Source organism: Streptomyces pseudoechinosporeus, from assembly GCF_054783935.1.
This window is the reverse complement of the sequence record NZ_BAAGPS010000092.1, coordinates 1-55,695: the sequence shown is the minus strand read 5'-3', so window position 1 is coordinate 55,695 and position 55,695 is coordinate 1. Positions and strand designations below refer to the sequence as shown.

Below are 55,695 nucleotides of genomic sequence, written 5' to 3'. Positions count from 1 at the left end.
TGATGGCCACGACAGCCAGGTCCGCGGATGACGAGATGACGACCGATGACTGATACCGCTGCGGTCGAGATTCTCGCCGACGTCCACAGGGGCGTCGGCCGCATCCTTTTGAACCGGCCCAAGGCGCTCAACGCCCTGACGACAGACATGGTCGCCGCCATCGACCGCGTGCTCGCCGAGTGGGAGCGCCTACCGCTGTCCGCGGTGGTGCTCGCCAGTACCAGCACGAAGGCGTTCTGCGCCGGTGGGGACATCCGTACGATCCGCGAGCACAGCCTCGCCGGGGATGCCGAGGCCAGTGAGCGGTTCTTCGCCTCCGAATACCGGCTCAACGCCCGGATCGCCGAGTATCCCGTCCCGGTCGTGTCGCTCATCGACGGCCTGTGCATGGGCGGCGGTCTCGGTCTGTCCGTCCACGGCAGCTTCCGCGTCGTCACCGAGGGCGCGGTGCTGGCGATGCCCGAGACCGGGATCGGGTTCTTCCCGGACGTCGGGGCCAGCTACTTTCTGCCGCGGTTGCCCGGCGCGATCGGCATGTACCTGGGACTGACCGGGCACCGGCTCGACGCGGCCGACGCCCTGTACACAGGGCTGGCCACGCACTTCGTCCCCGCGGACGGGCTCGACGCGGTCGGGGACGCCCTGGCCGACAACCCCGGCGACCCGGTGGACGTGGTCCTGAACCGCCTCGCCGGCCGTTCCCCGGTGGCGCAGAGCAGGATGGCGGAGGTACGCGGGGACGTGGACTGGGCGTTCGGCGCGCCGACCCTCGGCGAGATCGAGAAACGCCTGCGCCACCTCGACACCCCGTGGGCGGCAGCCGCGCTGGTCGCCCTGGAGTCCGCCTCGCCGCAGAGCCTGGAGATCACTCACGCCCTGCTGGCCCGGGGCAGGCAGCACACGTTGCGCGAGTGCCTCGGCCACGAACTGGCCCTCACGCGCACGACCATCCGCACGCCGGACTTCCTGGAAGGCGTCCGTGCGGCCCTGGTCGACAAGGACCGCACTCCCAACTGGCAACGTGCGTCGCTCGGCGGACGGACGCTGCCGTCCTGAGCATGTCCGCCGTGGTCACGCGCTCCCGACACGCAACGGGTGCGGGGGCCTGACCACGGCTCGGGTCGGCGTAGAGCCGTGTGGCGCGCTGTGTCGCGAGCCATATGGCGTGCGGAATGGCACCGAGACGTCTGCAGCGGCGGCTCTCCGCGAACGTAGTCGCCAGTCGCCATTGGATCGCCGACGGCGTCGTCGCCCCTCCGGTGACCGTGCCGGACGGAGGGTCTGTGGCCGGCACGGTCTCAGTCGTTGTCGGGCACCATCGAGACCACGACCTTGCCGGCCTTGGTGCGGCCCTGCTCGACGTGCGCCATCGCCTCGAGCGTCTGGTCGAACGGGAAGGTGCTGTCGATGACCGGGCGGAGCTTCCCGCTGTCGTAGAGGGCGCCGAGCTTGCGCAGCTGGGAGCCGTTGGCCTGCATGAAGAAGAACTGGTAGCGCACGCCCAGTGCCTTGGCCTGCTTGCGGACCTTGCGGCTGAGCGTGTTCATGACCAGGCCCAGGAAGGAGGGGGCGCCGAGCTGCTTGGCGAAGCCGGCGTCCGGCGGGCCGACGACGCTGATGGCCAGACCGCCGGGCTTCAGCACGGTCAGCGACTTCTCGAGGTTCGCTCCGCCCAGGGCGTCCAGCACCAGGTCGTAGCCGGACAGCACCTTCGAGAAGTCTTCTTTGGTGTAGTCGACGACGACGTCGGCGCCGAGGCTCCTGACCAGCTTCTCGGTCTCGGTGTCCGTGGTCGTCGCCACTGTGGCGCCGAGGTGCTTGGCGAGCTGGATGACTGTCGAGCCGAGGCCACCGGCACCGGCGTGGATGAGCACCTTCTGCCCCGGCTTCACCTGGGCACGCTCGACAAGAATCTGCCAGGCGGCCAGGGCCACCAGCGGCACCGCGGCTGCCTCATGGAGGGTGAGCGAGGCCGGCTTGGGTGCGACATCGTCCATGTCGATCGCGATGAACTCCGCGAAGCCTCCTACCCGCAGGTCGCGCGGCCGGGCGTAGACCTCGTCGCCGACTTCGAAGCCGTGTACGGCGGAGCCGACCCGCGTCACGACGCCGGCCACGTCGTGGCCGAGCACGAACGGAAGCTTGTACTTCAGGACCTGCTTCAACTCCCCGTTGCGGACCAACTTGTCCAGCGGGTTGATACTCGCGGCGCTCACTCTGACCAGGACGTCGCGGTCTCCGACCGTGGGCTCGGGTACCTCCGCGGCGCGCACGCCGTCCTTGCCGTACTTCTCGACGACGAATGCCTTCATGTCGGCCGCCTTTCTGTGTGGGTGTTCCGGTGGTCGATGTGGTTCTTCGCGCAGGTCCCCCTGCGCGCCCGTTTCTCGCGTGCGGCCGGGTTGATGTGCTGGTCATGACGCTACTGGCTGAGTATAGAAAAGTAAACTCAGGTGAGGTTAGGATCACCCCCATGGATGCGTGGACCGAAGCTCTTCAGGGCGCCGGCATGGACCCCCGACTCGACCGGGACATGTCGAACTGCTCGATTGCCCGGACCCTTGAGGTCGTGGGGGAGAAGTGGACGGTCCTGATCCTGCGCGAGGTCTGGTACGGCTCGTCCCGGTTCGGTGACTTCGAACGTGTCCTCGGCTGTCCTCGCAACCTCCTGGCGACGCGGCTCCGGATGCTGGTGGAGGAAGGGATCCTGGCGACGGAGACGTACAAGGAGCCCGGTTCGCGGAGCCGGCCGAAGTATGTGATCACCGCTAAGGGCATGGATCTGGTGCCGGCCGTGATGGGGCTGCTGCAGTGGGGTGACCGTTACCGCGCCGACCCGGAGGGGCCGGCCGTGCTGGCACGACACCGCGAGTGCGGCGCGCACGTCGACGTCGAGATTCGCTGCGAACAAGGCCACCCGGTGCAAGCGAAGGACATCGAGAGCGTCCCCGGCCCGGCCTTTCGTATGAGGCCCGCCGGGTGAGCTGAGCGCGGTGCGCCAGGAGCTCGTGGTGGCTCAGTCTGCCGGTGGGCTCAGTTGACGGGCCCAACAACCCTTTAACTAGGTGGCGTTGGGCCCCAGCCGCATTGCCCGTGTCCAGGATTCCGGTCAAGGCCCGTCTGGTGCAGTCAGGGCTTTGTGGGTCGACTCCAGGATCTTCTCCGACAGTTCTGTGCCCGCCGTGGCCCGGGCAAGCAGGATCGCGCCGACCAGAGTGGCCACCATGGGAAGGCCGTCGTTGGCGTCGGTGGACAGCCACTCGGCGAATTCCTCGACTCCGGCTGCGTACGTTTCGCGCACCTCCCCGGCTGTGGGCTCGCGAGCCATGTCCCCCGCGAATCCCGCGGTGGGGCAACCGGTGCCGGGCTGGTCACGGTGCTCGGCCGACAGGTAGAAGTCGACGAGGGCGCCGCGCGCGGTGTCGTGATCGCCGTGGGCCGTGTCGAACGACGCCAGGAGTAGGTCAAGGTCTCCGAAAGCGGCTTGAGCCGCCTCGGCTACCAGGGCCTCCTTGGAGGGGAACTGCTTGTAGAAGCCGCCCGTCGTCAGCCCGATGGACTTCATCAGATCGGCGACGCTGATGCCGTTCACGCCGCGCTCTCGGAAGAGCTGGGAGGCCGCGGCGACCGCGCGCCTGCGGTTCTCGAGCGCTTGTGCTTGCGAAACCCGACTCATCAGTCACCTGCCCACGTTAGATAGTAAAGCGCATCTATCATATGCGAAGCGCCGGGGCGGCCGGCCGCAGCGCCCTCTTTCCGTATTCCGTACGGCTCTTTCTCGCTGTCGCAAGGCGAGGAGCTCGTGGGCCCGCATCCGAACCTGATCGGCCGCCGACCTGGATCCCGCGTGCACGTCGAGCAGTCTCCGGCCGCGGGCGGTGGCTGACGGCATCGCGGGGGACTGTTGACTGAACGGCTTTAGATACCTATCGTAATCTAAAGCGAGGCCGACGCTTTGGCCCCCACTCATCCGCCAGCCCAGAAATGAGATTCACCCCATGACCACGCAGAACAAGAGCGCCGTCGTCACCGGTGCGTCCGCCGGCCTGGGTACCGCCTACGCACAGCGGCTTGCCGACCGGGGCTACGACCTGATCCTGGTGGCCCGCAACACCGCGCGGCTGGAAACGCTGGCGTCGGACATCCGCAGCCGAACGGGCCGCGCAGTGGACGTCGTCACCGCCGACCTCACCGATGCGGCGCAGATCTCCGTGGTCGAGGAGCGACTACGGACCGACGAGAGCATCGCGGTGCTGATCAACAACGCCGGCGGGTCGCTGTTCACCCCGCTGGCAACCTCCGACGCCGCGGCCTCCGAGGCGCTGATCAACCTCAACGTGACCTCGCTGACCAGGCTGACCACCGCGGTCCTGCCGGGCCTGACGGCCCGCGGGCACGGCACCGTGGTGAACATCTCCTCTGCCCTGGCTCTCAACATCCTGCCCGTCAGCGCCGTCTACAGCGGCACCAAGAGCTACGTGCTGACGTTCACCCAGGCCCTGCAGCAGGAACTCGCCGAGAGCCCCGTCACGGTGCAGGCCGTGCTGCCGGGCGCTGTCCGCACGGAGTTCTGGGACGGCTCCGGCCTCGACCTCGCGGCGTTCCCCGACGAGTGGATCATGAGCGCGGACGACGCCGTCGACGCGGCGCTCGCCGGCCTCGACGCCGGGGAGCCCGTCACCATCCCGTCACTGCCGGAGATCAGCGACTGGGAGTCGTTCGAGAAGGCGCGTCAGACGCTCGTCCCGAACCTGTCGCAGCGGGTCCCGGCCGATCGCTACCGCGGCTGACCGCCGCTCCGACTCCGGTGCGGGAGTCCCTTTTGTAACGACGGCACGGCCGCTGCTGCACACGACCGATGCGTCCTCCGGCGTGGGGAAGACCAACGCACTCGGCCTCCTCCTTCCCTGCCTGTACGAACAGCCGAGGCCCAGCACTGCAATGGCGGCGGTCATGTACACGGCAAACCCGTCAGCACCGTCGACCGCCCTCCACGCAGCCTGCCTTCCAGTGGAAGGTCACCGGCCCATCCGGCCGGGTCACCGCCTACCCGCTACCGCGGGGCAGCCCGCCTCCCCGCAGCTCTCTCCCACCCTTTATCTGAGGAAACATCCATGTTGAACGCCCTGTGGAACCCGATCGTCGCCGGGGAGATCTCCCTGCCGCACCGACTGGCGATGGCCCCCATGACGCGGAACCGGTCCACCCCGGAAGGCACACCCACCGAGCTGAACGCCGAGTACTACGCCCAGCGCGCCTCGCACGCCCTCATCATCACCGAGGGCACCCAGCCCAACGCCGACGGCCAGGGCTACCTGCTCACCCCCGGCATCTACTCCGAGGAGCACATCGCCGGCTGGCGCAAGGTCACCGACGCCGTGCACGGCGTCGACGGACGCATCGTCATCCAGCTCATGCATGTCGGACGGATGTCCCACCCCGACAACACCCTCCACCACCGGCAGCCGGTCGCCCCCTCCCCGGTCCAGCCGGCGGGCGACATGTTCACCCCGTCCGGCCCTCAGGAGATGCCGGTACCGCGCGAGCTGTCCACAGAGGAGGTCGCCGCGACGGTCGAGGACTTCCGGCGCGCCGCCGCGGCCGCGATCGCGGCCGGCGCCGACGGCGTCGAGATCCACGGCGCCAACGGCTACCTCTTGCACCAGTTCTTCGCCACCAACACCAACCAGCGCACCGACCAGTACGGCGGCTCCGTCGACAACCGCATCCGCTTCGCGGTGGAGGTCGCCACCGCGGTGGCGGACGAGATCGGCGCCGGCCGCACCGGCTTCCGGATCTCTCCCGGCAACCCGTTCAACGACATCGCGGAGAGCGACACCCACGAGCTGTACCCGGCACTCGTGCGCGCCCTCGCCCCGCTCGACCTCGCCTACCTGCACATCGGCAACTGCGGCGACGACGAACTCCTGCACACCCTCCGCAAGCTGTGGCCGAACACCTTGATTCTCAACCGGGCCGGCGCCGACATCGCCACCCGCGCCAAGGACATCGAAGACGGCCTCGCCGACATCGTCACCGTCGGCGTGATGGCACTCGCCAACCCCGACCTGGTCGAGCGCGTACGCACCGGCGCGCCGCTGAACACCCCCGACCCCGCCACCTTCTACGGCGGCGGCGAGGCCGGCTACACCGACTACCCCGCCCACACCGCCTGACAAACCCCACCCACACCGCCTGACAATCCCCGGCGATACCGGTCCTGGCGGGCCGGTATGCCCAAATGGCCCCATGGAGGTACCACATGTCTGATCACGCTGTTGTTGAACTGAGCCCGGAAATGACCGCGTTCGCGGAATTTTTGGCCTCAGGGGCGAATCCCCCCTCCGAGGTGGATGCGGCGCGCATCCAGGCGGAGCAAGTCCATCTCGCGGCCCGGGAGCCGGAAGGCGTCACCTATCGGGAGGTGGACGCGGGTGGCGTTTTTGGAATCTGGTGCGAACCCGTCGACGCCAGCACCGACCACGTCCTCCTGCACACTCACGCCGGGGGCTCCGTTCTGGCGTCGGCGTTCGTCGACCGAAAGCTCGCAGGGCATATCGCCAAGGCCGCCGGGGCCCCCGTACTGGTCCTGGACTTCCGGCGGGCACCGGAACACAAGTACCCGGCTCAGGTGGACGACTCGGAGGCGGCCTTCAACTGGCTGCTGTCCGAAGGGTATGCACCGGGGAACATCATCACGATCGGCCACTCGATCGGCGGGTTCCTCGCCGTCGCCCTGGTGCTTCGCCTCCGCGACAAGAAGCTGCCGCTGCCCGGCGCCATCGTGTCGATTTCCCCCTGGTGCGACCTCGAAATCGCCAACGAGACCATCGCGAGCAACGCCGGGACGGACAAGATTCTCAGCAAGGAAATGCTGGAGTTCTTCCGGGAGTCCTGGATCGGCGGCACGGGCATCGAGTTCACGGACACCCGGATCAATCTGAACCGGGCGGACCTGAGCGGTCTGCCCCCGACCCTTGTCTCCTGGGGAACGTACGAGGTCCTGGAGGGCGAGGACGAGGAGTTCGCCGCCCGCGTCAAGGACGCCGGAATCGACACGACGACCGTGGTGGTCCCCGGAGGCCAACACTCGTACGTCTACAGTGCCGGCCGGGTTCCGGAGACCGACGCCGCCATCGCACAGATCGGCGCGTGGGTGCGGGAGAAGGCGAAGATCTGACCTAAGCGACCCCGGGGAAGTTCAGGCACGCCCCCACGCCGCCCGGCACGCGCCCCCACTGCCTTAAGGGCGTGGGAGGTGCCCCCACTCGCCGCACCGGCCAAAGGCCCAAGTAGCTCCTCCCCCAGTCTCAACTTCGTTCGACCGGGGGCACCCCCATCGAGGGCCTTCGTCCGGCACTCCCCCAGCCTTCGGCCGGGGGGACCCCCAGAGCACGCACCGAACGACGCGGGAACGCACCCGCACTTCCCCGGACCCGCTTAGCGGTACGGGCGCGGCAGTAGCACGATCCGCGCGCCTGCCGGATCGGGACGGTGGACGGACGCCGACATGGCCTGCGGTGGCGCGCAGGTCCGCGACGCCCGCGATCTCGTCCCGGTCCGGCAGACGACGGTCGGGACGGCCGACCACGACGGCGGCTTCAGCTACGCGCGCGCACCGCCGCGCGCGACCAGGCTCGCCGACCTTCGGGTCGCCGTCCGGGCCGAGGATCCGTCGCGTCCGGTCGACAGCGACGTAGCCGCAGCCTTACTTCAGAGGTAATGGTTTCGGCGTTCCCACGCTGGCTGGATTGGTCATCTTTCCGCGTCGGAGGACGCGGACCAGGAAGGAGAGGTCAGCCATGTCCATAGCCGCACCTACGGACACCCGCACTGTGGTTGAGGAGTTGCTGCGCAGAATTGGCGAGGGCAACCCTGAGCGCATCGCCGAGCTGTATGCCGAGCAGGGCGATTGGAAGCTCGGCTGGCCGGAGGACGAGCACGGCCGCACTGCCACGCCGTGGATCCGTCATCGGTCCACCCGGGCCGACGCGGCCGCCCACTATCGCGAGCTTGCCGAGCACCACGTGCAGGAGTTTGCGGCGACTGAGGTCGAGCGCATCCTTGTCGACGGAAGCGACGCGGTCGTGCTCGGCGAGATCCGTCAGACCGCCCGGCCCACCGGACGTGCGTACCGCGCGCGGTTCGCTCTGCATTTCACCGTCGAAGACGGCCTTGTCACCCGGCACCATCTCTACGAGGACAGCCTGGCCGTCGCCCAGGCATTCGAGGCGGAGAATCAGTGAAGGGCCACCAGGGCAATCGCGAAGATGCTGCTCACAGCCACTCGTTGATGGCCGCGATGAGGACGGCCGCCTCGTAGCGGACCGCGAGCTTGTCGTACCTCGTGGCCACGGCCCGGTGCCTTTTGAGGCGGTTGATGCCGCACTCGACCGCGTGCCGAGCCTTGTAGCCCTGAGGGTCGAACTTCGGCGGCCGGCCGCCGCGCGAGCCGCTCAGACGTGACCTGCCACGCCTTCGTCCCACCCCGAGAACCAGGAGAACGACGATGCACAGCCCGAGCCGCAACTTGTCACGCGTACTGACGGATTCCGTGTCCCGGTACCCGGAGCGCACCGCGATCGTCTTCGGTGACGACCGCATCACGTACAGAGCCCTCGACGCCGCAGCCAACCGGGTCGCGAACCTGCTTGTCTCGCGCGGCATCCAGCCGGGGGACAAGGTCGCGCTGTCCTGTCCCAACCTGCCCCACTTCACCAGCGTCTACTTCGGCATCCTCAAGGCCGGGGCGGCGGTCGTGCCGCTGAACGTGCTGTTGAAGGCTCGCGAGGTCGCCTACCACCTCACCGACTCCGACGCGAAGGCGTACTTCGCGTTTGAGGGCACGGCGGAGCTGCCGATCGGGCAGACCGCGTGGGAGGGATTCCAGGCCACCGAGGGCTGTACCGAGTTCTTCCTGATCGAGGGCGGTGGCGCGCCGTGGGCCGGGGACGGGACGCCGGAGTCGTACGCCGCGGTCGTCGCCGAGCGGCCGGTGACGTTCCAGACGGTCGAGCGCGACGAGGACGACACCGCGGTGGTCCTCTACACCTCCGGCACGACCGGCCGGCCCAAGGGCGCGGAGTTGCGTCACCGCAACGTGTACGACAACGCGCTCGCCAGCGTCGACCTGTTCGCCGCCGACTCCGAGCGCCCCGACACGTACCTGTGCGCGTTGCCGCTGTTCCATGCCTTCGGCCAGACCGTGATCCAGAACGGCGCCCTCGCCTTCGGCGGCACGATCGTGATGCAGCCGAGGTTCGAGGCGCGGGCAACCCTGCGTCTCATGCTCGACCACGATGTGACGTTCTTCGCCGGCGTCCCGACGATGTACTGGGGTCTTCTCGCCGCACTCGACGAAACGGTCGACGTCGCCCGCCTGGCCGCGAATCTTCGCGTGGCGGCGGCCGGTGGCTCAGCGTTGCCCGGCGAGATCCACAAGCAGTTCAAGGACCGCTTCGGTGTCACGATCCTTGAGGGATACGGACTGTCCGAGACCTCCCCGGTCGCCTCCTTCTCCCGGTTCGGAGAGGAGCCCCGCGTCGGGTCGATCGGCGTACCGATCCCAGGCGTGGAGATGAAGCTGATCCGCGATGACTGGTCCGAGGTCGAGGGCGGCCTCGGCGAGATCGGGGAGATCGCGATCAAGGGGCACAACGTCATGAAGGGCTACTACAAACGGCCCGAGGCGACGGCCGAGGCGATCAGGGAGGGCTGGTTCCGCTCCGGCGACCTCGCCCGCAAGGACGAGGACGGCTTCTACTACATCGTCGACCGGTCCAAGGACATGATCATCCGCGGCGGTTTCAACGTCTACCCGCGCGAGGTCGAGGAAGTGCTCATGGAGCACCCCGCCGTCTCACTGGTCGCCGTCATCGGCGTACCGCACGACTCCCACGGTCAGGAGATCAAGGCCGTCGTGGTGAAGAAGGCCGGGAGCGGCACGAGTGAGGAGGAGCTCGCCGCCTGGGCGAAGGAGCGGCTCGCCGCGTACAAATACCCGCGCGTCGTCCAGTTCGTCGACGAACTGCCCTTGACCCCCACCGGCAAGATCCTCAAACGCGAACTCGCCTGAAGCGAAACGGGGAGGTCAGGTTGGGCGGGTTTCGGCATCCCGCCTGGCGGCTGTGCTCCTGTCCTGGCGTTCCCGTGCGAAGGCCGCGCTGAGTTCACTCATCACTTCGTTCATGGTGAAGGGCTTGCCGCACCCTTCGCACACGGTGCCGCTCAGGCCCACCTCGCGACCGCATGCTGTGTGGATCTGATGGACGGCAACCTCTTCCCCGGGCTCTTTGCACCAGCTCTCGCCCCATGCACGCAGGGCGAGCAGCACCGGGGCGAAGGCTTCGCCCTTGTCGGTGAGGTGGTACTCGTAGCGGCGGGGCCTTTCGCTGTAGGCACGGCGTTCGAGCATGCCGTCGGCCTCCAGTCGCTTGAGGCGGTTGGTCAGCATCTGCGGGGACGTCAGGGTCTGGGCCTGCAGAGTGTCGAAGCGGCGGTTGCCCATCGCCAGCTCCCGCATGATCACCAGCGTCCAGCGGTCCCCGATCGCCGCGCTCGAACGCGCGATGGGGCACACCGTGCTCGTGATCTCCGACCAGCCACCCACCCTGACGTCCTCCTCCTGAACTCGTTCCGCCCTCCCATCATCGCAGAGACCGAACGAGTAACTATGAAAAATCGAGTCGGTAACCTTCTAGGCTCGGCCGCGTCATGGGTGCTGGGCGTCGGGCCGGTTCAGTAGTGGCCGCCGGCCGGAGCAGATCAGTTCGCCTCCAGCTTGGTGAGTGCGAGTGCCTTGCGTCCCAGGCTGGCCGCGTAGAGCGGAGTCTCGCGCTGGTTGTGGGCGTGGGTCGACGCCTGCTGTTGCGCGGCGGCGTCGTCAAAGCTCACGCCACCCTGAGCGAGAAGGTCCAGGAAGCCTTGGGTGGGGCGGACGGTCACGGTGTTGGTCAAACGGCAGGTTCTGTCATCGATCGGCTCCACCCGCAGGTCCCATGTGACGTGGGCTTTGGTCCAGACGCCTGCTGTCTGCGCATCGGACAGCGACACCATGCGGCAGTGGTGCGGCTCGTGCACCTCGGCCACGTAGTGCTGGATGACGAGGCTGCCGCCGACGTTCTCCACATTGATGGACATCGGGCGCCCGTCATCCGTGGTGGTCCGGCCCGCAGCGATGTGTTCGCCCGGCGCGCAGCGCTGGTACTCCGCGTCGGGCAGGTTCAGCACCCAGTCTGCGATGTCGACCGTATCGATCGGAGCATCGACCGTAGCCGTCGCCTCCGACGCAGTCATCAGCAGGTTGTGTATCACCTGGTCGTTCGACATGATCTGATCCTTTCTCAGCGCAACGCACTGCATGAGCAGTGAGTCGGCTACGCATCCGCAATGGGGAATGACGGCCAGGCCGTCCAGGTCGAGCAGTAACGTCATGGAGTTGTCTGAGCCTGTGGTGCCGTGCTGATCAGTCTGCGTACGGGACTGTCGTGATCATTTGTAGCCACGGGCGCTTTGCGTGAGGGTTCTCCAACTGCACCGATCGCCAGGCAGGTTGACGGCCAGTCAGGTCACCAGCAGTTCTACGGTGAGCGTCAGGCCGCCGGCGTCCCCTTGAACGCAGTGACGATCTCGTCGGCACTCACGATGGCGTGGGCGTAGGTCGGGCCGTTCAGTTCGTGGGCCGCGTGCAGCATTTCCCGGGTCCACGCGACGGTCGCTCCGCGCACCAAGGTCACGTGGTACCCCAGCTCCATGGCGAAGCGGCTGGTCGACTCGATGCAGGTGTTGGCCAGCATGCCGATGCTCACGACATGGGTGATGCCGTGCTTCTTGAGCTGGAAGTCGAGATCGGTGTTGGCGAACCCGCTCTGCGCCCAGTGCTCGTGGACGACGACATCGCTCTCCTGGGGAACGAAGTCCGGGTGCCATTCGCCGCCCCAGCTTCCCGCCGCGAATATCTGCGCTTCGTTGCCGCTGGCCTGGTCCCGTGTGAGGAAGTTCCAGTTCGCGTAGTTGCCCTCGCGCCAGCGACGGTGCGGGACGACGAACACCTGGATCCCGGCCGCACGCGCCGCGGCCGTCACCGCGCGCAGGTTGTCGAGCAGACCGACCTCCCTGGCGACCTCTTCGACGTAAGGCCACACCTTCCCCCCTTCGGAGAGGAAGTCGTTGTAGGGGTCCACCAGGAGCAGCCCCGTATGCGCCGGCTCGTACTGCGTATCGGCCATGAGTAGTCCCTCCAGTAGCGCCAAGGAGCCCGCGCCTTGTGCGACGAACGCGCGCTCGGCTCATCCGCACAGTAACTCAAAAAATCATAGCAACAAACTCTATTTTTCATAGTTACTCGTTCGGTCTCTGTGATGATGGGAGGGCGGAACGAGTTCAAGAGGGTGTCGGTGGCCTGACGCTCGCCGTAGAACTGCTCATCGGTGCGGCCACTGTGCCGGCGACGGCGGGGACGGCGAAGGCGCTGAACTCTGCGACCGGAGCGCCCATCGAGTTCGGTTCGGCGGCGCGCCGGAGTCGATCGTGCGCTGAGGGGCGACGGCGGCGGAGTGCATGGCACTCAGTTGATGTCACACCGCTGTCCGGCCCGCGACCGCGAGGTCGATGGCTCACGACCGGAGGCGGGCGCCTGTTCCCAGCCGAGCGGTGACTTCACGGGGAGTGAGGGTGGAGTGCTCCGCGGAGCACTCGACGACGACGCGGACCGGGGCGTCGCAGTCGGTGTGGCGGACGTCCAGTAGGGGACCCTCGGGGCCGAGGGCGTATGCCTCGCCCCACTGGGTCAGTGCCATCAGGACGGGCCACAGGTCCCAGCCCTTGCGGGTCAGGCGGTATTCGTTGCGGGAGCGGCTGCCGGGTTCCTGGTAGGGGACGGTCTTGAGGATGCCGGCCGCGGTCAGCTTGCGGAGGCGGTTGCTGAGGACGGCTTCCGACAGGCCGATGTGGCGGTGGAAGTCGTCGAAGCGGCGGACGCCGTTGACGGCGTCACGCAGGATCAGCAGCGTCCATTTCTCCCCGATCACGTCGAGCGTGCGCTGGACGGGGCAGTTCTCCGTGCTCGCCTCAAGCCACTCCATTCCGTCATCGTACGGGCCTGACTTCGTCATTGACAGTCAGCTGGGCAAAGGGCTAGCTTCACTCACAAAAGTCAGACGGGAAGGCCTCGGTCGTGGGACGAACACGTACGTATAACTGGGAAGATCCCGCGATCCTGGCGGAAGCCGCCGGGCGCATGGCCGGCATCGACTTCCTGCGCGAGCTGCAGGCGGGGCGGCTGCCGGGGCCGCCCATCAACTACACCGTCGACTTCGCCCTGGACGAGGTGGAGCCCGGCAGGGCGGTCTTCTCCCTGACGCCGGGGGAGGAGCACTACAACCCGATCGGCAGCGTGCACGGCGGCATCTTCGCCACCCTGCTCGACTCGGCGGCGGGCTGCGCCGTCCAGTCCACCCTCCCGCAGGGCATGGCGTACACCTCGCTCGACCTGACGGTGAAGTTCCTGCGGCGGATCACGGTGGACACGGGCCCGGTGCGCGCCATCGGCACGGTTGTCAACAGTGGCCGCCAAACCGCTCTCGCCCAGGCCCAGTTGGTCGACGCGAAGGACCGTCTGCTCGCCCACGCCACCAGTAGCTGCATGCTCTTCCCGGTACCTGCCTCTCGGGTGTGACTCCGCAGACAGGGCCCTTGGTGTGGGGGCAGCCGGGACTACAGGGAGTGCATCGATATTCCGCTCGGCGGCGGCCCGCTGCCCCTTGGTGACTCGTCGATTTTTTGGATTACGTTCGCAATACCATAGACTGGCGAAGTCGGTGAAGGGCAACCGGTCCTTCCGGCCGGCGAAGGAGCGTGTGCTGTGGTGCGGTACGGAAAAGAACACAAGCAGGAGACGAGGCGGCGGATCATCGAGACGGCGGGCCGCCGGTTCAAGCAAGACGGTATCGACGGCTCCGGGGTCTCGACGCTCATGAAGGACGCGGGGCTGACCAATGGGGCCTTCTATGCTCACTTCGAATCCAAAGATGACCTCGTCACCACGGCAATCGCCGAGCAGTTGAAGGCGCAGGCCGAGAATGTCGTCGCGCGGGCTGCGCCTGGCCGTGCCGGACTCGAGCAGATTGTGCGCGGGTACCTGTCGCCCCAGCACCGCGACAGCCTTGGCGACGGCTGCCCCAACGCCGCTCTGCTCGACGAGATCGGGCGCTGCACCGACACAACCAGGCAGGCGTACACCGACGGCGTGCTGGTCCTCATCGACGGCATTGCCGCCCGCATGGCGCCCGAGGCCCCGTCCTCCGCACGTGTGAAGGCGCTCAGCCTCCTCGGCCTGATGGCCGGGACACTGCAGCTTTCCCGCGCCTTGACCGATAGTCAACTCGCCAAAGAACTCCTCGATCAGGGGATCAACAACGCCCTCGCCCTGCTGGACGCCGGGCAGCGCGTCTGACGCACCACATCCCTGGCCCCAGGCCGTGGCTCTCGGGGGAGCGGTCCGAAGCCGGCAGGTTCTCTCCAGCTGGGACGCAGCCGACGCCACCGGGGATCACCTCCTGCGCCGCCAGCAGCTGCATGCTCTTTCCATTTCCTGCGTCCTGAACCGCGACGGGCATTTCACGGCTCGCACCGGGCAGCGCTCCCGGCCGAGGTCGCGGCCGCGACCTCGGCTGACGGCCATACCACCGCACGTACGTATCAATTCGCCCTGGCCGAATGCGGGGAGCCGCGCGTTCCGTACGCTGCCGCGACTCTCGTGCTGCTTCTGCTGCCGATCACCCAGGGACACGAGTGGGGCTGGTCCTCACTGAGTACGATCGGCTGCTTCGCCGGTGCCGCCGCCATGGGTGCCGTATGGGTGCTGGTCGAGCGGCAGGTGCCGGAACCGCTGGTCGACATGCGGATGTTCGTCCACCGGCCGGTTCCGTCTCCCGTTCCACTGGCAGCGCCATCGGCAGCGCGGTGATCACCACCGTGCTGGCCTCCAAGAGTGTCGGGCACATCCCGCCGGTTTCCCGGCACTGCCCGCCGAATCGCAGTTCACCCTCAGCTTCGTCCTCGCCGGTGTGGCCTTCGCGCTGATGGCGCTGGTCGCCTGGTTCGGCCTGCGGTACATCCAGGTGGCACAGCACCATGCCGCCGAAGCGGCGGCGGACCGGGTTGCCGTGACCGAGTCCGAGGTGCTGCCCGGGAGCAGGTAGGAGGCCCGTACGGAGCCCTGGCGCGGCGGCGTCAGAACAGGGCTTTCGCCTCTGGCGCTGCCTCTGACGTCGCTGCGGACACCGTCACTGCGGACCGGACCTGGCCCAGCTGGCCGATCACCGTGCACCGCCGGGGCAGGCCCGCCTTCGCGACCGGGCGGCTGCCGGCGGAATTGTGCGCGGGCGGCTGCGTGCAGCGGTCGGTAGCGGAGTCTCCCCGGTTCGGCGGCAGCCCTGTTCCCGTGCCGCTGCAGGTTGCGCGTGGAGGGGCATCGGTGGAGAAGCCACGGGAGGGTCGCTACCCGGGCCGGTGGCCTCGCAGCAGCGGAGCGGTCGTCGCACCGGGCGCGTGCGCCGTGGTGAATCTGCTCCCCCGCCACCCATGTGAGTACGGTCATAATCCCAAGTCTGGTCAGGTCCTTGTCCGCGGGCCGACTCCCTGCTTATTGTCGTATGGTCGTAATGCAAAGGGCTCAATGAGCGTGAGGACGCAGCATCCTGCGAACCCGCCGGCCAAAGAGGCCCCGCAACTCTCTCAGTCGAAAGGGACTTCCCATGAAGTCGCTGGTCTTGCCGAAGACGACGCCGGGGGCGGCGGACGAGGTGCGGGGTGCGGAACTGACGGACACCGATACGGCCGCGGCCCTACAGAACCCGGGCGCCCCCGGTCCACTCGCCTCCTTCGCCCGGTTCGTCCTGTTCGGCGGCGGTGTCGGGGTCGCGTCCAGCACTGCCGTGGTCGGGCTCGCCGGACTGATGCCCTGGGCTGTGGCGAATGCGCTGATCACCGTCGCCTCGACTCTCCTCAGTACGGAGCTCCACGCACGTTTCACCTTCGGGGCAGGGCATGCCGGATGGCGCCAGCACTGGCAGTCCGCGGGGTCGGCCACGGCCGCCTACGTGGTGACCTCCACCGCGGTGCTCGTCCTGCACCTCGTGCAGCCGTCGGCCGGAGTGCTCTACGAGCAGGTCGTCTACCTCACCGCCGCCGGGCTCGCCGGTATCGGGCGTTTCCTGGTGCTGCGTGTGTTCGTCTTCGCCGGTGGCCGGACCCGGACCACGGTGCGGGCCATGAGCCCGGCGCCGGCACGGGAAACGGGCGCCAAGGTGTACCCGCTCTTCCCGGTACCGGCACTGTGAGCAAACCGTCCGACAGTGTCTCCCTCGCCGATGACCACCGGCAGGCGATCCACACGATCCGGTGTCTGTCCGGCATAGCCCTGTCCGTCGGTGGCGGTCTGGATGCCCTCGACGATGCGGGCGTACGAGGCGCGCTGGGCGTGGTGCGAAGCTCAGATGGTGGCTGGGACGCCGGCCGGAGTATCCCCTGGGGTCAGGTCGGCAGCCGGGCCACCGGTCTTGCGCCGGCTGGGGACCAGGAACACCAGCACCGCCGCCACGCCGAGCACACCGGCAGCGAATAGGACAAGCCCCACCGCGACGACCGGTCTGCCGCCGATGCGGTCGGAGAGCGCTCCTGCGAGCGGTCCGGCGATCATGGGTATGGCGGTCCAGGGCAGCATCCGCATGCCTGCTTCCATCGACGAGTAGCCGCCGACGTCCTGGAAGTACTGGGTGAGCAGGAAGACCGATCCGAACAGGCCGAGGTGCATCAGCAGGCTGGCGGCGTTGATGGCGCTGAAGGAGGAGTTGTGAACAGGTGGCGATCGACGGCATTTGAGCGTGTCTTGGCGCGTGTGAGTGAGCCTTCGGGCAGTGGCGGGCACGCTCTCCGGCGGGGAACGAGAGTTCTTGCATCGAATGCGTGACCTTCATCGGTGATGGTCGTTGGGTGGGGTGACGGATTTCTGCGACACCGGGCCGGAGGTGAAGGGGTGGGTGGGCTGCGGGAGGTGGCGGCGCCGTTTGTGGTGCCCGGTCCCTCGGGGGTCGCGATCCGTACCCGGCTGGGGCACCTGAGCGCCGGGGACGAGAAGGTGCTGCGCCTGGTCGGCGACCTGCTGGGGTCGCTCGCCTCCCGTGATCTGAAGGCGCGGTGCGCGGCCGGGCTGGACCACGACAGTGAGCGGTGGGCCGAGCGCAAGCGCACCCTGACGGAACAGTCCTCCTCGCGCTGGGCTGGGTCGATCACGAAAGCCACCCACGATCAGTGGGCGCTCGCCCGGCGCGGCCAGCTCGCGCACATCCAGAGCCTTCAGGCCGGGATCGAGGCGATCACGCACCGGCTGTCCCTGCCCGTGGGCGAGAAAGGCACCAAGCGCGCTCCGGGCGGCTACCGCAGCAAGCAGGAATGGTGTTCGCCAAGTCCCGCCGCCTGCACCTGCTCGAAGACCGGCTTCAGACGGTGCGGGCCGACCGTGAGGCCGGCGTCGTGCACGTGGTGCGCGGCGGGAAGCGGCTGCTCAACACTCGCCACCACCTGGAGCAGGCGCAGCTCACCGAGCCGGAATGGCGCAAGCGGTGGCAGGCCGGGCGCCGGTTTCTCCAGGCGGACGGTGAGTCCGGCAAGCGGTACGGCAACGAGACCATCCGCGTCACCGACGACGGCGAGGTGTCCCTCAAGCTCCCGGCGCCGCTAGCGCACCTGGCGAACGCGCCGCACGGCCGGTACGTGCTCACCGCCCGCGTGGCGTTCGCGCACCGGGGCGAGCAGTGGGCCGACCGCGTCACCGCCAACCGGGCCGTCGCCTACCGCATCCACGAAGACACAGGTCGGGGCCGCTGGTACCTGACCGCGTCCTGGACGATCCCACCGGTCCAGACCGTGCCGCTCGAGGCTGCCCGCACGAACGGCCTGATCGGCGTCGACACCAACGCCGACCACCTCGCCGCCTGGCGCCTCGACAACCACGGCAACCCCAACGGCGAACCGCTCCGGTTCGGCTACAACCTCACCGGTCCCGCCCACCACCGCGACGCCCAGGTCCGGCATGCCCTGATCCGCCTGCTGCACTGGGCCAAGCGCCATGGCCTGGCGATCGCCATCGAGGACCTCGATTTCACCGCCGAGACCAGCCGGGAGAAGCACGGCCGCCACAAACGCTTCCGCAACCTCATCTCCGGCATGCCCGTGGCCAGACTGCGGGCCCGGCTCGTCAGCATGGCAGCCGAACTCGGCATCACCGTCGTCGCCGTCGACCCGGCGTATACCTCCAAGTGGGGCGCCCAGCACTGGCAAAAGCCCCTCACCAGCAAGACCCGTAAGACCACCCGCCACGACGCTGCTGCCGTGGCGATCGGCAGGCGCGCCCTGGGGCACCCGATCCGGCGACGGACGGCACCGCCCCCTGCTCACCAGAGTGATGAGCAGGGGCATCGGACCGTCCAGGCCCGACCGGGCACCTCAGGGCGTGAGGGAAACCGCCCCCGCATCCCCGGACCACGGACACGATCCGCTGGCGCCGGACGCGGCGAGAACGCGGTGGACCAGAACACCCAACACCGTTCGGGGCGTTCGGCTGAGCATGGGCCCTGGCAACAGGACTCACTCCCGCTCAGTCTTTAGGAACGGTGACGGAACAGGCGCATCGGGTGCTTGGCGCGCAGTTCCCAGGCGACGAAGGCGACCAGCAAGAGGGCGCCGCCGATCAGGCCGCCCAGTACCGGGGTGCTGGTCCAGCCCTCGGCGTTGCCGCGGACCAGGGCGTGGACGATGCCGAACAGACCGCCGTCGGCCAGTCCCCGCGTGACTGGACCTCAGCCGGCTGCGGGCAGAGCGTCAGGACCTCTGCGGCCGGCGCTGACCGCGCGCGGCGGTGCTGGTCGTGCGGGCCTGACCAGTCCGGTGTCGTAGGCGAAGATCACGGCCTGGACGCGGTCGCGGGCGCCGATCTTGGCGAGGATGCGGCTGACGTGGGTCTTCACGGTGGATTCGGCCAACGACAGCCGTTCGCCGATCTCGAGGTTGCTCCAGCCGGAGGCAATGGCGGTCAGCACCTCGCGCTCGCGCTGGGTCAGGGATTCGCGTTCGCGCTGGGGCAGGAAGGCGAGCTGCCGCTTTTGGCCGGGGGCGCGGCCGGGCCGCCGGTCGGAGGAGACGTCGATGAGCTCGCGAGTCAGGCCGGGGGCGATGACCACGTCCCCGGCGGCCACGGACCGGACACCGGCGACGAGTTCGTCGGGCAGCGCGTCCTTCAGCAGAAACCCCCTGGCACCGGCGCGCAGGGCGTCGTACGCGTGCTCGTCGATGTCGAAGGTGGTGAGGACCAGGACGTGGGAGCGGCCTCCGGACTCGACGATACGGCGGGTGGCCTCGATGCCGTCCATGCCGGGCATCCGTGCGTCCATGAGCACGACGTCGGGGCGCAGTTCGGCGGCTTTGCGGACCGCTTCGGCGCCGTGGGCGGCCTCGCCCACCACGGTCAGATCGAGGTGCTGTTCCAGAAGCATCCGGAAGCCGAAGCGCTGCAGGGCGTGGTCGTCGACGATGAGAACGGTGGTCATGCCAAATCTCCGTGTGAGCGGTGGTGGGGGTGGTGGTGGGGACGAGAAGGGCACGGACGGTCCAGTCGCCGCGGGAGCCGGGGCCCGCGGCGACCTCTCCTTGGCAGAGGGCGGCCCGCTCGCGTATGCCGACCGGCCTCTGGTCGCCGCCGTCATGGTCGTCCACCCGTGGGGTGCACGACGGTCCGGTGTCCTCGGCGGTGACGATGACGTGCGCCGCGGTGTACGGGGGCGGCGTACTTCTCCTTGCTGCCGTTGCTTTGAGATCTTGGTGGTTGCTTCACGGTCGACAGTCGGCCGGCCGGTTGAGTGTGCGGAGTTGCCCGTCGAAGGCCCGGGCGGGAACGACACGGCGGAGCGTGCTGATGCCTCCGGTGGCCGGGCCGACGGCGTAGCGCAGTTTCGCGAATGCGCTGATCACGTTTCCGACGCTACTGATGAGGGGATGGCAGCGAATCCGTCGCCGTATCGGTCATGGAACTGCCAAATCTGGTTGGACGCGGGTACCGGCAGTGGCTCGGGCGACAGCAGTCCCTTACGCTTTCAATCAAATGGACCTATACGGACGGCGCCCGGAGCAGGCAGCCCTAGACCGGATCCTTGACGGTGCTCGGCAAGGCGACGGGGCAACGCTGGTGCTGTGGGGTGACCCCGGCATCGGCAAGACCGCCCTGCTCGACTACGTGGCCGAGTCAGCCGCCGCGGACTTCACCGTCTTGCGATGCGGGGGCACTCGTCTGGAGTCGCGGCTGACGTTCGCCGCACTGCACGAACTGCTGTGGCCGGTGACGGAGCGGATCAGTACGCTCCCGGAGCCGCAGGCCAATGCCTTGAACGGGGCGCTCGGGATGAGCGGCGACGTGGCGGACCGGTTCCTGATCGGCGTGGCCGTACTGACGCTCGTCGGCGAGCTCGCCAAGGAACGGCCGGTGCTCATCGTCGCCGACGACGCCCAGTGGCTCGACGAGCCATCCGCACAGTGCCTGGCCTTCGCCGCGCGCCGACTGCGCAACAAACCCGTGGCCATGCTCCTCACCGGACACGACGACCCCGCCGACGGCCCCTGGGAGAAACTGGCGGCCCTGGAGGTCCGGGAGCTGGACGACGAGGACGCCCGGCTCCTCGCCCGTGCCGTCGCTCCGCAAGCCGACGAGGCGGTGATCCGCCGCACGATCCGCGCGGCAGCCGGAAATCCCCTCGCACTCCAGGAGCTGACCACGTCCGTGGCGGCCGGCGACATCTCGACGCACCCTCTTGCCGATGAGCGGATCGCCGTTGGGCCACGCCTGCGCCGTGCCTTCCGCGCCCGGATCGAGAGGTTGTCCGCGCCCGCCCGCACCGCGCTCCTTCTCGCCGCCGCCGATGACCGTAGCGATCGCAACACCGTGCGCCAGGCCGGACTTGTGCTCGGCCTCGACCCGGTCGCGTGGGACGAGGCGCTGCACTCGGGCCTGCTCACCACGCGCTCGGACGGTCGCATCCGCTTCCGCCACCAGCTGATGGAGGCAGTGGTCTACGAGGAGGCGCCGCCCGCGAACCGGCAGGCCGTTCATCATGCGCTCGCCTCCGTACTGACCGGTGAGAACGCCGACGAGCTGCGCCCCTGGCACCTCGCCGCGGCTTTGGAAGCCGTGGGCCGACCCGACGAGGAGGTGGCCCGGCTGCTGGAGGAGTCGGCCCACCGGTCCTGGGCGCGCGGTGGCTGTGCCACGGCGGCCCGTGCCCTGCGGCGTGCGGCGAAGCTGTCCCCCTCGTCGGACGACGCGGCCAGACGGCTGGCTCACGGAGCGAGGGCGGCCTGGGAGGCCGGCCACGTCGACGTGGCGCGGAGAATGCTGAAGCGGGCCGAAGGGTTCTCCTCCGCATCCACGGTCGCGGATCTCAGCGAGGGGTTGCGCGGGCTGATCGAGTTCGCGCACGGCGATCTGGAAATCGCCTGCCGTCAGCTGACCCGGGACATGGAGCGGGTGGCCGATCCGGGGCAGGCGTTCAGGCTCGGCAGCATGGCGCTGCGGGCGGCGTGGGCGGCCAGTCATGGCGAACTGCAGCGCGAGGCGCTCCAGCGGCTCGAGCGTCGGCTCCCGCAAGGGGGCTTCCCGAACGCCGATCTGCTGCCGTTGCTGCGCGAATGGTGGACGGAGGACGGGGGCGGCGGCGCCGATGACCGCGACCAGGTCGTGGCCCCCGGCGCTGACATCCTCACCCGGCTCAGCGGCAGTTCCTGGCTCCTGATGCCACCGGCACCGCTGGCGGTGGCCTGGGGCATCGAGTCGGCCCTGCAGGAGGCGCTCCGCCGCGAGATCGACACGCTGCGGCACACGGACCAGGTCACTGCCCTGACCCAGGCGCTGGCCCAGACCGTGGCGCCCGACATCGCGCAAGGCTCCTGGACCTCGGCCAAGGCGAACGCCCTTGAGGGGCTCCAAGTGGCTGAGGGGACCGGTGACGACCACTTGGCCGGGCAGTGCCGCACCGGTCTCGGATGGCTGGCAGCCGCGCAAGGCGATGAGCGGACCGTCAGGGACGTCGCCGACCGGACCATCGAGGTTTGGGTGCCGCGTGGGGTGCGCGTCTTCAGCGCCTGCGCGGAGTGGAACCTCGGCATGTCGGCGCTCTTCGCCGGCCGGGCCGAGGAGGCGCTGGACCGCCTGGTCCGGCTGGGCGAGGACGGGCACCACGCGGCGAACGCCACCGTCGCGCTGCTCGCCGCGCCGGACACCGCCGAGGCCGCCCTTCAGGCCGGGCGGCCGGCGACGGCCGAGGAACAGGCGCGGTTGCTGCGGCGGTGGGCCGAGCGGACCAACGCGGCGTGGGCGGTCTCCGCGACGCACCTGGTCCATGCCCTGCTGGCGTCGGGGGCGGATGCGGAGAAGCAGTTCCGGCTCGCGCTGGAGGTCCCCGGAGCCCAGTCGAGGCCCTTCAACTACGCCCGCACGCGCCTGCTGTACGGCGAGTGGCTGCGGCGGTCCCGCCGTCGTACCGACGCCCGGATACAGCTGGCCGAAGCCGCGGAAACCTTCCGGCGACTGGACGCGGCTCCGTTGCTCGCCCGCACCCGGGCCGAACAGGAACTGACCGGGCAGCAACCGCGCCGGGACTCCGCACCGGCCCGGGACACCGCTGCCATCCTCACGGCGCAGGAGTTGAGAGTCGTACGGCTGGCCGCGCAGGGACTCACCAACCGGGAGATCGGGTCACAGCTGCTGATCAGTCCTCGTACGGTGGCTCATCACCTGGCCAACGTGTTCCCCAAGCTCGGTATCGTCTCGCGCGCCGACCTCGCGCGCGTCGACTTCGAGGACGGGCTGCGTTTGATGGAGTGACCGGCGGTATCCCGGGGCTGCCCTGGTGGCTCTCCGATGCCCGGATTCTTAACCGGGCGTACTTGGACGGATGGTCGGCTGAGGGTCGAGGGGGCCGGTCGGTACGCAGGTCGTGACAGAGCCACGTAGCCGGCCTTCGGAGGTCCGGCGTCCACTGAGGGTTCACGCCGCCTGTACTGGTCATGAGGCGCCCCGGGGTCAGCATCGGCTCCCGGCCCCGGGACGCCTGGCGGTGACGATCGCCACTCGGATCAGGCGGCACCTCGCATGGTCATGAGGTGCCGCCTGATCCGGTGTCAGGGGTCTGCCGCTTGACTCGGGCGGCGAGGAAGTTGGCCACCTCGGTGGTGAAGGCCTTGGCGTGCTGGAACAGGAAGGCGTGGCCGTCGGCCGGGCTGTTGCCCTCAAGGCCTCGCGGCAGTCGGCTCTGTGGCGAGGAATGGGTGCGGTGTGGGTTCAAGCGGTGTGCCGGCAGGGCTGACGGGCGCCCTGCCGGCATGGACGGGCGCGTGCTGTGTGGCGAAGGCCATTCCCCCGGCCGTGGCGGTGCGCCGGTTCATCACCGCGTTCGCAGAGCGGTAGGTGCGGTGGTGCTCAGTGCGTGGAGGACAGGGCGCCGCGGAAGGTGCGCCGGTAGGCGAGCGGTGAGACGCCGATGGCGGCATGCAGGTGTTCTCGTAGCGATGTGCCGCCGGCGAAGCCGACTTGGCCGGCGATCTCGCCCACCGGCAGGTCGGTGGTTTCCAGGAGGTGTCGTGCCCGTTCGACGCGCTGCTGGATCAGCCAGCGTCCCGGGCTCATGCCCACCTCTTCGGTGAAGCGGCGGGCGAAGGTGCGCAGGCTCATGTGGGAGTGCTCGGCGAGGTCCGTCAGGGTCATCGGCTCGTGGAGGTTCTCCAGCGCCCACTGACGGGCGGTGGCCGTTCCGCTGGCCGTGGCCTCGGGCACCGGGTGCTGGATGTACTGCGCCTGTCCTCCGTCGCGCCACGGGGGGACGATGCACATGCGGGCCACCTGGTTGGCGACTTCACTGCCGTGGTCCTTGCGGATGATGTGCAGGCAGACGTCGAGCCCGGAGGCGGCACCGGCCGAGGTCAGCACATCTCCGTCGTCGATGAAAAGGACGTCGGGATCCAGTGCGACCTGTGGGAACCATGCGCGGAAGAGGTCCGCGGCCATCCAGTGGGTGGTGGCCGGCCGGCCGTCGAGGAGACCGGCTGCGGCGAGGACGAAGGCGCCGGTGCAGATTGATACAAGGCGGGCGCCTGGAGCCACGGACGCGAGCGCCTGGACCACGGCTTGCGGCACTTCCTTCGTGACGGCGGTGGTGACGAAGGGCGGGATGACCACGGTGTCGGCGGTGCGCAGCGCCTCCGGGCCGTGCTCGACGGTGATCGAGAAGTCGGAGTTGGTGCGGACCGGGCGGCCGTCGACGCTGCAGGTGAGGACCTCGTAGCGGCCGTCCGCCGCCTCGAAGGCCCGGCTGGGAATGCCCAGTTCGAAGGGGTACACCCCGTCTACGGCCAGAACGACGACTCGGTGAATGGGTGCCATGGCGCGATCCCGTCGAAAATTGGAATTCATGCCACAATATCGGACGGTGGCGGCAATGCGCTGGACGCATCATGTGCAGCTCACCTTGCGCGCCATAAGTCCATGTTCTGACGACGACGTGTCAGGGTTCCGGCGACAGGCACCGGAACCCTGAGTACTACGTTTCACGCGTCGGTTCCCTCCAGCGCGGCGAGCCCGGGTGCGGCCGACGCAATGAATCGACGAACGTACGCCATGGCGTGATCCCGTTGAAAGTTGGCATTCATGCCATGGCGCCCGGGAGTGGCAGACCGCGACGCTGGACGCATGACGAACCCCAATACCACCACCATGCGCGCCATCCGCCAGGACACCCACGGTTCCCCCGAGGTACTCAAGGAAGTCGAACTGCCCCGGCCCGAGCCGGGGCTGAGTGAGATCCTGATCGCCGTCCGCGCGGCCGGCGTCAACCCGACCGACTGGTGGAACCGCGCCCAGCCCATGACCGCCAACGGCCTGCCCCTCATCCTGGGCTGGGACGTCTCCGGAGTCGTCGAGGCCGTCGGCACCGGCGTCACCCTGTTCAAGCCGGGCGACGAGGTCTTCGGCATGCTGCCCTACCCCCACGGCGTCGGCTCCCACGCCGAGTACGTGACCGCCCCCGCCCGCGCCTTCGCCCACAAGCCCGCCGGCATCGACCACGTCCAGGCCGGCGCCCTGCCGCTCGCCGCCCTGACCGCCTACCAGGCACTCGTCGACACCGCCGATGTCCGGCCCGGGCAGCGCGTCTTCATCCACGCGGCCGCCGGCGGCGTCGGCCATCTCGCCGTCCAGATCGCCAAGTCCCGCGGCGCGTACGTCATCGGCACCGCCAGCGCCGCCAAGCACGACTTCCTGCGTTCCCTGGGTGTGGACGAGGCCATCGACTACCACACGGTCGACATCGCCGAGGCCGTCAAGGACATCGACGTGGTCCTCGACCCGGTCTCGCTGGACACCGCCGCCCGCGCCCGCTCGCTCGCCGTGCTGCGCCCGGGCGGCACACTCGTCTCGATCCTTCCGTTCCCCATCGACCCCGACGAGCTGGCGGACATCGCCGAGCGGGGCATCCGCTTCGAGAGCCTCCTCGTCGAGGCCGACCGCGCCGGCATGCAGGCCATCGCCGACCTGGTCGAAACCGGCGCCCTGCGCGCCCACATCGAGGCCACCTTCCCGCTCGCCGAGGCCGCCAAGGCCCACACCCTGGGCGAGACCGGCCGCACCACCGGCAAGATCGTGCTGACCGTGGAAGGGACAGCGAAGAAGCAGATCGCCCAATCCCTCACGACCGTCTTCGACGGGGGCGACACGACCGTCATCGACCGCCACGTACGGCCGGACTACATCCAGCACAATCCGCTCGCCCCCGACGGCCCCGAGGCCATGAAGGCCTTCGGCGCCGCCTGGCGCCAGCAGTACCCAGACACCGCGTACGACATCAAGCGGGTCATCTCCGAGGGCGACCTGGTGCTCCTGCACTCCAACGTCGTCCCGGCTCCTGGTACCCGCGGGATCGCCGCCTTCGACATCTTCCGCTTCCAGGACGGGAAGATCGCCGAGCACTGGGACATCCTCCAGGAGGTGCCGGCGACCACGGCCAACGGCAACGACATGTTCTCCACCCTCAGCGGGCCGCGGACCGAGTCGCCAGGAGAGCGATGGTTCACCGCGTACAACAAGAAGCTCGTCACCGCGTTCGTCGACCAGCTCATGGTCCGCAAGGACCCGGCCGCCATTGAGACCTACGTGGGCCCCGAATACCACCAGCACAACCCGAACTTCCCCGACGGCGTGGCAGGCATGAAGGCCGGACTGGGCATGTACTTCGAGCAGTTCCCGCAGCTGAGCGTGGAGCCGAAGCGGATCATCGCCGAGGGTGACCTGGTGGCCGTCCACAGCCACTACGTCGAGACCCCGGGCGAGCGCGGCCGGGCGGTCCTCGACCTCTTCCGGGTCAGGGACGGAAAGATCGTCGAGCACTGGGACGCCGTGCAGGACGTGCCGGAGACCTCCGCCAACGACAACACGATGTTCTGACGGCCGCCGGGTCGTAGCGGACGCGCTACGACCCCTGGCCAGCGCCCGCAACTGATCTTCGCCTCCAGTTCCTCGCTTCGCCCTCCAGAAGGAGGAGAAGCATGACCGCAATGCGGTGGGACGTGTTCGTGACGCCGAGATTTCGCCGAGCAGCGGCGCCCTGAACCTTCCCGGCGGGGACCCGGTGGTGTGGTTTCCCATCTCGACGACCCTGATCTACGGCGAGCACGATGCCGTCCTCGTCGACCCGCCCTTCACCACCGACACCACCCGCGAAGTGCTCGCCTGGTTGGACAAGACCGGCCGGGACATCTCGAAGATCTACGTCACCCATGGCCACGGCGACCACTGGCTCGGCGCTCCCGTCCTGCTGGATCGGATGCCAAGGCGTGGAGGCTGTTCGTGGGGCCGTCGTGAGGTGATCGACGCGATCGCCGAGAAGTTTCCGACTGGATCGCAGTGGGTGCACCTGCCGGTGAGACGTGGCAACCGGCGGGGCTCTACCGCCAGATGTCGGAGTCGTCAGACGCTGCGGGAGGCGCGCCGGATCGGCCGGAGATTCCATCGTGCCTCTGGTCGGGCATCAGTACGGCGAATGTGAGGCCGGCTCCAACGACATCCGGTCAAACTCAGGACTCGAGGAACCCAAGCGCCCTTGCGACGAAATCCTCGTGGTACTGGAAGATCCCCCCGTGGCCGGAATCAGGGTAGAGGGGGACAAGTTCGCTCTTGGGTAGACGAGCGGCCAGGTCGATTGTGTTGTGGCTGGGCACCATCCGGTCGTTCTCACCGTTTGCCACGAGGACCGGTTGGCGAATTGCCGACAGGTCTGACGGTGCCTGGCGGCCCCATCGTTTGACGGCCTTCAGCTGGGCGCGGAGCGACGGCAGCGAGAAGTCCTTGTCGCGGTTGTCCGTGCGCTCCTTCAGTCGTCGCAGGAAGGCGCGTCCTGCCTGTCGGCCGCTTGCGGTGTCGGTGAAGAAGAGGGAGAGCTTCGCGTCCTGGCGGGTCAGGGCGCCCTTGATCGTGTCCTGGATGGCAAGAGCCGGAACCTTGTCGATGCCATCGCCGCCGGCGGGGCCCGTGCCCGCGAGGATGACCTTGCGGACGAGGCGCGGTTCTTCTTCCGCGACGACCTGCGCGATGAAGCCGCCCATCGACAGACCGAACAGATCGACCTGGTCGAAGCCAAGGGCATGGATGAACCGCACCGCGTCGTGGGCCATCCCTTCGATCGTGTCCGGCGTGGAGCCGCCCGACCCGCCCACCCCGCGGTTGCCGAAGGTGATCACCCGACGTCGTGCGGCGAGTCCGTCGACGACGCGCGGATCCCAGTTGTCCAGGTTTCCGGCCAGGTGGATCAGGAGGATCAGCGGCACGCCGTCCTCGGGGCCGAGCTGCCGATAGACGAAGTCCACCCCGTCAACGGACACGGAGCGGGTTGGCGCGTTCTTGTACGACGATCGTGAGGGGGACGGGGAATTTCGCGGTGCGCTCATGTCCAGGTCTTTCATGTGGGTGCGTGTCGGGGCGTTCTCGTTGCTGGAGGACCAGAAGGGAGCGGGTTCTTCGCGGCATCCTGACGACGACCTTGCCGGCCTTCGCGTGCCCTCCCATCGACGCACCGGCCGCGGCGCGGCGAAACGCAAGCTCCCCACCGGGGGTTCGGCGAACGGGATGCCCCGGAAGACCGCGAGATCGTCCTCGTGGCGGCCGCATACGATGCCCCCCACGGTGGCGACGTCGGGAATCGGTTCTGCGGTTACGACACTCCTCATTGAGCTCTACCGACCGCCATGCGGTCGCTGTACGAGGACCAGGCGTCGGCTGCGTGTTTCTTCGGGGTCCCGGACGGCCGCGCGGGTTTGATCGTGGAGCCGGGGCGACGACGAGATCCTCGTCCGGGCGGCCGGGCGGACAGGCCGCGCATCATCCTCAGGATCGTGCGGTCCGAACCCGCGGGGGCTGCCTGTCCGCGACGGGCGGGCACCTCAGGCGAGCGAGGTCCACACGCTCTTGACCTCCGTGTACGCATCAATGGCTCCCGTGCCCATCTCCCGGCCCCAGCCGCTGGCCTTGAACCCGCCCCAGGGGGCGGAGGCGTCCACGGGGTTGGGCATGTTGATGAACACCGTGCCCGCCCGGATGGAGCCCGCCACGCGGTGCGCCGCGCCCACGTCGCGGGTCCATACGGCCGCCGCCAGGCCGTACTCGGTGTCGTTGGCGCGGGCGACGGCCTCGTCCTCGTCGTCGTACGGCAGGATGGACAGCACCGGGCCGAAGATCTCCTCGCGGGCGATGCGCATGTCGTCCCGTACACCCGTGAACACGGTCGGCTGGTAGAAGAAGCCCGGCAGGTCGTCGACGGGGGCCCCGCCGGCGAGCAGCTGGGCGCCTTCCTGGACCCCGCTGCGCACGAGTGCGTGGACGTGGGCACGGTGTTCGCCGGTGACCAGGGGGCCGAGCTCGGTGTCGGGCGCGTTGCCCGCGCCGAGTCGCATCCCGCTGACGGCCTTGGCGCAGCGCTCGGCGAACTCGTCGGCGAGGGAGCGGTGGACGAGGAACCTTGTGTAGGCGGCGCACACCTGGCCGCTGTTGAGGAGCGCGCCCTGAAGACAGCCCGTCACGGCGGCGTCCAGGTCGGCGCCGGGCAGTACGAGGCTCGGTGCCTTCCCGCCGAGTTCGAGCGAGACACGCTTGAGATTCCCCGCGGAAGCCCGGACGATGTCCCTGCCGGTCTCGGTCGAACCGGTGAAGGAGACCTTGTCCACGCCGGGGTGCTCGACGAGGGCCCGGCCGGCCTCGGGACCACCGGTCAGCAGGTTGATGGCGCCGTCCGGCACACCAGCCGCCCGGCACAACTCGACGAGCCGCACCGTGGTCATCGGGGTCTGCTCCGCGGGTTTGACGATCACGGTGTTCCCGCAGGCGAGAGCCGGTGCGATCTTCCAACTCGCGATCATGAGAGGGAAGTTCCACGGGGTGATCAGCGCGCACACTCCCACCGGCTCGCGCTTGGTGTACTGCAGCACGCCGGGGATGGACAGTGGCGCCGTCTCGCCGTAGATCTTGGTGACCCAGCCGGCGTAGTGCCGGAAGTGCTCGGCAGCGGTGGCGACGCTGACCGCTGTGGAGACGCCGAGCGGCTGGCCTTGGTCGCGCGTCTCCAACTCGGCCAGTTCCTCCGCGTGTTCTTCGATGAGGTCGCCGATGCGCCACAGGATCCGGGCGCGCCGGGCCGGGGTGAGCCCCGCCCACTCCGGGTTCTCGAAGGCGGCGCGGGCAGCCCGTACGGCCGCGTCGGCGTCCGCGGTCCCCGCCAGGGACACCTGGGCGTGGGGTTGCCCCGTCGCCGGGTCCAGGGTCTCGAACTCCGCGCCGGAGGCCGCGGCTTGCCACTCGCCACCGATGAAAAGGGTATTGGTCACAGCTGTGCTCCCAGGATGAGGTCGGCGCAGCGCTCGCCGATCATGACGGCAGGTGCGTGGGTGTTGCCGGAGGTGACGGAGGGCATGACGGAGGCGTCCGCGACGCGCAGCCCGGCCACGCCGTGGACGCGCAGCTGCGGATCGACGACCGCCATGCGGTCGATGCCCATACGGCAGGTGCCCACCTGGTGGTGATAGCTGAGGAGGGTCCGCTTGATGTACGCGGCGACCTCCGCGTCCGTACGCACGTACGGTCCGGGTGCGACCTCGCGGGCCCGCCAGTCGCCCAGCGACTTCTCCTCGCCGATCTCCCGCACCTGCTGCACGGCCCGCACCATGGCCGCAAGGTCCGACGGCTCGGAGAAGTAGCCAGGGTCCAGGGCAGGAGCCTGGGTGGGGTCGGCCGAGCGCAGCCACAGGCGGCCCCGGCTGAGCGGACGGATCGTCCCGGCGAGGACCGAGAAGCCGTGGCCCTCTTCCGGAACGTTCATGTCGGGCACCGGCAGTGGCAGGTGAGACATCAGCGGCTGCAGGTCCGGCACGGCCAGCGCCGGGTCGGACTTGGCGAAGTAGTGGGCCTCCAGTTGGTTGGCCGTACCCTGCGGCACCGGCCGTGCCGACTCCCACACCACCGGAGCGAGGGTGTGGTCGTGCAGGTTCGCGCCCACTCCCGGCAGGTCCGCGGTCGCCCCGATCCCGAGGGCCCGCAGCTCGTCCGCCGGCCCGACACCGCTGAGCAGGAGCAGCTGGGCCGATCCGATGGTGCCGCCGGACAGGATCACGTCCCCTTCGCAGCGGATCTCCGTCGTACGGCCTTCGCGCAGCAGCTCGACGCCCCGCGCCCGGCCGTCGGCCACCAGGACGCGCGTGACCGCCGCGCCGGTCATCACTGTCAGCAGCGCACTGTCGAGCACCGGCTGCATGAAGGCGGTCCACGCGCTGACGCGCCTGCCGTCGCGGATGTTGCGGTGCAGCAGGTTCACGCCGAGCTGGTCCGGGCCGTTGCAGTCATCGTTGTACGGGATCCCGTAGTCCTGGCAGGCCTCCACGAAGGCGGTGGTCACCGGGTTGGGGGAGTGGTTCCGGCTGACGGGCAGCGGACCGCCGGCCCCGTGGTAGTACGACGCGCCGTCCTCGAAGTCCTCCGAGCGTTTGAAGTACGGCAATACCTCGTCGTACGACCAGCCCGCAGCTCCCTGGTAGGCCCAGCTGTCGTAGTCGGCCCGGTGGCCGCGAACGTAGATCATGCCGTTTAGGGCGCTGGAGCCGCCGAGGACCTTGCCGCGCGGCCAGAACACCTGGGTTCCGGAGGCGTGCCGTTGGCGTTCGGTGGTGTACGCGTGGTCCTGCGGGGAGTTCCACAGTTCCCACAGGCGCCCGGGGTCGTGGATGGCCGGGTTGTCGTCCCGGTCGCCCATCTCGATCAGCAGGACGGTCCGGCCGGCATCCACGAGTCTGCGCGCGAGCGCACAGCCCGCGGACCCGGCGCCCACCACGATGTGGTCGTAAACGGTGTGTGTTGCTCGCATGACGGGAGGGTCACAGGCGGACGGGCTACCGGCTTGTGCGGCGGTGCACGGTGTCTTGTGGAGGCGGGCACGAACGGCTGAGTGCGGTCGGGCCGGCCCACTCCGGCTTGTGTGATGGTGCACCGGCCCTTGCCGGGGCGGGCACGATCGGCAGATCCGCCGTGTTCGGGACGTACTACGACAGGCAGCGAAAGGGCAGCGAAGCCGTGACCGCGCCTAAGCGCCCAACGCCGTGCGCCCGGCCCCGCGTGCCTCCGACGGGCTCATGCCGTAGGCGCTCCTGAAGGCGTGGCTGAAGTGGGCGGGGTCCGGAAAGCCCCAGCGGCTTCCGACGGTGGCGACGGGCATATGGGCGAGCGCGGGGTCCGCGAGGTCGCGCAGGCACTCGGCGAGGCGACGCTCCCGGAGCCAGCCCGAGACCGTGTATCCCCGCTCGGCCAGCAGCTTGTAGAGGAAGCGCCGCGAGATGTGGTGGGCGGCCGCGATCCGGTCGGGGCCGAGCCCCGGGTCGGAGAGCCGCTGCTCCATGTACGTGAGGATCCGCTGGGCCAGCAGCTCCCGCCCGTCGTCCTGCTGCGTCACGTGCACGGCGCACCGGTCCGAGAGCATCGCGCCGACCAGGTCGACCACGCTGTCCGCGAGCCGCTGCGTGCCGAGAGCGTCCAGTTGCCGCACCTGCCCGGCCAGTCCGCGCAGGAACGGCTGCACCACGGGCCCCAGTCCGTCGCTGCACGACACAGTGGTGGCGATCATGCGGGTCAGGTCGCGCTCGGGCAGCCGGAGCATGACCCGCGGGAACATCAGCACGAGTGTGCGGTACGGCTGGTCGAAGTCGAGGGTGTACGGGTGCCGGGTGTCGTAGATGGCCAACTCGCCCGGCTTGAGCAGGGCCTGGCGGTCCGCCTGGGTCAGCATGCACTGCCCGGCCAGCTGAAGACTCACCTTGACGAAATCGGCCGGGTCGGAGGCGATGTGCCTACGGGTGTGGGCGACGCCGTGCGGATCCGCGGCCACCACAGACACCTGCACCGCGCCGAGCTGGGCAGTGTGCAGGGAGGCGCGGAAGTCGGGAACCTCGCGCGGCAGCGCTTCCAGCGGCACGAAACTCTGGCCGACCACGTCCCGCCAGAACTCGAAGCGTCCTGCGGAGGTGTCGTCCGACGGAGTCGTCATCGAGGGCATGGGTCTCCTCTGCGGGCCCTTCGGCAAGCCGGCAGGTAGGCGTGCCGCCGGATACTAACTGTCGTATCCGGTTTTTATAAAGTGTGATGAATGGGGTGTATGAGAAGATCCCGTGTTTGTCTAGGGCGCGGTGAGGGGGTCCCAGAAGGGCGCGAAGCACCTCCGGGCCCCCCACCGCCCGTAGCATCAGCCGAGGCCGTCCGCACCCACTTGAACCGCGGACTCGTCGAGGACGGTGTCGGTCACGGGCTGCGGGTGCCCGGAGAGGTCGAGGACGGGGGCGGCCTCCTTGTACCAGGATTCGATGACGGCGTTGCCCCAGAAGTCGCGGCGGCGGTCGTCGTGGACGTTCCAGCGGTATGTCTGGTGGTCGGGGTCGCCGGTGTAGTAGTCGCTGGTGTAGATCTCCACGCGGTGGCCGTCGGGGTCGCGGAGGTAGAGGTAGAAGGCGTTGGAGACGCCGTGCCGGCCGGGGCCGCGTTCGATGTGGTGCTCTTTGTGCAGCGAGCCGAAGATGTCGGCCGCGCGCAGTACCTGGTGGGACTCGTGGGTGGCCACCCCGACGTGGTGCAGGCGCGGCCCGGCACCCCCCGTGAAGGCGACGTCATGGACGGTCTGCTTGCGGTACATCCAGGCCGCGTACAGCTCGTGCTCGTCGCCCTCGATCGTTTCCGAGCAGCCGAAGCCGAGAGACTGGTAGTGGGCGTAGGCGGCCGGGATGTCGGGGGTGCAGATGTTGAAGTGGTCCAGGCGGGCGATCTCGGCGCCGTGGCGGATGTCGTAGCGCTGGATGAGGCGCTCGGCGCGGGCGATCTCGTGGAAGAACTCCACGGGGAAGCCGAGCGGGTCGATGACGCGGACGGCGTCGCCGATACCGTGCGTTCCCTCGCCCTTCTTCAACCGCTTGACCGGGCAGCCGAGTTCGGCGAAGAACTTCTCCGCTTTGTCGACGTCCTCGGGGGTGCGGACGCGATAGGAGATGTGGTCCAGGGCCGCCAGGTCGCCCTTGCGCAGCACCAGCGAGTGGTGGGTGAGCTCGTCCGTGCCGCGCAGGTACAGCGACTCGGCGTCCTCGTACTGCACGTAGAAGCCGAGCATGTCGGCCCAGAACCAGCGGGCGGCACCGAGGTCGGTGACGGCGAGCTGGGCGTAGGCGGACCGGATGACGTCGGGGGCGTTCGAGGCGGTCATGAGGTGGCTCCGAAGCGGGGCGTGTGCACCTCGGCGAGGGCGACGTGGACGATCTTCGATTCGGTGTAGAAGTCGATGCTGTGGGCGCCGCCCTCGCGGCCGACGCCGGAGGCCTTGACTCCGCCGAAGGGAGTGCGCAGGTCGCGGACGTTGTGGGAGTTGATCCAGACCATGCCGGATTCGACGGCGTGCGCGATGCGGTGGCCGCGCTTGAGGTCCGAGGTCCAGACATAGGCGGCCAGGCCGAACTGGGTGGCGTTCGCGAGTTCCACGGCCTCGGTCTCGTCGTCGAAGGGGGCGACGGCAACGACCGGGCCGAAGATCTCCTCCTGGAAGATACGGGCGTCGCGTTCGACGTCGGCGAAGACTGTGGGCTGGAGGTAGTTGCCGTCGGCGAGGTGGTCGGGGCGGCTGCCACCGGCGAGCAGACGGCCCTCCTTCCTGCCGATCTCCACGTAGCTCAGGACGCGCTCGTAGTGTTCGGGGTGTACCAGTGCGCCGACCTCGGTGGCCGGGTCGGAGGGCAGCCCGACGCGTACGTTGGCGGCCCGCTCCGCCAGTCGCCGGGTGAACTCCTCGTACAGCGGGCGCTCGACGAGTACGCGTGAACCCGCCGTGCAGCGCTCCCCGTTGAGGGAGAACACCCCGAACACGACCGAGTCCAGCGCGGCCTCGACGTCGGCGTCGGCGAAGACGACGACCGGGGACTTGCCGCCCAGCTCCATCGACACCGTCTTCAGCCGCTCGGCGGAGGAGCGGATGATGTGCCGGCCGGTGTCGGTGGAGCCGGTGAAGGAGATCAGCGGCACGTCCGGGTGGTCGACGAGGGCCTGGCCGGCCTCCTCGCCGATGCCGTGGACGATGTTCACCACCCCGGCCGGGACACCCGCCTCTTCGAAGATCTCCGGCCACAGGGACGCCGACAGCGGGGTCCACTCGGCGGGCTTCAGCACGAGCGTGCAGCCGGCGGCCAGAGCCGGGGCGAGCTTCCAACTCTCCAGCATGAACGGGGTGTTCCAGGGCGTGATCAGCCCGGCGACTCCCACCGGCGTGCGCACCACATAGCTGAACTGGTCGTCGCCCTGCCGGAACGCCTCCTCGCCGAGGGCCACGATGACATCCGCGAAGTAGCGGAAGTTCTCGGCGGCGCGCCGCGCCTGGCCGCGGGCCTGCGTGATCGGCAGCCCGGAGTCGTACGACTCGAAGGCGGCGAGCCGGTCATGACGGGCCTCGACGGCGTCGGCGATCCGGTACAGGACACCCGCGCGTGCCCGGTTGGACAGCCCGGCCCACTCCGGGAACGCGACCCGGGCAGCCGTCACCGCCCGGTCCACGTCGGCCGCGGAGCCACGCGCGGCCTGTGCGTAGGCCGTGTTGGAGACCGGGTCGGCGACGTCGAAGGCGCGTCCGTCCGCGGCGTCGACGAGGGCACCGCCGATCCAGTGCGGGATCACGGAGGGAAGGTGCTCCGGGGTGGTGCTCACTGCGCGGCTCCGATCTGCTGGGTGAGGTCTCCGCCCTCGCGGAGCAGCGCGCGGATCTTCGACAGGCCCGCGTCGGTGGGAGAGGTGAGCGGCGGGCGGACATGGGGTGACGCGATACGTCCCTGCTGGTGCAGCACCCACTTCGCCGGCGCTGGGTTCGTCTCGACGAACAAGAGGTCGACGAGCGGGTGCAGGCGGTAGTGGATATCGCGGGCACCGTCGAAATCGCCCGCCTCCCACAGCTCGTACATCCGAGCCACCGCGCCGGGCGCGAGATTGGCGACGGCTGAGACGAACCCCGCACCGCCGAGCGCGAGCAGCGGCAGACAGAGCAGTTCGATGCCCGACCACACCAGCAGTGAGCGCCCGCAGGCGTGCAGCACGCGCGAGAAGTGCTCGAAGTCCTTGGTGGTCTCCTTGACGCCCACGAAGTTCTCGAAGTCGGTGAACAGCCGCTTCACTGTCTCGGGCGCGATGTCGACGGCCGTGCGCGAGGGCACGTTGTAGGCGACGATCGGCAGGTCCGGGAACTCCCGGGCGACGGTCGCGTACCACTGGTACAGCGCCTCCTGCGTGGGGCGCGCGTAGTAGGGCGTGATGACGAGCGCGGCGTCGGCGCCCAGCTCCGCTGCGGCGGCGGTGAGTTCGAGGGTTTCGTCGAGCTTGTGGGATCCGGTCCCGGGCAGGAACGGGACGCGGTCGCCGATCTCCTCGACCGCTGTCCGCATCCCCGCGATCCGCTCGCTGACGCTCTGCGCGCTGGGCTCGCCGGTGGAGCCGCCCAGCGAGATGCCGTGCGAACCGGACTCCAGCTGGAAGCGGATCAGCGCGCGCAGGCTGTCGTGGTCGACGGCTCCGTCCGAGGTGAAGGGGGTGATGGCGGGAGCGATGGATCCGCGGATGGCGGACGGGTCGCTGCGGAATTTCATGTGTGCTCTCCTTGCGTGCTGTGCTGCTTGCGCCACCGCTCGTACGTCTCGTGCCAGTCGGGACCGAGGGGATACAGGCCGTCGATGTCGTGGCCGGCGCGCACCTGCTCGGTGATGAAGCGCTCCTTCTGTTCCTGCTCCCGGCAGTCGGTGATCAGGTCCTCGGCCAGTTCGGGCGGCACGACGACAACGCCGTCCGCGTCTCCCACCAGCAGGTCGCCGGGCTGCACGAGGGCTCCGCCGCAGGCGATCGGCACTCCCGTGTCCCACGGCACATGGCGGCGGCCGAGGACAGAGGGGTGGGCTCCGCCGTGGTAGACGGGCAGCCCCAGTTCGGTGACCGCGACGCTGTCGCGCAGGCCTCCGTCGGTGACCACCCCGGCCGCGCCGCGCTGCTGGGCGCGCAGGGCGAGGATGTCGCCGAGCGTGCCGGCGGATGTGTCCCGGCGGGCGTCCATGACCAGCACATGGCCGGGTCGCAACTGCTCGATGGCCCGCTTCTGGGCGTTCATGCCGTTGCCGTACCGCTTGAACAGGTCCTCGCGCAGCGGCAGGTAGCGCAGCGTGTGGGCGACGCCGACCATCTTCGTGTCCGGCCGTGTGGGACGTACCCCGTCGATGGACATGTGCGGCAGTCCGCGCCCCCGCAACTGTGCGCTGAGTGTGGCGACCGCGACCGAACGCAGTCCTTGCTCGATGCGTTTGTCGAGCAGTGGCTCGGGGGTGAACGCGGCTCCGTGGGCGGCCTCGCGTTCCGCCGCGTCCGTCCTTGGCATCGCTCCGTACGTCTCCAGGGCGGGCCCGGAGGCGATGGGGTTGCGCAGCCGCCCGGTGGACTGACCGCTGCCGGTGACCTCGACCTCCACCGTGTCGCCCGGGGAGACGACGGACGCGCCGGCCGGAGTGCCCGTGAGGATGACGTCCCCCGGCTCCAGCGTGACCAGTCTCGACAGATCGGCGACGAGCTGTCCGAAGGGGAAGAGGAGCGTGTCGGTGGTGTCGTCCTGCACGAGTTCGCCGTTGACCCAGGTACGCAACTGGAGTGCGGCCGGGTCGAGTTGGCGGGCATCGAGCAGCCGCGGCCCGATCGGGGTGAAGCCGTCGGCGCCCTTGGAGCGGAGGTTGGAGCCGCGGTCGGCATACCGCAGGTCGTAGACCCCGGCGTCGTTCGCGGCGGTCACCCACCGCACGTGGGACCAGCCGTCCTCCGGCCGCACCCGTTGAGCCCGGCCGCCGATGACCAGGGCGATCTCGCCCTCGAATCCGAGAAGTTCACACCCCTCAGGGCGGACGATGGCCTCCTTGGTGCCTGCCAGCGACGAGGGGGGCTTGAGGAAGTAGGAGGGGTGGGCCGGGATCCGGCCGCGCTCCTTGGCCCGGCTGGGGTAGTTGAGATGGACCGCGATGATCTTCGACGGGGGATTCCCCAGGGGGTGCGTCATCAGGAGCGCTCCAGGCTGTGCTGATTCAGGAAGTCCTGGACCTTCGCCTTGTGCGGCTCGCGGTCGTACGACTTCACGTACGCGCCGGCCATGCGGACGGGGTCGCCGAAGAAGTAGTACTCGTACAGGGCCTGCCGGCTGGAGAAGGCGGAGATGCAGGTGTCCCAGACGAGACGGAACAGCTTCACGCGCTCGGCGCCGGTGAGGGTGGCCGACTGGAGGTAGGCCTCGATGTCGGCGGCCGCCGGGCCGGTGACGTCGAGTTCGGTCGGGGTGGCCATCAGGCCGGAGGCGCCGAGCTTGCGCAGGATCTGCGGGAAGCGCTGGTAGAGCTTGGGGTAGAGGTTGCGGGCGGCGTTGAGGGGGGCCCAGGCCGGGGTCAGCACCCCGTACTCGTTGACCTCGGCGTCGGCTTCCGCCGCGCGCAGGAAGGCGCGCAGCGTCTCCAGGGTGGTGATGATCTCGGCGATGTCCTCCTGGACGTGCTGGAACTGCTCGATGCCGATGGCCTCCGTGAGCAGTGTCACCAGTCCGAGGATGTACTCGGTCTTGGCGGTGGTGCGGGTGACGACCTGGTGGGTCATGTGCACCACGGAGGACGTCTGGGAGTAGAAGCCGTTGCACAGTTCGGCGTCACCGAGGGCGAAGCAGCGCTCGAAGGGCACGTGCACGTCGTCGAAGACGACCACACAGTCCGATTCCTCGAAGCGGGAGGCGAGGGGGTGGTCGTGGCGCGGGCGGTCGTAGTCGAGGGGCTCGCGGGCGATGTAGCGCAGGCCGGGGGTGTCGTTGGGGATGGCGAAGGCGTACGAGTACGGCTTGTCCTCGGGCGTGCCGCGGAGCACGGTCGAGGGGAAGACGAGCATTTCGTCGGCGAAGGGGGCGATGGTGGCGAGCATGCGCGCCCCGCGGATCACCACGCCGTTGTCGTCCTCCTTCACGATGCGTGCCGCGAGTTTGCCGCCCGCCTGCTGGGTGCCCGCCACGGCCCGGTTGACCTGCGGCGGGATCAGCGTGTGCGTGCACAGCAGATCCTCTTCGCGGGCCTTCTCGTAGTAGCGGCGGATGTTCTCGCCGAAGGCGGGGTTGGCCTGGGCGAACCAGTCGGCGGCCGAGGCGAGTGCCATCAGGGAGCTGTTCATGTAGTCGCCGGTGCGGCCCAGCATGCCGTTGCTGTGGTCGGCCCACACCTTGAACGCCTTACGGCGCTTGACGAGATCGTCGGGTGTGCGCGGAGTGAGGAAGGACGTGCCGACCGGCTCACCGGAGGTGGGGGAGGCGTACGTGAGGACGTCCTTGTGGTCGTCGCTGTGCTGGAGGTCGTACAGCTCGGCGTAGGTCTGCACCACGTTGCGGAAAGCGGGGTGCTCCTGGATTCCTCCGGTGAGCGTCTCGCCCTGGATGTGCACGGTGGGGCGGGACTGGGAGAGGCGCTCGAGGAATTCCTTGCCGGTGCGTGCGGCCATGCTGGTTCTCCTGGGGAGTGGGGTGGGGCTTGAGAGGGGGGTGGGACGGGCGGAAGGGCTTCAGAAGAGGTGCTCGATGCCGTCGGTCGACTCGGTCGTGGACGCGAAACGGCTCCAGGCGTAGGTCAGGGCGTCGCCGTCGCGGTGACCGAGGTCGGTGACGCGGCCGAGGACCAGGGTGTGGTCGCCGCCGTCGTACGCGCGCCAGGGCTCGCACTCCACCCAGGCGAGCGGGTCGGCCAGCCGGGGGACGCGCGCGCCCTCTGCCCAGCGGGGCTCTGCGGTGCTCCGGGCCCCGGCGAACAGCCGGGCCAACTGCTCCTGTTCGGCACCGAGGATGTTCACGCAGAAGGGCCCGTCGGCCAGCTGGTCGTGGCAGCGGGCCCGGCGGGCGACGCTGACCAGGACCAGCGGCGGTTCGGCGGACACGGACGTGAAGGAGTTCATGGTGGCGCCCCGCGGACCGCTTTCGGTCGCGTACGACACCACCGTGACGCCGGTGGTGAAACGGGACATGCAGGCACGCAGCGCGCCGGGACTGGGGGGAGCGAGTGCTTCGGGCATACGAGGTTCCTTCGGATCGATCGCCCGCCACACCGTCCCCGTCGACGGAGGAGGAACGGCCGGGGCTACCCGGCCGCGCATCGGGACGCACGGCCGGGAGGAGACCTGTCCCCTGACAGACCCAGGGGACAAAACAGAACAACTATTGCTCAACTACTGCTCAGCACATGTAATCAATGCTTTGATTAATTGGGGACCGTACCCCCGCCGGCATCTCTGGGGAAGCCCTCGGGCGAAGGTTTTTCACGGTCCGGAAACCTGGACGGGGTGCCGACGCGTGCCCGCTTCCCGAGTGCGGTCCGTGATGCCGCCCGGCCTAGACTCCGACTGTGACCCAGGAACCGGAACCGCTGGATGCCGACCACCTGCACTTCTGGTCGTTCATCGACCACGCCGTCGACCGGGTCTCGCGGGAACTCCCCGGCATCGACCCGCTCGCCATGCGGCTGGTGCTCACCCTTCACCGCGCGGCCAACATGCTCGTCTACGACCTCGAATCCGCCGTACACAGGCCTCGCGGCTGGTCATGGCCCGGCTTCCGAGTGCTGTTCGCCATCTGGCTGTCGGGCCCGGTCGAGGCGAAGAAGGTCGCGGAGCTGTCCGGCATGAGCCGAGCCGCCGTGTCGGCGCTGGTGAACACGCTGGAACGGGACGGCCTGGTGAGCAAGGAACGCGCCTCCTACGACGGGCGCGCGGTCCAGCTCGGCCTTACCGAGGCCGGCCTGCATGCGATCACCACTGCCTTCCAGGCACACAACGCACGTGAACAGGAGTGGGCGGGCGCCCTCAGTGGGGACGAGCAGCAGACCCTCATCGAGTTGCTCGGCAAGCTGACCGCGCACTCCGCGCACTTCGACGTCCGGCATCGGACCTGAGGGGGTTTTCCCAGGGCAACGAGCCAATGGCAGGAGTCCTGCCTGGCGGACGGCGACTGCTTCGCCGCCCAAGCCGCTTACCCGAGCCGACCGCACTTGCGGCACGGGCGCTCGAAACCGTCGGCAGCAAAGCGCTCAGGGGTGAGGGACGGACTAGCGCTCGGTTGTCGAAGGGTCCGATGCTGCCCGGATGTCGTCAGCTGCCAAGGCGGCACTGAACTGCAAGACGTCCGAAGGACTTGCGAAAGAGAGTCCCGTCAGCTTCTCGATGCGCCGAAGCCGCTGGGAGACCGTGTTCTTGTGGACGAAGAGCTCTTGAGCGGACACATCGGCGCGGCAATCATTGGCCAAGTAGGTTCTCAGGGTGAGGATCAGGTCTGTCGAGCGCTTGAGATCGCTCTGGCGCAGTGCGCCCAGCACGCGATCACTGAAGCTCGCGACGGCCCTGTGGTCCTCCAGCTGGAGCAACAAGCCCACCACCCCCAGGTCCTCGATGGTGCGAACCAGCGGAGCCTGGGAGCCGCCGAGTTCAAGCGCGCCTCGTGCCAGCCGGAACGCCCTGGCCAGGTCTTCTGAACCGCTGGCCGGAGCCACTACTGCGTGTACCTGAGAGCCGATCGTGCCGTGCGTGAGGGTGGCAGCTATGTCCTCTGCGCCTTCATTGATCGGCCAGAGAGCGACCCAATAGTCGCCGAGCCGACCGCACACAAGGCGGGGTCGTCGGCTTGAAATGGATCGCAGCCGGCGTCCGAGCGGCGAGTTGTCGACTTCCGCGGCACTGCCTTCGCTTTGATCCTTCATCACGACTACCTGAACCTCATCGACGAGCAGGTTTGCTCGTAGTGCACGCTGCCGGGCCGCAGCGCGCCGCTCAGGGTCGCCAGAACAAAGATCCCCGATCAGATCGTCTCTGAATCGGGCTTCGGCTTCGGCCGCGGTTCGGTCGCGCAGAAGAAGGAGCGCGCAGACGGTCGCCGCGTGCTCCAGTGCGCGAGCTGTCATGTCTGGGTCGAGGGTCGCGCCAAAAGCTTCGACTCGTGCAGCTACCTCCCCGTGCAGGAGAACCAGTGCCGAGTTCGAGTCCTCCGGCGTCAGGTCTTCGATCGAGTCAGAGCCCGCCTGTGCCAGCACGAAACCTGAGTCGTCGACGATCTTCAGGAATCCAGCGCCCACCATCTGCGCGGACTCATTTGCAAGGTGGGCGAGATCCGAGTTGGTGAGCGCCACGTCGGTAAGGCGACGATGCAACTCCTGAGATCGCTCGTCCCGCGCCTGTCGGTCGCGTAGTTCCTCGTTGAGATCCTCGAGCTGATTCATTCGGCCGGTCTCTGCCTGGCGGAGCCGCGTGATTTCAAGAGCCGCGCTCGCAAAATCCGTCAGGGCCTCGACCAAGTGGCGAAGCTGGGGATCCGGGTCGATGACCTCTCTGTTGTAACAGTTGAAGGTCCCGACGATCTGGTCGCCCGCTCGCAGCGGCACAGCCAGCAGCGTCCTGTAACCCTGCGCCCTCGCTGGACCGGACCACTGAGTGAAGTCAGCGTGCTGCGTGATGTCAGATACCCAAACGGAAACGCCGGAGGTATAGGCCCTGCTGGAAGGCGACTCTCTCGCGGTGCTACCAAGCGTCAACGGGTTCCGGGAGTTGATCTGCTCGACGTAGAAGGTATCCAAACCCGCCCAAGCACGGATGAGCAGCTGAGTTCTCGAATCGTCAGGGAGAAGAACTGCACAAAAGTCGAAGCCGGTGAGCTGGCGCCCAACCGCGACCAGTCTCTGGTGCAAGTCTTCGGACGAACTCCCTGCCCCGGCCTGACGGGCCAGCAACTCGAGCGCTGCGATCCACACAGCGGTTGGCGTCACTTCGTGAGGCATCGGCTTGCTCAAGAGGTGTCCTCCAACCTGACGACTCGCATGTGATTGTCGCCCGTGATCCCGACTCAAGGGTATGACAGGAGCCGGCCTGGAGGGTGTGCTCATCCAGACTCGATCGGCAGGGGTGAGTTCTCGCTGTCGAGATGTTCGACAGTCGTGAATACGAGATCGGCTTCACCCACGTTTTCGATGTCATGGAGCAAAAACTCGCCGCGCGCGAATCCGAAATGACGCGTTTCGCCTTCTTTATACTCCACAGCGCGAGTCGTTCCGTCGTGCGTGTGCTGAATGCTGCGGCCAGACGTGATAGCTGTCCAGAAGTAATCGAGCACGTGACGATGAGCGTGCCATCGTTCGCCAGGCGCCAGCCGAATCTCCCATACCCGGACACGGGGATCTTCGCTGAGCAGACGCGAACCCACATGTCCATCCTGCGCGTGAACGCGGAACTCTTCGACCAGCTCATCAGTCCAGCCGGCAAAGTCGCTGGCGATCAGTTCGCCTGCCAGAGGCAGATCAAGGCTGCTCGCGATGGGCGCGTTTCGATTGGCCCGGGACCTCTCACTCATGATGCTTCCTCCGTCAGATGCCAGGCCCATAGAGACCGAACCGGAGTTCGGGATCCTCTGGGCGCCAAGAGTTATCGAACTGTGCACGCTCGCCCATGGCCTGGACACGCGACTCGAGCTGAGCGCTCAGGGCGAGTTGAATCGGCTCCCAGACCTGAAGGGCTTGGTCCAGGTCGCCGCCCTTCCTTTCGATTGCCGTGGCTAGATTCCACGCGTCGGCAGCGGCCTTGGCGGTGCCGGCCGCCGCGTGCGGGCGAGCGGCGCATGCGGCGTCACCGAGTATCGCGACCCGGCCTCGGACCATCTGTGCGGCGCGAATGTCACTGACGACCTGGACGTAGGGAGCGTCGCAGCGCAAAACAACCTCGGCCGCTGCGGGCGGTAGGCCGCGAGCTGCGTCAGTCTGCATCCGTTCAACCTCGATGTGCGGAATCTGGTCTGGATGCAATGACAGAACCCCGTCAGATGTGCCCCCAACGAACTGATCGAGTTGGCGTCCCGCCGGAACGTTGCGATACCAGACGAAGTTCATAAGCCTTTCGGTTCTGCCGTCTTTGATCGGGCTGGGCACGGGATACATCACGATGTGTGAGTCCGGTATAACCGAGTAGGTCACGGAGTCCTCAAGAACCGCACTCGTTTCGCTGCTCAACAGACGTTCTGGCACGAGGCCGCGCCACCCGATGTAGCCGGAGTACCGGATGGGTGTGTTCGGTGAGACGTACTGCCGGCCCACTGAGTTCACCCCGTCGGCGAATACCACGAGGTCGCCGGTTGCAAAGCTGCCATTGTCGAACTCGACGGTCGCAGTCGACGCGTCCTGAGCGACCGCCACGGCGCGGTGTCCGCGCCTGTAACGTTCGACCCCGAAGTCCCGCAGCAGCGCCGAGTGGAGGGTTGCCCACGAGCTGTAGGACCACTGCGCGTACTCGCGGTGGGTTACGTAATTGTCGATGCCCAGGTACTGGACGAGATTTGTCGAGGTCGTGAGGCTCTCCAGCGCCTGCGTACTGCGTTCGGTGAACCAGCGGATCGTGTCCGGCTGCAGCACGATGCCGCCGCCGCGGGCGTCGTCGCGGGTCGATCGCTCGAAGACGTCGACGTCCCAGCCGAGGTCGCGCAGCAGCAGCGCAGTTGTGAGACCGCCGATCGATCCTCCGACGACGACTGCCTGACGGGACTTGGGTTCGCGCATGCGTCGACCTCCCCAGTTGCGGGAGACATCGGCGCACCTGCTCGATGCCTCGGGCATTCAGTCTCGGAGGGCGGCGTGAGCGATACCTATGTTCGCGGACACATTGCAGGTGACTCACAGTGTGAGTGAGCACATGTCGCCGGGCCGTTCCATCGCGGCATTCTGGTCTGACCTCGATGTGGCGCGGCCAATCGAGCGGATGTCCTCAAGGACCCGTTCAGAAGGTCAGGAAAGATGAGCAGACTCACAAGCTCAACGCCGAACACTCACCTGGCAACCGACTCGCTGGGGATCAGCGGACTGATGTTCATGGTGATCGCAGTCACCGCACCGCTGACTGCCTTAGCATCAAACCTCGCTCTCGGTGTCGCCTTCGGCGGTGGAACTGGCACGGCGGCGTGATTGTAGTGGCGCCGATTGTTCTCTCCGTCTTCACGGTCGGCTATGTCGCGATCAGCCGCGAGGTTGTCAACTCGGCGGCCTACTACGTCTAAATCCGCCATGGCCTCGGCCGCCGGGCCGGCGCCTCCGCAGCGATGATCGCGACTGTGCTTTACGCCGGCTGACCGCAGCGATCTACGGCGCAATTTACCTGCGGAGATGTCTCGAGCGTGTCGACGGCTGAATTCGTCGAGTCCGCATCGCCCGTGCCCACGAGCTAGAGCCGTCGATGTGGGCGAGTTCCCAGTGGCAGGCGCAAGACTGGAGGCTGAAGTGGATACTCAAGAAGAAGTGGCGAAGACGATGCTTATCGAAAGAGACATGCCGATCGAGATGGACGACGGCATCGTTCTGCGAGCTGACGTCTTCCGTCCGAATGACGGCCGGGCACATCCAACGCTCATGACCTACGGGCCCTACGGGAAAGGTCTGGCGTTCGCCGACGGGTACCCGACGGCATGGAACAAGATGGCTGAGGAACATCCGGACACGGTGACTGGGTCGACCAACGTCCACCAGTGCTGGGAGGTAGCGGACCCAGAGAAGTGGGTTCCCCATGGCTACGTCATCGTTCGCGTGGACTCTCGTGGTGCCGGCCGGTCGCCTGGCTTTCTGGATCCATTTTCCGCGCGAGAGATCGAGGACTTTCGCGAATGCATCGAATGGGCGGGCCGACAGGCGTGGAGCAACGGCAAGGTCGGCCTGAACGGAATCTCATATTACGGGATGAACCAGTGGCGGGTGGCCGCGCTGAAGCCAGGGCCTCTCGCAGCGATCTGCGTATGGGAGGGCGCCTCCGACTTCTACAGAGAGGCTGCACGCCATGGCGGCATTCTGAGCATGATGCTGCTGAACTGGTACGAGATGCAGGTGCTGTCGGTCCAGCACGGACGAGGGGAGGCGGGACCGCGGAGCGCTGCCACCGGTGAACTGGTCTGCGGCGATCAAACGCTGGGCGAATCCGAACTCGCTGCGAACCGGGCTGACCTGCCAAAGTTTCACCGCGACAACGAGTTCATCGACGCCTACCGTGATCGCCAGGCTGATTTTTCCCAAGTTGATGTGCCGCTGTTGTCCGCCGGCAACTGGGGCGGGCAGGGACTGCACCTTCGCGGCAACATCGAAGGCTTTTGCAGGGCATCTTCGACGCAGAAATGGCTTGAGATCCATGACGGTGAACATTGGGTGGAGTTCTACACCGACTATGGCGTAGACCTCCAGCGCCGGTTCTTCGATCACTTCCTCAAGGATGAGGACAACGGCTGGGATGAACAGCCCCGCCTTCAGATGAAGGTTCGGCACGTCGATGGAACGACGGAGGTGCGACACGAAGACGCGTGGCCACTTCCCGGGACGACCTGGACCGATCTGCAACTGGACATCGATCGAATGCACCCTGGTGCCGCCACTGAATCGGTCGTTTCCTTTGAAGCCAACGGCGAGGGCATCTCCTGGACCACCGAACCGATGGAGGAGACCACCGAGATCACGGGACCGGTTGCCTGCCGGCTCTTCGTATCCACTACCTCTACGGACGCGGACATCTTCGCAGTGCTGCGCGCCTTTGACCCAGCTGGTAATGAGCACGTGTTTCAAGGTGCTATCGATCCCTTCAGCGCAGTGACGAAGGGGTGGTTGCGAATGTCGCACCGGGAGATCGATGAGCGTCTTAGTACGCCGTACCGGCCGTTCCATTCGCATGAGCGGGCATTCGAGGTCATTCCCTACGAGATCTACCAACTCGATGTCGAACTGTGGCCCACCAGCGTGGTCCTACCACCGGGCTGGCGCCTCAGCTTGACCCTGCGGGGCTCCGACTGGTTTTACGACTCGGCGCCGGAGACTCGACTCTCGAACTTCAAGAATGCCATGCAGGGTTCGGGACCGTTCCTGCACAACGATCCGTCGGATCGTCCAGCGTCCGTCTTCAGCGGACGCACTTCGATTCATCTGGGGGGCAAGCACAAATCCTTTCTACGCCTCCCGATAGTCCCGGCGACAAGGACTTGGACCGTACCGTCAGTCAGTTCGGCCTCTGAAGGTCCACGAGAAAAGGAGTGATGAAGATCAGAGCCGCAGGTTACGCAGCCACAGGAGGTCACGACGTGCTCCGCATTGTCGACCTCCCCATACGCGATCCGGGCGCAGGTGAGGTTCGGGTGAGGATCCACTACTCAGGCGTCAACCCGACCGACTGGAAGACCCGCATCGGCGGCATCCACATGCCGATCCCCGACGGGCAGGTTCAGGTTCCGCACCTCGACGGCTCGGGGATCGTGGACGCCGTCGGCCCGGGGGTCGAGGACCTCGTGCCGGGGGACAGGGTGTGGTTGTGGCTCGTCGCCTTCAAGCGCTTGGAGGGGACCGCGCAGGAGTACGCCACGGTTCCGGCCCGACTGGTCCGCCCGCTGCCCGACACGGCTTCTCTGGAGTTGGGCGCCGGCCTCGGGGTCCCCTTCATCACCGCTCATCACGCGCTGACACTCCGTGCCGGAGGCCCGACTCAGCTCGGACCGGGGGTGCTCGCAGGGGTCACCGTGCTGGTCGCGGGGGGAGCCGGTGCCGTCGGCAATGCTGCGATCCAGCTGGCGACGTGGGCCGGTGCGAGTGTGATCACGACCGTCAGCAGCGAAGCCAAGGCCCGCCTTGCGAGGGCCGCCGGCGCCCGGATGGTGGTGAACTACCGCACGCAGGACGCCGCCGCCGAGATACGGCGACTCGCGCCGGACGGGGTGGACATCGTCGTTGAGGTCTCGCCGTCCACCAACGTCGGCCTGGACCTCGCGGTCCTCGCGCCGCACGGGCTGATCGTCGTCTACGCCAACAACGGCGGCGACGACGTCACCATGCCGGTCCGATCCCAGATGAATCTGAGCGTCACCTGGCACTTCGTGCTGCTGTACAAGATGACCGACGCCGTTCTCGACAACGCCGTCGCATCCATCGACAGGGCCCTGGCAGCCGGGGTGATCGGCGGGGGCGAAGCCAGAGGGTTGCCCGTCCACCACTATCCGCTGGAGCGAATCGCGGATGCCCACAGGGCAGTGGAGTCCGGAATCGTCGGCAAAGTTCTCCTTGACCTGTCCGCATGACGTCCCTGCCCGAACCGGCTGGAACTGCCCGCCCAACACATCGGCGCTCGCACGAGCGGCCGTCAATCGCAATACCGGAGGTATGAGGAAATGAGCTTGAAGAACCAGGATGTGGCTGCGGCCACGTCGGTGAAGGAAGACATCGAGTTTCGCGCCGACAGCGGGGTCATACTGCGTGGCTGGGTGATGACCCCGGACTCCGAGGGTCCGCATCCCACCATCGTGATGACCCCTGGATTCTCTTCGTCGATCACCCGCCTCGAACCTGTCGCTGACGCCTTCGTCGCTCGGGGGTTCGGAGTCCTGCTGTACGACCAGCGGACGTGCGGTAGCAGCGACGGGGAGCCGCGCCAGGACGTCGATCCTGTCGCACAGGACCGGGACATGCAGATGGCCCTGTCCTTCGTGGAGCAACATCCAGCGCTCGACAGCGACCGCATCGGCCTGTGGGGCTCAAGCTACAGCGGGGCAAACGTGCTCGTCGTGGCCGCCATGGACCGCCGGGTGAAAGCTGTCGTCAGCCAGGTGCCCTTCATCTCTGGTTACGACCAGTTCGTACTGGGAAACGGCGAAGGCGCGCTCGCCGCGATCAACGACAACATGGACAAGGACAGGCAAGGAAGGCTCAAGGGTGAGGAGCCTGGCCGTGTCCAGCTGGTGCGGATGCCGACCGATCCGGCTGACCAAGCCGTCCTCTTCGAGGACCCGGCGGACTACGAGTACCTTGTGGGCGGTCCCCAAGGCCCCGCCGAGGGATGGATCAACAGCGTGACCATCCGATCGACCGGACGGGCGCTGGCGTATGACGTGCGTCCGTTCATGCGCCGCATCAGCCCGACGCCCCTGATGATGGTCGTCGCCGGCGACGACCAGACCACTCCGCCTTCGCTCGCTCTGGAAGCCTACGATGCGGCGCTTGAGCCCAAGGAGCTCGTGATGATCTCCGGGGGACACTATGGGGTGTTCTGGCCTCACCTTTCCCGGGATCTTGTCACCGACGCCGCAGCCCGTTGGTTCGAGACCCATCTGGGCAAGGGCACGCATTGAGTGGTGGTGGGTCGGAGACCGGCCGGCGAGGTCGCCCGGAGGTTCGGGGTCGGCTTCGCCGGCGACCTCGCGGTCGGAAGGCGACGCCAGAGTTCGGCGCGTGACTCGGCAGCTCACCGAGCTCGTCGCCGAGCGCACCGACGCCGAACGCGACACGGCTCCGCGTCTGATGGCCGACGTGGTATCCGCCGCGCTGCGGACGTCCGTCGAGATGTGGGCAGCGGGTGATACCGACGTCTCGCTGCCCGATCTGGTCCGCGAGAGTCTCACGCAGCTGCGTGCCGGGCCGCCGCGGCGCGCGTACTCGCGTCGGCCGACGACTACCCCATCGGCTCCGTCGCACCGGCTTTATAACCGTCCCCACTCTCGACGCCGACCACCGGCCGGGTGGCCAGACGATTCCGTACACCCTCGATGAGGGGAAAGAACGAGGACCCGATGAGTGCCTTCCACCCCGATCTCGCACGAGGTCGCTTTATCCCCAATGTGTCCGTCGGACGCCTGTCGTCGCGCATCGTGCGGAGCCGGAAGATACGCCCGACCGATCCAGGGACGGGCGTCACGGTTCAGGAGCTGGTCGTGCCCGGGCCGAAGGACGCACCGCCCGTCTCGCTTCGCGTCTTCCAGCCGACCGGCTTGAAGGCAGCGGCTCCGGCGCTGCTCTGGATACACGGAGGCGGGACGATCCTCGGCGCACCCGAGCTGGACGACCGTACGAACATCGCCTTCGCCCGCGAGCTCGGCATCACCGTCGCCGCGGTTCGTTATCGACTGGCGCCGGACCACCCCGCGCCCGCCGCGGTCGAGGACGCCTACGCCGCGCTGCGTGGACTGGCCGAGCGCGCGGGCGACCTGCACATCGACATCGATCGCATCGCGATCGGCGGTGCCAGCGCAGGCGGCGGAATCGCCGCGGCCCTCGCGCTGCTCGCCCATGACCGGGCCGAGATCCGGCCGGTGTTCCAACTGCTCCTCTACCCCATGCTGGACGACCGTACGACGACGAGAACCGACCTGGACACCCTCAAGGTGCGCCTCTGGACGCCCAAGAGCAACCGGTACGCCTGGTCGTCCTACCTCGGCGACGCCGTCGCGGGCCCGGACGTCTCCCCGTACGCGGCCGCGGCCCGCCGCGAGGATCTCACCGGTCTTCCTCCGGCCTGGATCGGCGTCGGCACCCTCGATCTCTTCCACGATGAAGACGTCGAGTATGCGCGTCGGCTGAGTGACAGCGGCGTCCCCTGCGACCTCGATATCATTCCCGGCGCTTTCCACGCCTTCGACTTGGTGTTTCCCAAGGCCGAGGTCTCGCGGGAGTTCTGGCGCCGGCAGGCACGGGCGCTTAAGGGCGCACTGTGGGCCGACCGAAAGTGAAGGCAGATCGACATACAGATCGCGGAGAGGGTTTTCGTCCTCACGGCGGCGGTAACGGGATCGGGCGGGAAGCGGTGCTCGGACTCATCTCCCGCGGTGAGCGCGTAGCTGCCGTCGATCTCAGGAACCGGTCCGCCACGTCGTTGCTGGTACCGAGCGCCCCGTTCAAGGCGTTGGCCTGCGGCTGCGGGAGCGTACTGATCCGCTCCGTCACCGGCCACAGCAGTTCGTGCAGTGCGGCGAACGCCAGCCCCGACTCCAGACGAGTACCGCGACATCTCAGGACGGTGAAGTCCGCGGCGGCTGACTCGGCCACGTAGTCGAGCAGGGCGGTCTTACCGATGCCGGGTTCACCCCACAACATCATGATCGCTCCGGATCCCTGACGGGCACCGTCAAGGATCCGGTCAAGGGCTGCCTGCTCCGGGCGCCGTCCGTACAGGTCCATTTGCTTGAAAATTTAAAGGGCTGCGGTCACCCGGAGCCACTGCCGGCCACCCGAGTTCAACGACACCAGGCCATATCTTGACGGACACGGTGACGGACACGGTGACGGATCCGCTTCCCTCGGTTCCTTCGTAGCGTCGGGCGTGATCAGTGCACTCGCGCCCCACCGCAGGGGGAAGACATGGTGACGGCGATCCGGGGTCGGGAGCGTCGGCAGGACAGTGGCTCAGCTCGTTGTGCCGGACGCCGCGATCGCCGCGGCGGCCACGGACCCGAAACCGAGGCTGCGCCACACCGCCGTCCCGACCGTCGGCCGCGTCAGCACGTTACGCCGCGTCGCCCCGCCCGGCCCTCGGTAAGCAGCGCTGCGCACCCAGCCGGCCGGCTGACCCGCTCGTCCGTCAAGCCGATCGGGGCCTCGAAGCAACAGCAAGGAGAAGCACGACATGACCACGCGTCTGCCAGACCTGGTTCTGGGCGTCGCCTCTGCCAGTTCAGGGCGCCCCGACGAACACGCCTCCCTGACGAACCGTCAGGATCACCCTTGGAGCGAACGATGACGCAACCCAGCACGATCAGCGTGGAGCGGCTGACTCCAGGAATCCGCAAGATCACATTCTCGAATCCACCGGTGAATCTCATCGTCGGCGAGACCGTGTCCCGACTGGTTGAGGTCGTCACGGAGCTGAGCGAGGACCCGCAGGTTCACGTTGTCGTCTTCACCAGCAGTACACCCGGCTACTTCTTCAACCACTTCGATCTCGGCCGGGCTGCCGACTTCATGCCGTCCGATCCGGAGGCGACGCCGGCGTGGACCGATCTCGTGATACGGCTGTCCACAGCTCCGTTCATCAGCATCGCGTCCATCCGCGGACGGACCAGGGGCGGCGGGGACGAACTGGCCCTGGCCTGCGATCTGCGCTACGCCAGCCGCGAGCACGCGGTGTTCGGCCAGCCCGAGGTCGGCGGCGGGATTCTTCCCGGCGGCGGGGGCACAGAACACCTGCCCCGACTCATCGGACGGGACCGGGCACTCGAAGCCATCCTCAGCAGCAATGACTACGACGCCGACACGGCAGAACGCTACGGATGGGTGACCCGCACCGTCGCCGACGCCGAGCTGGACGGCTTCGTGGACGGTATGGCAACCCGGCTGGCGTCCTTCGACAAGGCGGCGCTGGCAGCCGCCAAGGCTCAGGTCAACCGGGCTACGCTCCCGCCCGATGCCGACCTGCGAGCGGCCTACACGCAATTCCTGAGCTCCATGACCTGGCCAGGAGTCCAGGCATTCCAGCCCCAGTTCGAGAAGCTCGCTGCCGAAAAGGGTCCCGAAGAGCTGGAACTCCGCTTGGGCCACTACCTCGGCATCGCACGTCAGGAGAGCCGGTGAACACCGACTGCGAAAACCCGTTCGCGACCAGCGGCTGACGCCTCCGGGATCACCTCCAGCGCCACGATCACAACGGCCTCCACCTGTTCGACACCGACGACCGGCGGGCGGCCGGGCCGAGGCTCGTCGACCGGACCGTCCAGCCGCTCAGCAAGACCCGTAGCCATGTACGGACCGTGTTCGCGAAATGTGGAGGTGCCTGGTGACCTCGACGATGGATGGAACATCAAAGCGCAGGCCCGCACACGCCGGCTACACCCACTACCCCACCCACACCGCCTGACGAAGAACCCCGGCACTCGAGGGGGCACCGCCCTCCTTAACCACCCGGATGCGGACCGGTGCGACCTCGCCAAGATCGCAGCCAACCTGCGGGTTGCGGTAGCGGGCGGGTCATCACTGCCCGTCGAGGTCCTCACCGAGTTCGAGAAACGCTTCGACGTCCCGATCCTGGAGGGTTTCGGCATGTCGGAGACCAGTGGGGTGGCCACCTTCAACCACCGGGACCGTCCCCGCAAACAGGGCTCGGTCGGCCTGCCGCTCTGGGGTGTCCAAGTCCGAAGTGGTGCGTGAGGACGGCATCGAGGCCGCCGTCGACGAGTGCGGCGGGTGATGCGAGGACCGGCAGTCTCGGTCAACTGCTCGTCGTCCGCTCGCGGTCTTTCCCGTACCGCACCCCACGTTTCCCGGATCTTTCTCGGATCGCCGGGCGTGACCACTTGCCATCGACCGACGACCACTCTATGGTCGTACGAACGTAAGTCAAACGATCGTAATCCAATGACGTAAGGAGCCTGTGATGGCGACAACTCGGCCGGTGGCGCTCGTGACGGGTGCCACATCGGGGATCGGCAAGGAGACGGCCCGCGCCCTCGCCGCGGCGGGGTTCGAGGTGATCGGGACCGGCCGCAGGACCTCCCAACTCACCCCGCCCGCCGGGGTGACCTACCTCGATCTCGACGTGGCCAGTGACGACTCGGCCACCGCCGCGGTGGCAGCGGTGATCGACCGGTTCGGGCGGATCGACGTCCTGGTCAACAACGCGGGCGTCGGCTCGGCGGGCGCCGTGGAGGAGAACTCCGTCGCCCAGGCCCAGAGCGTCCTGAACATCAACGTCCTCGGTGTCATCCGTATGACGAAGGCGGTCCTGCCGCACATGCGCGCCCAGGGCGGCGGACGCGTCATCAACGTCTCGTCCGTCCTCGGGGTCGCCCCCCAGCCCTTCATGGCCCTCTACGTCGCCTCCAAGCACGCCATCGAGGGCTACTCCGAGTCGCTGGACCACGAGGTCCGCGAGCACGGCGTCCGGGTCCTGATCGTCCAGCCCGCCTACACCAAGACCAGCTTCGATGCCAACGCCGCGCAGCCCGACACCCCCCTTGCCCTGTACGCGGAGCGACGGCGCGACTTCGACGAGATGATCGCGCAGGCGATGAAGGACGGCGACGACCCCGCCGTCGTCGCCAAGGTGATCGTCACCGCGGCCACCGACAAGAAGCCGAAGCTGCGCTACACCGCCGGCCCGCTGGCCTCACGCGTCAGCGCGGCGCGCCGCCTCGTCCCCGCCGGGACGTTCGACAAGCAGATCCGCAAGACCAACCGCCTGCCCGGATGACATCCCGGTCCGGCTTCAAGGGTGCCGGTTCCGCCCGGATGTCTCCGATGTACCCGACATCTCTGATGTCGCCGAAAGTCCATTGATCAGTCACTCGTTGATTCACCGAGGAGAGTCATGCAGCAGCAACGCCAGCAAACGGTCCGGCGCAGTGCATCGAGCGCAAGGCGTTTTCTGAAGAAGAACGTCGGAATCGCGCTGGCGGTCACCGCGACGGCGGCCGTCCTGGGGGCGGCGCCGTCCGCGTCCGCAGGGACGGGACACTCGTACAGCGGATCCGTTGTCACCGATGTACGGACAGAGGCGAAGTTCGACTACGCCGTCGGCGAGATCCCCGAGAACATCACCGTCAACCCCGACGACGGCTCAGTGACCCTGTCCATGCTCGGCAGTTGCGCGGTGTGCGAGCGCACCCATGGACCGCAGCTGATGCGTATCTCCGCGTCCGGAGAGCGCACCGTGCTCGTCACCGGGCAGGTGGGTGAGGCGATCAGCGGCAACACCCGTGGCAGTGACGGCACCGTCTACTACAGCGTGTGGGCCCCGGGCAACGCGGCCAGGAACGGCGTGTACAAGCTGCTTCCGGACGGTACCCCTCAGCGCATCGCCGCTCTGCCCGCCGACTCGGGCCCCAACGGGCTGGCCATCGACCCGGCCGGACGCACCCTCTACATCGCGGACAGCTTGAAGGGCATCATCTGGTCTGTTCCGGTCTCGGGCGGATCGGTGACCCCGTGGCTGACCGATGCCGCTCTCGCGCCTGTGCCGACCGAAGCCCTGCCGATCGGTGCCAACGGGCTCAGGTTCCACAACGGCGCTCTGTGGGTCAGCAACTTCAACAAGGGAACACTGCTGCGGGTACCGGTCACCCCCGCCGGCGCGGCCGGTCCCATCCGCGTTGTCGCGGGCGGCCTGCCCAACATCGACGATTTCAGCTTCCTGACCTCCCGGTCCGATGTGGTGTTCGTGGCGCAGAACGGCTCCTCCTCGCAGAACGGTCCGGACAGGATCGTGGTGGTCTACCCGAACGGCACCTACAAGGCCGTTCTGACCAGCGCGGACGGTCTCGCCTCGCCGTCGGCGACCGCAGTTCGCGGCAACCGGTTGTACATCACCGACGGCGGGGTCCCCGAGCCCCACGACCCGAAACTGCAGACCGGGAGGATCAACTTCGCCGCTCTCCTTGCAGGCGCGGCACACTGACCTGACCAGGGCGGCAGCCGGGACGCAAGTCCCGGCTGCCGCGATGGAGGAACGCATCGTGCGGTACACGAAAGAACACAAGCGGGAGACAAGGCAGCGGATCATCGCGACGGCCGGTCGCCGGCTCAAGCGGGACGGCATCGACGGCTCCGGAGTCGCGACGCTCATGAAGGACGCGGGCCTGACCAACGGCGCCTTCTACACCCACTTCGCATCCAAGGACAGCCTCGTCGCCATCGCGATCGCCGACCAACTGCACACACTGAACGCGAACATCGTCGCGCAGGCGGAGCCCGGCCCGGCCGGCCTCGAACAGATCGTGCGCTGGTACCTGTCGGCCCACCACCGGGACAACCCCGGCGACGGCTGCCCCAACGCCGCCCTGCTCGACGAGATCGGGCGCTGCGCGGACGTAACCAGGCAGGCGTACACCGACGGCGTGCTGGTTTTCATCGACGGCATCGCCGCCCGCCTGGCACCCCACGATCCGCCGTCGGCGCGTCTGAAGTCACTCAGCCTCCTCGGCCTGATGGCCGGGACGCTGCAGCTCTCCCGTGCCCTGACCGACCGGCAGCTCTCCGACGAACTCCTCGAACAGGGCATCCGCAACGCCCTCGCACTGCTGGATGCCGAGCAGCACAACTGAGACGCCATCCGCGTATCGATCACGGGGCTGGTCTGGTCGAACAGGGTTCCTGATCGGGTGATCGCGCGAGGGTCGGCGCATGACAGCAGGGTCTCTTGGCAGTTCGAGGGTGCGAACCGAACCGATCGCCAGGAGGCCCTGTTGCCGCCGCCCGCCGCCCGCCGCCCGCCGCCCGCCG

52 protein-coding genes and 6 pseudogenes are annotated in these 55,695 nt (G+C 68.0%); 29 read left to right on the top strand and 29 right to left on the bottom strand.

The annotated features are described in order from the left end of the window. Positions 1–45: 45 nt before the first annotated feature. Positions 46–1,056 carry an enoyl-CoA hydratase/isomerase family protein gene (locus ACYVO6_RS48395; RefSeq protein ID WP_461073250.1) on the top strand — a complete coding sequence of 337 codons (1,011 nt, stop codon included), beginning with the start codon at positions 46–48 and terminating at the stop codon, positions 1,054–1,056. A gap of 242 nt (positions 1,057–1,298) precedes the next feature. On the opposite strand, the gene ACYVO6_RS48390 is transcribed toward ACYVO6_RS48395, so the two are convergent. Continuing rightward, positions 1,299–2,312 carry an NADP-dependent oxidoreductase gene (locus ACYVO6_RS48390; RefSeq protein WP_461073248.1) on the bottom strand — a complete coding sequence of 338 codons (1,014 nt, stop codon included), beginning with the start codon at positions 2,310–2,312 and terminating at the stop codon, positions 1,299–1,301. Positions 2,313–2,509: 197 nt separating this feature from the next. Between ACYVO6_RS48390 and ACYVO6_RS48385 the strand changes: the two genes are divergently transcribed. After that, the gene (locus ACYVO6_RS48385; protein ID WP_461073268.1) at positions 2,510–2,983 is read left to right on the top strand and encodes a winged helix-turn-helix transcriptional regulator; all 474 of its coding nucleotides are present in this window, start codon (positions 2,510–2,512) and stop codon (positions 2,981–2,983) included. A 126-nt stretch (positions 2,984–3,109) separates the two neighbouring features. Here the strand turns inward: ACYVO6_RS48385 and ACYVO6_RS48380 are convergent, their stop codons facing one another. Further along, positions 3,110–3,676: a TetR/AcrR family transcriptional regulator gene (locus ACYVO6_RS48380; protein ID WP_461073246.1), complete on the bottom strand. Its 567-nt coding sequence runs from the start codon at positions 3,674–3,676 to the stop codon at positions 3,110–3,112. Between the two features lie 322 nt (positions 3,677–3,998). Between ACYVO6_RS48380 and ACYVO6_RS48375 the strand changes: the two genes are divergently transcribed. The 5 genes from ACYVO6_RS48375 to ACYVO6_RS48355 all read left to right on the top strand — a co-directional run bounded on the left by ACYVO6_RS48375 (position 3,999) and on the right by ACYVO6_RS48355 (position 8,246). Continuing rightward, positions 3,999–4,790 carry an SDR family NAD(P)-dependent oxidoreductase gene (locus ACYVO6_RS48375; protein WP_461073244.1) on the top strand — a complete coding sequence of 264 codons (792 nt, stop codon included), beginning with the start codon at positions 3,999–4,001 and terminating at the stop codon, positions 4,788–4,790. 324 nt (positions 4,791–5,114) lie between these two features. Beyond that, complete coding sequence (locus tag ACYVO6_RS48370; RefSeq protein ID WP_461073242.1) at positions 5,115–6,176, top strand: alkene reductase; 1,062 nt, start codon at positions 5,115–5,117, stop codon at positions 6,174–6,176. Positions 6,177–6,262: 86 nt separating this feature from the next. Next, positions 6,263–7,180 (top strand): alpha/beta hydrolase, encoded by a 918-nt coding sequence (locus ACYVO6_RS48365; protein WP_461073240.1) that lies wholly within the window; start codon positions 6,263–6,265, stop codon positions 7,178–7,180. A gap of 330 nt (positions 7,181–7,510) precedes the next feature. Beyond that, positions 7,511–7,723: a hypothetical protein gene (locus ACYVO6_RS48360; protein WP_461073238.1), complete on the top strand. Its 213-nt coding sequence runs from the start codon at positions 7,511–7,513 to the stop codon at positions 7,721–7,723. 79 nt (positions 7,724–7,802) lie between these two features. Next, entirely contained in the window at positions 7,803–8,246 is a 444-nt protein-coding gene (locus ACYVO6_RS48355) for a nuclear transport factor 2 family protein (protein WP_461073236.1), read from the top strand. A 31-nt stretch (positions 8,247–8,277) separates the two neighbouring features. On the opposite strand, the pseudogene ACYVO6_RS48350 reads toward ACYVO6_RS48355, so the two are convergent. After that, positions 8,278–8,454, bottom strand: a pseudogene (locus tag ACYVO6_RS48350) (IS5 family transposase); the annotation flags it as partial. A 55-nt stretch (positions 8,455–8,509) separates the two neighbouring features. Between ACYVO6_RS48350 and ACYVO6_RS48345 the strand changes: the two are divergent. Further along, positions 8,510–10,075, top strand: a complete 1,566-nt coding sequence (locus ACYVO6_RS48345) for a long-chain-fatty-acid--CoA ligase (protein WP_461073234.1) — start codon at positions 8,510–8,512, stop codon at positions 10,073–10,075. Positions 10,076–10,090: 15 nt separating this feature from the next. Here ACYVO6_RS48345 and ACYVO6_RS48340 read toward each other — a convergent pair whose 3' ends face one another. From ACYVO6_RS48340 to ACYVO6_RS48325, 4 genes are all read right to left on the bottom strand, one after another. Continuing rightward, a complete protein-coding gene (locus tag ACYVO6_RS48340; protein ID WP_461073232.1) occupies positions 10,091–10,609 on the bottom strand; it encodes a winged helix-turn-helix transcriptional regulator in 519 nt (172 codons plus the stop codon). A 155-nt stretch (positions 10,610–10,764) separates the two neighbouring features. Further along, a complete protein-coding gene (locus ACYVO6_RS48335) occupies positions 10,765–11,433 on the bottom strand; it encodes an SRPBCC family protein (protein WP_461073230.1) in 669 nt (222 codons plus the stop codon). 158 nt (positions 11,434–11,591) lie between these two features. Beyond that, a complete protein-coding gene (locus tag ACYVO6_RS48330) occupies positions 11,592–12,227 on the bottom strand; it encodes a cysteine hydrolase family protein (protein WP_461073228.1) in 636 nt (211 codons plus the stop codon). Between the two features lie 387 nt (positions 12,228–12,614). Beyond that, positions 12,615–13,082 (bottom strand): winged helix-turn-helix transcriptional regulator, encoded by a 468-nt coding sequence (locus tag ACYVO6_RS48325; protein WP_461073226.1) that lies wholly within the window; start codon positions 13,080–13,082, stop codon positions 12,615–12,617. A gap of 92 nt (positions 13,083–13,174) precedes the next feature. On the opposite strand from ACYVO6_RS48325, the gene ACYVO6_RS48320 reads away from it, so the two are divergent. The 5 genes from ACYVO6_RS48320 (at position 13,175) to ACYVO6_RS48300 (ending at position 16,340) form a co-directional block, all read left to right on the top strand. Further along, the gene (locus tag ACYVO6_RS48320) at positions 13,175–13,675 is read left to right on the top strand and encodes a PaaI family thioesterase (protein WP_461073224.1); all 501 of its coding nucleotides are present in this window, start codon (positions 13,175–13,177) and stop codon (positions 13,673–13,675) included. A gap of 186 nt (positions 13,676–13,861) precedes the next feature. Continuing rightward, positions 13,862–14,452 (top strand): TetR/AcrR family transcriptional regulator, encoded by a 591-nt coding sequence (locus ACYVO6_RS48315; RefSeq protein ID WP_461073222.1) that lies wholly within the window; start codon positions 13,862–13,864, stop codon positions 14,450–14,452. 303 nt (positions 14,453–14,755) lie between these two features. Further along, positions 14,756–14,965 (top strand): hypothetical protein, encoded by a 210-nt coding sequence (locus tag ACYVO6_RS48310; RefSeq protein ID WP_461073220.1) that lies wholly within the window; start codon positions 14,756–14,758, stop codon positions 14,963–14,965. A 100-nt stretch (positions 14,966–15,065) separates the two neighbouring features. Continuing rightward, positions 15,066–15,200, top strand: coding sequence for a hypothetical protein (locus ACYVO6_RS48305; protein WP_461073218.1), 135 nt, complete (start codon positions 15,066–15,068; stop codon positions 15,198–15,200). 555 nt (positions 15,201–15,755) lie between these two features. After that, a complete protein-coding gene (locus ACYVO6_RS48300) occupies positions 15,756–16,340 on the top strand; it encodes a GtrA domain-containing protein (RefSeq protein WP_461073216.1) in 585 nt (194 codons plus the stop codon). Between the two features lie 248 nt (positions 16,341–16,588). Here ACYVO6_RS48300 and ACYVO6_RS48295 read toward each other — a convergent pair. Continuing rightward, positions 16,589–16,927: pseudogene (locus ACYVO6_RS48295) on the bottom strand (MFS transporter); the annotation flags it as partial. Positions 16,928–17,035: 108 nt separating this feature from the next. Here ACYVO6_RS48295 and ACYVO6_RS48290 point away from each other — a divergent pair. Next, positions 17,036–18,666 (top strand): annotated as a pseudogene (locus tag ACYVO6_RS48290) (IS200/IS605 family accessory protein TnpB-related protein). Here ACYVO6_RS48290 and ACYVO6_RS48285 read toward each other — a convergent pair. From ACYVO6_RS48285 to ACYVO6_RS48275, 3 genes and pseudogenes are all read right to left on the bottom strand, one after another. Further along, a pseudogene (locus ACYVO6_RS48285) lies at positions 18,666–18,839 on the bottom strand (MFS transporter); the annotation flags it as partial. The pseudogenes ACYVO6_RS48290 and ACYVO6_RS48285 overlap by 1 nt on opposite strands. 18 nt (positions 18,840–18,857) lie before the next feature. Continuing rightward, positions 18,858–19,604, bottom strand: a complete 747-nt coding sequence (locus ACYVO6_RS48280) for a response regulator (RefSeq protein WP_461073214.1) — start codon at positions 19,602–19,604, stop codon at positions 18,858–18,860. Between the two features lie 280 nt (positions 19,605–19,884). After that, a complete protein-coding gene (locus ACYVO6_RS48275; RefSeq protein ID WP_461073212.1) occupies positions 19,885–20,025 on the bottom strand; it encodes a hypothetical protein in 141 nt (46 codons plus the stop codon). Positions 20,026–20,155: 130 nt separating this feature from the next. Between ACYVO6_RS48275 and ACYVO6_RS48270 the strand changes: the two genes are divergently transcribed. Then, positions 20,156–22,927 carry an ATP-binding protein gene (locus ACYVO6_RS48270; RefSeq protein WP_461073210.1) on the top strand — a complete coding sequence of 924 codons (2,772 nt, stop codon included), beginning with the start codon at positions 20,156–20,158 and terminating at the stop codon, positions 22,925–22,927. Between the two features lie 271 nt (positions 22,928–23,198). On the opposite strand, the gene ACYVO6_RS48265 is transcribed toward ACYVO6_RS48270, so the two are convergent. Next, on the bottom strand, positions 23,199–23,387 hold the full coding sequence (locus ACYVO6_RS48265) for a hypothetical protein (RefSeq protein WP_461073208.1): 189 nt from the start codon (positions 23,385–23,387) through the stop codon (positions 23,199–23,201). A 134-nt stretch (positions 23,388–23,521) separates the two neighbouring features. Then, positions 23,522–24,481 carry a GlxA family transcriptional regulator gene (locus ACYVO6_RS48260; protein ID WP_461073206.1) on the bottom strand — a complete coding sequence of 320 codons (960 nt, stop codon included), beginning with the start codon at positions 24,479–24,481 and terminating at the stop codon, positions 23,522–23,524. A gap of 330 nt (positions 24,482–24,811) precedes the next feature. On the opposite strand from ACYVO6_RS48260, the pseudogene ACYVO6_RS48255 reads away from it, so the two are divergent. From ACYVO6_RS48255 to ACYVO6_RS48245, 3 genes and pseudogenes are all read left to right on the top strand, one after another. Next, a pseudogene (locus tag ACYVO6_RS48255) lies at positions 24,812–25,750 on the top strand (NADP-dependent oxidoreductase); the annotation flags it as partial. After that, positions 25,736–26,536 carry a nuclear transport factor 2 family protein gene (locus tag ACYVO6_RS48250; protein WP_461073267.1) on the top strand — a complete coding sequence of 267 codons (801 nt, stop codon included), beginning with the start codon at positions 25,736–25,738 and terminating at the stop codon, positions 26,534–26,536. The pseudogene ACYVO6_RS48255 and the gene ACYVO6_RS48250, both read left to right, overlap by 15 nt. 115 nt (positions 26,537–26,651) lie before the next feature. Next, positions 26,652–27,137 carry a transposase gene (locus ACYVO6_RS48245; RefSeq protein ID WP_461073204.1) on the top strand — a complete coding sequence of 162 codons (486 nt, stop codon included), beginning with the start codon at positions 26,652–26,654 and terminating at the stop codon, positions 27,135–27,137. A 28-nt stretch (positions 27,138–27,165) separates the two neighbouring features. On the opposite strand, the gene ACYVO6_RS48240 is transcribed toward ACYVO6_RS48245, so the two are convergent. The 11 genes and pseudogenes from ACYVO6_RS48240 to ACYVO6_RS48190 all read right to left on the bottom strand — a co-directional run bounded on the left by ACYVO6_RS48240 (position 27,166) and on the right by ACYVO6_RS48190 (position 39,751). After that, positions 27,166–27,954, bottom strand: a complete 789-nt coding sequence (locus tag ACYVO6_RS48240; protein ID WP_461073266.1) for an alpha/beta fold hydrolase — start codon at positions 27,952–27,954, stop codon at positions 27,166–27,168. Between the two features lie 207 nt (positions 27,955–28,161). Beyond that, positions 28,162–28,314, bottom strand: a pseudogene (locus ACYVO6_RS48235) (carboxylesterase family protein); the annotation flags it as partial. Positions 28,315–28,527: 213 nt separating this feature from the next. Continuing rightward, positions 28,528–29,964, bottom strand: a complete 1,437-nt coding sequence (locus ACYVO6_RS48230) for an aldehyde dehydrogenase family protein (RefSeq protein WP_461073202.1) — start codon at positions 29,962–29,964, stop codon at positions 28,528–28,530. Then, a complete protein-coding gene (locus tag ACYVO6_RS48225; protein WP_461073200.1) occupies positions 29,961–31,493 on the bottom strand; it encodes a GMC family oxidoreductase in 1,533 nt (510 codons plus the stop codon). Before ACYVO6_RS48225 ends, ACYVO6_RS48230 begins: the two co-directional genes overlap by 4 nt. A gap of 216 nt (positions 31,494–31,709) precedes the next feature. Next, positions 31,710–32,675, bottom strand: coding sequence for an AraC-like ligand-binding domain-containing protein (locus tag ACYVO6_RS48220; protein WP_461073198.1), 966 nt, complete (start codon positions 32,673–32,675; stop codon positions 31,710–31,712). A 186-nt stretch (positions 32,676–32,861) separates the two neighbouring features. Continuing rightward, the gene (gene hpaD, locus ACYVO6_RS48215; protein WP_461073196.1) at positions 32,862–33,866 is read right to left on the bottom strand and encodes a 3,4-dihydroxyphenylacetate 2,3-dioxygenase; all 1,005 of its coding nucleotides are present in this window, start codon (positions 33,864–33,866) and stop codon (positions 32,862–32,864) included. Further along, positions 33,863–35,350, bottom strand: coding sequence for a 5-carboxymethyl-2-hydroxymuconate semialdehyde dehydrogenase (gene hpaE / locus ACYVO6_RS48210; protein WP_461073194.1), 1,488 nt, complete (start codon positions 35,348–35,350; stop codon positions 33,863–33,865). Before hpaE ends, hpaD begins: the two co-directional genes overlap by 4 nt. After that, a complete protein-coding gene (gene dapA / locus ACYVO6_RS48205) occupies positions 35,347–36,279 on the bottom strand; it encodes a 4-hydroxy-tetrahydrodipicolinate synthase (protein WP_461073192.1) in 933 nt (310 codons plus the stop codon). The genes hpaE and dapA overlap by 4 nt, the downstream gene beginning before the upstream one ends. Continuing rightward, a complete protein-coding gene (locus tag ACYVO6_RS48200) occupies positions 36,276–37,721 on the bottom strand; it encodes a fumarylacetoacetate hydrolase family protein (RefSeq protein WP_461073190.1) in 1,446 nt (481 codons plus the stop codon). The genes dapA and ACYVO6_RS48200 overlap by 4 nt, the downstream gene beginning before the upstream one ends. Then, entirely contained in the window at positions 37,721–39,187 is a 1,467-nt protein-coding gene (hpaB, locus tag ACYVO6_RS48195) for a 4-hydroxyphenylacetate 3-monooxygenase, oxygenase component (protein WP_461073188.1), read from the bottom strand. The genes ACYVO6_RS48200 and hpaB overlap by 1 nt, the downstream gene beginning before the upstream one ends. A 60-nt stretch (positions 39,188–39,247) precedes the next feature. Then, positions 39,248–39,751 (bottom strand): flavin reductase family protein, encoded by a 504-nt coding sequence (locus tag ACYVO6_RS48190; RefSeq protein WP_461073186.1) that lies wholly within the window; start codon positions 39,749–39,751, stop codon positions 39,248–39,250. A gap of 329 nt (positions 39,752–40,080) precedes the next feature. Between ACYVO6_RS48190 and ACYVO6_RS48185 the strand changes: the two genes are divergently transcribed. After that, the gene (locus ACYVO6_RS48185; protein ID WP_461073184.1) at positions 40,081–40,626 is read left to right on the top strand and encodes a MarR family winged helix-turn-helix transcriptional regulator; all 546 of its coding nucleotides are present in this window, start codon (positions 40,081–40,083) and stop codon (positions 40,624–40,626) included. A gap of 153 nt (positions 40,627–40,779) precedes the next feature. Here ACYVO6_RS48185 and ACYVO6_RS48180 read toward each other — a convergent pair whose 3' ends face one another. From ACYVO6_RS48180 to ACYVO6_RS48170, 3 genes are all read right to left on the bottom strand, one after another. After that, positions 40,780–42,510 (bottom strand): helix-turn-helix domain-containing protein, encoded by a 1,731-nt coding sequence (locus ACYVO6_RS48180; protein ID WP_461073182.1) that lies wholly within the window; start codon positions 42,508–42,510, stop codon positions 40,780–40,782. An 89-nt stretch (positions 42,511–42,599) separates the two neighbouring features. Then, positions 42,600–43,067 (bottom strand): cupin domain-containing protein, encoded by a 468-nt coding sequence (locus ACYVO6_RS48175; protein ID WP_461073180.1) that lies wholly within the window; start codon positions 43,065–43,067, stop codon positions 42,600–42,602. Positions 43,068–43,080: 13 nt separating this feature from the next. Continuing rightward, positions 43,081–44,262 (bottom strand): FAD binding domain-containing protein, encoded by a 1,182-nt coding sequence (locus tag ACYVO6_RS48170; protein WP_461073178.1) that lies wholly within the window; start codon positions 44,260–44,262, stop codon positions 43,081–43,083. A gap of 714 nt (positions 44,263–44,976) precedes the next feature. Here ACYVO6_RS48170 and ACYVO6_RS48165 point away from each other — a divergent pair. The 5 genes from ACYVO6_RS48165 (at position 44,977) to ACYVO6_RS48145 (ending at position 50,216) form a co-directional block, all read left to right on the top strand. Continuing rightward, complete coding sequence (locus ACYVO6_RS48165) at positions 44,977–46,764, top strand: CocE/NonD family hydrolase (RefSeq protein ID WP_461073176.1); 1,788 nt, start codon at positions 44,977–44,979, stop codon at positions 46,762–46,764. A gap of 44 nt (positions 46,765–46,808) precedes the next feature. Then, the gene (locus ACYVO6_RS48160; RefSeq protein WP_461073174.1) at positions 46,809–47,795 is read left to right on the top strand and encodes an NADPH:quinone reductase; all 987 of its coding nucleotides are present in this window, start codon (positions 46,809–46,811) and stop codon (positions 47,793–47,795) included. 90 nt (positions 47,796–47,885) lie between these two features. Then, positions 47,886–48,842, top strand: a complete 957-nt coding sequence (locus ACYVO6_RS48155; RefSeq protein WP_461073172.1) for an alpha/beta hydrolase — start codon at positions 47,886–47,888, stop codon at positions 48,840–48,842. Then, a complete protein-coding gene (locus ACYVO6_RS48150; RefSeq protein WP_461073170.1) occupies positions 48,751–49,260 on the top strand; it encodes an acyl-CoA-like ligand-binding transcription factor in 510 nt (169 codons plus the stop codon). Before ACYVO6_RS48155 ends, ACYVO6_RS48150 begins: the two co-directional genes overlap by 92 nt. Positions 49,261–49,421: 161 nt before the next feature. Beyond that, complete coding sequence (locus tag ACYVO6_RS48145; protein WP_461073168.1) at positions 49,422–50,216, top strand: alpha/beta hydrolase fold domain-containing protein; 795 nt, start codon at positions 49,422–49,424, stop codon at positions 50,214–50,216. A 40-nt stretch (positions 50,217–50,256) separates the two neighbouring features. On the opposite strand, the gene ACYVO6_RS48140 is transcribed toward ACYVO6_RS48145, so the two are convergent. Next, entirely contained in the window at positions 50,257–50,664 is a 408-nt protein-coding gene (locus tag ACYVO6_RS48140; RefSeq protein WP_461073166.1) for an AAA family ATPase, read from the bottom strand. Positions 50,665–51,219: 555 nt separating this feature from the next. Between ACYVO6_RS48140 and ACYVO6_RS48135 the strand changes: the two genes are divergently transcribed. Next, complete coding sequence (locus tag ACYVO6_RS48135; RefSeq protein WP_461073164.1) at positions 51,220–52,053, top strand: enoyl-CoA hydratase/isomerase family protein; 834 nt, start codon at positions 51,220–51,222, stop codon at positions 52,051–52,053. Here the strand turns inward: ACYVO6_RS48135 and ACYVO6_RS48130 are convergent. After that, positions 52,038–52,220, bottom strand: a complete 183-nt coding sequence (locus tag ACYVO6_RS48130; protein WP_461073162.1) for a hypothetical protein — start codon at positions 52,218–52,220, stop codon at positions 52,038–52,040. The genes ACYVO6_RS48135 and ACYVO6_RS48130 overlap by 16 nt on opposite strands. Here ACYVO6_RS48130 and ACYVO6_RS48125 point away from each other — a divergent pair. The 4 genes from ACYVO6_RS48125 (at position 52,219) to ACYVO6_RS48110 (ending at position 55,517) form a co-directional block, all read left to right on the top strand. Then, positions 52,219–52,626 (top strand): AMP-binding protein, encoded by a 408-nt coding sequence (locus tag ACYVO6_RS48125; RefSeq protein ID WP_461073160.1) that lies wholly within the window; start codon positions 52,219–52,221, stop codon positions 52,624–52,626. The two genes, ACYVO6_RS48130 and ACYVO6_RS48125, sit on opposite strands and share 2 nt — an antisense overlap. Before the next feature lie 226 nt (positions 52,627–52,852). Further along, positions 52,853–53,668, top strand: a complete 816-nt coding sequence (locus tag ACYVO6_RS48120) for an oxidoreductase (RefSeq protein WP_461073158.1) — start codon at positions 52,853–52,855, stop codon at positions 53,666–53,668. 117 nt (positions 53,669–53,785) lie between these two features. Beyond that, complete coding sequence (locus tag ACYVO6_RS48115) at positions 53,786–54,871, top strand: SMP-30/gluconolactonase/LRE family protein (protein WP_461073156.1); 1,086 nt, start codon at positions 53,786–53,788, stop codon at positions 54,869–54,871. Between the two features lie 55 nt (positions 54,872–54,926). Continuing rightward, complete coding sequence (locus ACYVO6_RS48110) at positions 54,927–55,517, top strand: TetR/AcrR family transcriptional regulator (RefSeq protein WP_461073264.1); 591 nt, start codon at positions 54,927–54,929, stop codon at positions 55,515–55,517. The last annotated feature ends 178 nt before the right edge of the window (positions 55,518–55,695 follow it).

Coding starts and splice junctions, on each gene's coding strand:
- ACYVO6_RS48175 (WP_461073180.1), bottom strand. CDS start 43,067: ATGAGTGAGAGGTCCCGGGCCAATCGAAACGCGCCCATCGCGAGCAGC.
- ACYVO6_RS48300 (WP_461073216.1), top strand. CDS start 15,756: ATGAAGTCGCTGGTCTTGCCGAAGACGACGCCGGGGGCGGCGGACGAG.
- ACYVO6_RS48155 (WP_461073172.1), top strand. CDS start 47,886: ATGAGCTTGAAGAACCAGGATGTGGCTGCGGCCACGTCGGTGAAGGAA.
- ACYVO6_RS48345 (WP_461073234.1), top strand. CDS start 8,510: ATGCACAGCCCGAGCCGCAACTTGTCACGCGTACTGACGGATTCCGTG.
- ACYVO6_RS48280 (WP_461073214.1), bottom strand. CDS start 19,604: ATGACCACCGTTCTCATCGTCGACGACCACGCCCTGCAGCGCTTCGGC.
- ACYVO6_RS48335 (WP_461073230.1), bottom strand. CDS start 11,433: ATGACGTTACTGCTCGACCTGGACGGCCTGGCCGTCATTCCCCATTGC.
- ACYVO6_RS48355 (WP_461073236.1), top strand. CDS start 7,803: ATGTCCATAGCCGCACCTACGGACACCCGCACTGTGGTTGAGGAGTTG.
- ACYVO6_RS48365 (WP_461073240.1), top strand. CDS start 6,263: ATGTCTGATCACGCTGTTGTTGAACTGAGCCCGGAAATGACCGCGTTC.
- ACYVO6_RS48190 (WP_461073186.1), bottom strand. CDS start 39,751: ATGCCCGAAGCACTCGCTCCCCCCAGTCCCGGCGCGCTGCGTGCCTGC.
- hpaD (WP_461073196.1), bottom strand. CDS start 33,866: ATGACCGCCTCGAACGCCCCCGACGTCATCCGGTCCGCCTACGCCCAG.
- ACYVO6_RS48115 (WP_461073156.1), top strand. CDS start 53,786: ATGCAGCAGCAACGCCAGCAAACGGTCCGGCGCAGTGCATCGAGCGCA.
- ACYVO6_RS48370 (WP_461073242.1), top strand. CDS start 5,115: ATGTTGAACGCCCTGTGGAACCCGATCGTCGCCGGGGAGATCTCCCTG.
- ACYVO6_RS48220 (WP_461073198.1), bottom strand. CDS start 32,675: ATGCCCTCGATGACGACTCCGTCGGACGACACCTCCGCAGGACGCTTC.
- ACYVO6_RS48140 (WP_461073166.1), bottom strand. CDS start 50,664: ATGGACCTGTACGGACGGCGCCCGGAGCAGGCAGCCCTTGACCGGATC.
- ACYVO6_RS48130 (WP_461073162.1), bottom strand. CDS start 52,220: ATGGCTACGGGTCTTGCTGAGCGGCTGGACGGTCCGGTCGACGAGCCT.
- hpaB (WP_461073188.1), bottom strand. CDS start 39,187: ATGGCCGCACGCACCGGCAAGGAATTCCTCGAGCGCCTCTCCCAGTCC.
- ACYVO6_RS48170 (WP_461073178.1), bottom strand. CDS start 44,262: ATGCGCGAACCCAAGTCCCGTCAGGCAGTCGTCGTCGGAGGATCGATC.
- dapA (WP_461073192.1), bottom strand. CDS start 36,279: ATGAAATTCCGCAGCGACCCGTCCGCCATCCGCGGATCCATCGCTCCC.
- ACYVO6_RS48390 (WP_461073248.1), bottom strand. CDS start 2,312: ATGAAGGCATTCGTCGTCGAGAAGTACGGCAAGGACGGCGTGCGCGCC.
- ACYVO6_RS48135 (WP_461073164.1), top strand. CDS start 51,220: ATGACGCAACCCAGCACGATCAGCGTGGAGCGGCTGACTCCAGGAATC.
- ACYVO6_RS48150 (WP_461073170.1), top strand. CDS start 48,751: ATGGGGTGTTCTGGCCTCACCTTTCCCGGGATCTTGTCACCGACGCCG.
- ACYVO6_RS48120 (WP_461073158.1), top strand. CDS start 52,853: ATGGCGACAACTCGGCCGGTGGCGCTCGTGACGGGTGCCACATCGGGG.
- ACYVO6_RS48270 (WP_461073210.1), top strand. CDS start 20,156: ATGGACCTATACGGACGGCGCCCGGAGCAGGCAGCCCTAGACCGGATC.
- ACYVO6_RS48325 (WP_461073226.1), bottom strand. CDS start 13,082: ATGGAGTGGCTTGAGGCGAGCACGGAGAACTGCCCCGTCCAGCGCACG.
- ACYVO6_RS48200 (WP_461073190.1), bottom strand. CDS start 37,721: ATGACGCACCCCCTGGGGAATCCCCCGTCGAAGATCATCGCGGTCCAT.
- ACYVO6_RS48395 (WP_461073250.1), top strand. CDS start 46: ATGACTGATACCGCTGCGGTCGAGATTCTCGCCGACGTCCACAGGGGC.
- ACYVO6_RS48260 (WP_461073206.1), bottom strand. CDS start 24,481: ATGGCACCCATTCACCGAGTCGTCGTTCTGGCCGTAGACGGGGTGTAC.
- ACYVO6_RS48360 (WP_461073238.1), top strand. CDS start 7,511: ATGGCCTGCGGTGGCGCGCAGGTCCGCGACGCCCGCGATCTCGTCCCG.
- ACYVO6_RS48125 (WP_461073160.1), top strand. CDS start 52,219: ATGTACGGACCGTGTTCGCGAAATGTGGAGGTGCCTGGTGACCTCGAC.
- ACYVO6_RS48375 (WP_461073244.1), top strand. CDS start 3,999: ATGACCACGCAGAACAAGAGCGCCGTCGTCACCGGTGCGTCCGCCGGC.
- ACYVO6_RS48330 (WP_461073228.1), bottom strand. CDS start 12,227: ATGGCCGATACGCAGTACGAGCCGGCGCATACGGGGCTGCTCCTGGTG.
- ACYVO6_RS48385 (WP_461073268.1), top strand. CDS start 2,510: ATGGACCCCCGACTCGACCGGGACATGTCGAACTGCTCGATTGCCCGG.
- ACYVO6_RS48380 (WP_461073246.1), bottom strand. CDS start 3,676: ATGAGTCGGGTTTCGCAAGCACAAGCGCTCGAGAACCGCAGGCGCGCG.
- ACYVO6_RS48225 (WP_461073200.1), bottom strand. CDS start 31,493: ATGCGAGCAACACACACCGTTTACGACCACATCGTGGTGGGCGCCGGG.